A 54,764-nucleotide genomic window follows, 5' to 3' on the forward strand; every position below is an offset into this window, starting at 1 on the left:
GTGATCTGAATACAAATTACAGGCCTTAGGGTCTGTGCTGAAAAGCCCGCTCTGTGCGGGCTTTTTTGTCAGTTTGATTCCGGTGTCGGCCTGCTTTGTCGGCTTCGGAAGTCGTCTGTTATTCCGTGGTTGACACTTTTTGTACAGCCGCATACAATTCGCGTCCCCTTAATCCGGGGAAAGTGAGCTCTTGCACATAAACTTGGAGTTTGGTAATGCAAAACCAACGAATCCGTATCCGTTTGAAGGCATTTGACCATCGACTGATCGATACCTCGACTCAGGAAATTGTTGATACTGCCAAACGTACGGGCGCTCAGGTACGTGGTCCTATCCCACTGCCTACTCGTAAAGAGCGTTATACCGTTCTGATCTCCCCGCACGTTAATAAAGACGCGCGTGATCAGTACGAAATCCGTACACACAAGCGCATGCTCGACATTGTTGAGCCAACTGAAAAAACAGTTGATGCGCTGATGAAACTGGATCTGGCTGCCGGCGTGGAAGTTCAGATCAGCCTGGGTTAATCCGTCAGGATTTATCCGTAAGGCTCTGTGTAACGCCCTTGTCCATGTCGGAGAAGAGGGCGGCCATAGTGGGTTAAGCCCCGTACACGAGAGGTAATTGGAAAATGGCAATTGGTATTGTCGGTAAGAAAGCGGGCATGACTCGTGTCTTTACCGAAGAAGGTCAATCTGTTGCTGTTACTGTAGTTCACGTAACACCTAACCGTGTTGCACAAGTGAAAACCGTTGAAACTGACGGCTACAGTGCTCTGCAGGTTACATTTGGTGAGAAGAAAGCTTCTCGCACAACTAAAGCTGAGGCAGGCCACTTTGCGAAAGCAAACGTTCAGGCAGGTCGTGGCGTTATGGAATTCCGTACCGAAGAAGCTCTGGCCAATGGCGATGAGCTGACCGTTGCGCAATTCGAAGCTGGTCAGAAAGTTGACGTGACTGGTTCATCTAAAGGTAAAGGCTTCCAGGGTGGCGTTAAGCGCTGGAACTTCCGTACCCAGGATGCTACCCACGGTAACTCCCTGTCTCATCGTGCCCCTGGTTCTATCGGTCAGTGTCAGACTCCTGGTCGTGTTTGGAAGGGCAAGAAGATGGCAGGTCACATGGGCGCTGAACAGGTTACTACTCAGAACCTGGAAGTTGTTCGTGTGGACGCAGAAAACAATCTGCTGCTGATCAAAGGTGCTGTGCCAGGTGCTACTGGTTCCGATGTGATTGTTAAACCAGCTGTTAAGGCTAAGGGGTAAGCAATGGAACTGAAAACTAACACTGGTACCGCAGTAGCTGTTTCTGAAGCTGCATTTGGTCGTGAATTTAATGAAGCTCTGGTTCACCAGATCGTTACCGCCTATATGGCCGGTGGCCGTCAGGGTACCAAAGCACAGAAATCCCGCTCTGAAGTTAGCGGTGGTGGTATTAAGCCATGGCGTCAGAAGGGAACAGGCCGTGCCCGTTCCGGTACTTCTAACAGCCCTATCTGGCGTTCAGGTGGTGTAACTTTCGCCGCCAAACCACGTAACTACGAGCAGAAAGTAAACAAGAAAATGTATCGCGCGGCGATGCAGTCCATCTTGTCTGAGCTGGTCCGTCAGGAGCGCCTGGTTGTTGCTGATTCTTTTGCTGTGGAATCCCACAAGACCAAAGAATTCGTTGCCAAGCTGAAAGAGATGGAACTGAGCAATGTCCTGATCGTTGCCGATGAGATCGACGAAAAGCTGTATCTGGCTGCCCGTAACGTTCCTCATGTTGGTATTACCGAAGCTTCAGCTATCGATCCTGTAAGCCTGATTGCTTTTGAAAAGGTACTGGTGACTGTGCCCGCCCTGAAGAAACTTGAGGAGGCCTACGCATGAACCGTGAACGTATCTATAAAGTGCTGGTAGCTCCGCATATTTCCGAGAAGGCAACTCTGGTTGCTGAAAAGCACGGCCAGTATGTATTCCGTGTTGCTCCGGATGCCACCAAGCCTGAAATCAAAAAGGCTGTTGAAGCTCTGTTCGAAGTGAAAGTTGATTCCGTACAGACCGTCAACATCAAAGGTAAAACCAAGCGTACTGCTCGCGGTACAGGCAAACGTAATGATGTGCGTAAAGCATACGTTCGCCTGGCTGAAGGTCAGGACATCGACTTCGCAGACGCGGAATAAGGGGTTTAAGTCATGGCATTGGTGAAAACTAAACCGACTTCTCCTGGCCGTCGCCATCTGGTGAAAGTCGTCAACAACGAACTGCACAAAGGTAAGCCTTTCGCAGCTCTGGTTGAGAAGAAGTCAAAAAGCGGTGGTCGTAACAACAACGGTCACATTACTACCCGTCACATTGGTGGTGGTCATAAGCAGCATTATCGCCTGATCGACTTCAAACGTGACAAGGACGGTATCCCAGCAGTTGTAGAACGTCTGGAATACGATCCTAACCGCAGCGCAAACATTGCACTGCTGAAGTACGCCGACGGCGAACGTCGTTACATTCTGGCTCCTAAAGGTCTGAGTGCTGGCGATGCGATTGTGTCTGGTGAAGATGCACCGATCAAAGTAGGTAGCGCGATGTCTCTGCGCAACGTACCGGTTGGTAGCGTAATTCACAACGTAGAACTGAAGCCTGGTAAAGGTGGTCAGATCGCACGTTCTGCAGGTACCTCTGCTCAGCTGGTAGCGCGTGAAGGTGCATACTGCACTCTGCGTCTGCGCTCTGGCGAAATGCGCAAGGTTCTGTCTGATTGTCGTGCCACTATCGGTGAAGTTGGCAACAATGAGCACGCTCTGCGTGAACTGGGTAAGGCTGGTGCTTCGCGCTGGCGCGGTGTTCGTCCTACCGTTCGCGGTGTGGTAATGAACCCTGTTGATCACCCACACGGTGGTGGTGAAGGTCGTACCTCTGGTGGTCGTCATCCTGTTACTCCATGGGGCGTTCCAACCAAGGGCTACAAGACTCGTAAGAATAAGCGTACCGATAAACTTATCGTACGTCGTCGTTCTGCGAAATAATTAGAGAGGATAGAACTGTGCCACGTTCATTGAAAAAAGGTCCATTTATTGACCATCACTTGATGAAGAAGGTAGAGGCTGCTCTTGAGAAGAACGACAAACGTCCGATCAAGACCTGGTCTCGCCGCTCCACAATCTTTCCAGATTTCGTGGGGCTGACAATCGCCGTTCATAACGGCAAACAACACATGCCAGTTTTCGTAACTGAAGACATGGTAGGACATAAACTCGGCGAATTCGCGCTGACCCGTACTTACAAGGGTCATGTGGCGGATAAGAAAGCCAAACGTTAATAAGGGGTGAAATATGTCTGAAGTAGCCGCTGTATTACGTGGTGCTCGCTTGTCTGCACAGAAAGCACGTCTGGTTGCGGATCAGATCCGCGGCAAGAAGATTGATGAAGCTCTGAACATTCTTTCCTTCTCAGGTAAGAAAGGCGCAGACATCATCAAGAAAGTACTGGAATCTGCCATCGCCAACGCTGAGCACAACGACGGTGCCGACGTAGACGAACTCAAGGTTTCTACCGTGTTCGTTGACGAAGGTATGACAATGAAGCGTATTCGTCCACGTGCGAAAGGTCGTGCCGATCGCATCATGAAACGCACTTGTCACATCACTGTGAAAGTTTCAGAAAAATAGGAGTTGGTCAGATGGGTCAGAAAGTTCATCCAACCGGTATCCGTTTAGGTATCACTAAAGATCATAACTCGATCTGGTATGCCGGTAAGGATAAGTACGCCGACAACCTGCTGACTGACATTGCTGTTCGATCTCTGATCGAAAAGCGCCTGGAAAAGGCTTCAGTGAGCAAGGTCGTTATTGAGCGTCCAGCGCAAAACGCCAAAGTAACCATTCACACTGCCCGTCCAGGCATCGTGATCGGTAAAAAAGGTGAAGACGTAGAAGTTCTGCGTAAAGATCTCAGCGATCTGATGGGTATCCCGGTACACATCAACATCGAAGAAGTTCGTAAACCGGATCTGGATGCCAAGCTGGTAGCCCAGAGCGTTGCAAGTCAGCTGGAGCGTCGTGTGATGTTCCGTCGCGCTATGAAGCGTGCTGTACAGAATGCAATGCGTGGTGGTGCCGAAGGTATCAAGATCCAAGTGAGTGGCCGTCTGGGTGGTGCTGAAATCGCTCGTTCCGAGTGGTACCGCGAAGGTCGTGTTCCTCTGCACACACTGCGTGCAGACATCGACTACGCAACTTATGAAGCACACACTACCTATGGTGTTATTGGCGTAAAAGTATGGATCTTCAAAGGCGAGATCCTCGGTGGTATCCAAGAGGTACGTGACCGCGCTAAGAACCAGGGCAAAAAGAAAACCGGTCGTTCATAAGGGGAATTAGTTATGTTGTTACCAAAACGTACAAAGTTCCGTAAAGTTCAGACCGGCCGCAACCGCGGTTTGGCGATCCGTGGCTCTAAAGTGAGCTTCGGTGAGTACGCTCTGAAGGCTACTGGACGTGGTCGTCTGACTTCTCGTCAGATTGAGGCAGCACGTCGTGCGATGACTCGTAAAGTTAAGCGTGGTGGTAAAATCTGGATCCGCGTTTTCCCGGATAAGCCAATTACCGAGAAGCCTCTTGAGGTTCGTATGGGTAAAGGTAAGGGTAACGTTGAGTACTGGGTTTGCCAGATTCAGCCAGGTCGCGTTCTTTACGAAATCGAAGGCGTACCAGAAGAGCTGGCTCGTGAAGCCTTTGCTCTGGCTGCTGCGAAACTGCCTTTTGAAACCGCATTTGTTAAACGGACGGTGCTGTGATGAAAGCAAGTGAACTGAAAAATAAATCAGTGGCTGAGCTGCAATCTCAGCTGGAAGAACTGTTGAGCGATCAATTTAAACTGCGTATGCAGAAAGCGACAGGTCAGCTGGGTCAGACTCATCTGATCGGCCAGACCCGTCGTGATATCGCTCGCGTAAAAACCGTGCTGGCTAGCAAGGCAGGTGAATAATCATGACTGAGAACACAAAAACCGTTCGTACCCTGAGTGGTCGTGTCGTGAGCAACAAGATGGACAAGTCCGTCACTGTTCTGGTTGAACGCTTTGTTAAGCATCCGATCTATAAAAAGTTCGTGAAACGCTCTACTAAAGTGATGGCCCACGATGAAAATAACGAATGCCAGATTGGCGATATCGTTACAGTAAAAGAGTCACGCCCAATGTCTAAAAATAAGACCTGGGCGCTGGTAAATATCGACGAGCGCGCCGCCAAGGTCTGAGGACCGGGCGCAGTTAGTTAGGAGCGAGAGGCATGATTCAAACTCAATCAATGCTTGACGTTGCCGACAACAGCGGCGCGAAGCGCGTACAGTGCATCAAAGTACTGGGCGGTTCTCATCGTCGTTATGCCGGCATCGGTGATTTGATTAAAGTATCCGTTAAGGAAGCAATTCCTCGCGGTAAAGTGAAAAAAGGTCAGGTAATGAACGCCGTGGTAGTACGTACCCGTAAAGGTGTACGTCGTCCGGACGGGTCTATTATCCGTTTTGATGTAAACTCTGCCGTTCTGCTGAATGCTTCATTGGCGCCAATCGGTACCCGTATCTTTGGCCCTGTGACTCGTGAGCTGCGCTCTGAGCAGTTCATGAAAATCATTTCCCTGGCACCAGAAGTGCTCTAAGGGAGGGGGACGAGATATGTTAAAGATTCGCAAAAATGACGAAGTAGTTGTTATTGCCGGTAAAGATAAAGGCAAGCGTGGCAAAGTGCAGAAAGTTCTGCAGGATGGCCGTGTGCTGGTATCTGGCATTAACGTGGTGAAAAAACACCAGAAACCAAACCCGTACCTGCAGCAGCCAGGCGGCATCGTTGAAAAAGAAACCGGTATTCAGGTTTCCAACGTAGCCATCTGGAACCCGAAAACTGAGAAAGCTGACCGCGTTGGCTTCAAAGTTGAAGGCGAAAGCAAGGTACGTATCTTCAAATCCACAGGCGAACAAGTCGACGCCTAATTGGAGTTGGATACTACTATGTCACGTTTACAAGAACTGTATAAAAACGAAGTAGTAGCCAAGCTGCAAGAAGAGTTTGGTTACAAAAACATTATGGAAGTGCCTAAAGTCACCAAAATCACCCTGAATATGGGTGTTGGTGAAGCACTGGGCGACAAGAAACTGCTGGACAACGCTGTGGCCGAAATGGAAGCCATCAGCGGTCAGAAAGTTGTTGTCACCAAGGCACGTAAGTCTGTCGCAGCTTTTAAACTGCGTGAAGGCTGGCCAATTGGCTGTAAAGTTACCCTGCGTCGTGAGCGTATGTGGGAATTCATGGATCGTCTGATCGATGTGGCTCTGCCACGTGTTCGTGACTTCCGTGGTATCAACCCTAAGTCTTTCGATGGTCGTGGTAACTACAGCATGGGTGTGAAGGAACAGATCATTTTCCCGGAAATTGAATACGATAAAGTAGACAAGGTCCGTGGTATGGATGTGACCATCACAACTACCGCAAAAACCAACGAAGAAGGCCGCGCTCTGCTGAAAGCGCTGCAGTTCCCGTTCCGTAACTAAGGAGTTAAGCATGGCTAAGATTAGCATGAAGAATCGTGAACTGAAGCGTGAAGCACTGGTTGCCAAGTTTGCCGCCAAGCGCGCTGAACTGAAAGCGATCGTGAGCAACGTTAACTCTTCTGACGAAGAGCGTTGGAATGCACAACAAGCTCTGCAGAAACTGCCACGCGATTCATCCGCGAGCCGTCTGCAGCGTCGTTGTCAAATGACAGGTCGTCCACACGGCGTATACCGTAAATTCAAGCTTTCACGTATTAAGTTGCGCGAAGAAGGCATGAAGGGTAATGTGCCAGGCCTGAAAAAAGCTAGTTGGTAAGCAATTCCCCCTTTCGGGTAGAACCGGAGGGGGGGCGCTGTACAACAGAGGTAACTATTAATGAGTATGCAAGATACGTTGGCGGACATGTTCACCCGCATTCGTAATGCCCAGCAAGCTGGTCATAAGAATGTAAGCATGCCGTCTTCAAAAATTAAGAAGTCTGTAGCCCAGGTTCTCGAAGCTGAAGGTTACATCAACAGTTTTTCTATCGATGAAGCGGTCAAGCCGACCATGACCATCGATCTGAAATACTACGAAGGTAAGCCAGTTATTGAACGTATCCAGCGCGTTAGCCGCCCTGGTCTGCGTCAGTACCGTGGCACCACAGAGCTGCCTAAAGTTGAAGCAGGTCTGGGTGTGGCTATCGTATCCACCTCTAAAGGCGTTATGACTGATCGCGCTGCTCGTGCTGCGGGCGTGGGCGGTGAAGTTATTGCGACCGTATTCTAAGGGGAATTACGATGTCTCGCGTAGCAAAAGCTCCTGTACAAATCCCAGCCGGCGTAGAAGTTAAACTGGCTGCAGACAAAATCGCCATCAAAGGCAAGCAAGGCCAGTTAGAACTGGATGTGCATTCTTCTGTTGAAATCAAACAGGAAGAAAACGTACTGACCTTCGCTCCTAAAACTGGCGACAAGCAAGCCAACGCTCTGGCCGGTACTTTCCGCGCCCTGGTAAACAATATGGTTACCGGTGTTAACGTTGGTTTCGAAAAGAAACTGATTCTGCAGGGTGTTGGTTATCGTGCCAAAGCATCCGGCAAGTCATTAAATTTGACTCTGGGCTTCTCTCACCCAATCGACTATGAACTGCCGGAAGGCATTTCTGTCGAGACGCCAAGCCAGACCGAAGTGGTTATCAAAGGTATTGATAAGCAGAAAGTAGGTCAGGTTGCTGCTGAGATCCGTGGCTACCGTCCACCAGAACCTTATAAAGGTAAGGGTGTTCGCTATGCTGATGAAAATGTGCGTCGTAAAGAAGCCAAGAAAAAGTAAGGTCTAGGCCATGAATGAGAAGAAAAAAGCTCGTTTGCGCCGTGCCACCAAAACACGGATGAACATCCGTGAGAAAAGCGCGGTTCGTCTGTGCGTTCATCGTACGCCCAGACACATTTACGCTCAGATCATCTCTGCCAATGGCGCTACCGTCTTGGCGACAGCTTCAACCGTTGAAGCGGATCTGCGTAGTGACACTACTGGTAACGTTAATGCAGCGACCAAAGTTGGTCAGTTGATTGCTGAGCGTGCGAAAGCCGCTGGCATCACCAAAGTTGCGTTCGATCGTTCTGGTTTTAAATACCATGGTCGTGTTAAAGCTCTGGCTGACGCGGCTCGTGAAAGCGGCCTGGAATTCTAAGGGTAAAGATCATGGCAAATAATGAACGTGTAGAACGTAACGAAAGTGAACTGCAAGAGAAGCTGGTTCAGGTAAACCGCGTAGCCAAAGTGGTAAAAGGTGGTCGTATTTTCGCCTTTACCGCTCTGACCGTGGTTGGCGACGGCAATGGTCGTGTTGGTTTTGGTCGTGGTAAGTCCCGTGAAGTGCCTCTGGCAATTCAAAAGGCGATGGAACAGGCTAAGCGCAACATGGTCAATGTTCAGCTGGACGGCAACACTCTGCAGTATCCTGTCCGTGCCCGTCACTCTGGCGCACAGATTTACATGCAGCCGGCCTCTGAAGGTACCGGTATCATCGCCGGCGGTGCAATGCGCGCCGTTCTGGAGATGGTTGGTGTTAAAAACGTATTGGCTAAGTGCTATGGCTCTACCAACCCGGTAAACGTTGTTCGTGCAACCTTCAATGGTCTGGCACAAATGAAGTCTCCGGAAGAAGTAGCTGCCAAGCGCGGTAAGTCCGTAGAAGAGATCCTGGGGTAATACGTTATGGCTAAGAAAACCGTAAAAGTGACCCAGACACGGAGCACCATTGGCAAGCTGCCAAAGCACCGTGCAACCATGCAAGGCCTGGGTCTGCGTCGTATTGGTCATACCGTTGAGCTGGAAGATACTCCATCTGTACGCGGCATGATCAACCAAGTTCAATACATGGTTAAGGTAGAAGGGGAGTAATATGCGTCTCAACGAATTGAGCCCAGCTCCTGGTTCGAAGCCTGCTCCTAAGCGTGTTGGCCGTGGTATCGGTTCCGGTCTGGGTAAGACTGGTGGTCGTGGTCACAAAGGTCAGAAATCACGCTCAGGCGGTAAAGTGGCTCCGGGCTTTGAAGGCGGTCAGATGCCAATCCACCGTCGTCTGCCAAAATTTGGCTTTACTTCACGCAAAGCACAGTACGTTGCAGAGATCCGTCTGAACGAACTGGCTCTGGTTGAAGGCGATGTTGTAGATCTGGCAGCACTGAAAGCTGCAGACGTTATCGGCGAGAAGATCAAAGAAGCTCGCGTGATTCTGTCTGGTGAAGTCAAGAAGGCTTTGACCATCAAAGGTCTGAAAGTCACTCAAGGCGCAAAAGCTGCTATTGAAGCAGCCGGTGGAAAGGTCGAAGACTAATGGCTAGGCAAGGACTCCCACAGGGCATGCAAGGCGGACTGACTGAACTCTGGTCACGCATCCGCTTCGTGCTCCTGGCGATTGTAGTATATCGGATTGGCACCCATATCCCGGTGCCAGGTATTAATCCGGAAGCATTGGCACGTTTATTCGAGCAGAATCAGGGCACAATCCTGGAAATGTTCAATATGTTCTCCGGTGGTGCACTGGAGCGCATGAGTATTCTGGCGCTGGGCATCATGCCCTATATCTCTGCTTCCATTATCATGCAATTGCTGACGGCGGTGAGTCCGCAGCTGGAACAGTTGAAGAAAGAAGGCGAAGCCGGTCGTCGCAAGATTACCCAGTACACCCGTTACGGTACTGTACTGCTTGCAACGATTCAGGCCTTCGGCGTCTCGGCCGGCCTTGCCGGCCAGGGCGTTACTTTCTCTTCGGGCATTGATTTCTACATCGCAGCCGTACCTTCCTTCGTGGCAGGTGCAGTGTTCATGATGTGGCTGGGTGAGCAGGTTACCGAACGTGGTATCGGTAATGGCATCTCTATCCTGATCTTCGCCGGTATTGTTGCTGGTCTGCCGAGTGCAATTGGTCAGGCTTTCGAGTCTGCGCGTCAGGGTGACCTGAATATTCTGGTATTGCTGGTTATTGCTGCCCTGGCAGTCGTGGTGATCGGTTTCGTAGTCTTTGTTGAGCGCGGCCAGCGTCGCATCACCATTAACTACGCAAAACGTCAGCAGGGTCGTCAGATGTTTGCGGCACAGACAAGTCATTTACCGCTGAAACTTAATATGGCCGGTGTAATTCCTGCGATCTTTGCTTCAAGCCTGCTGTTGTTCCCTGCGTCTCTGGGAACGTGGTTTGGCCAGGGTGAGGGTATGGAGTGGCTGCAGGACATCAGTATGGCTCTGGCGCCAAGCCAGCCGCTGTACATCGTACTGTTCGCTGCCGGTATTATTTTCTTCTGCTACTTCTATACGGCGTTGATGTTCAACCCGAAAGATGTTGCCGAAAACCTGAAGAAGTCTGGTGCTTTCATTCCGGGTATCCGCCCGGGCATTCAGACTGCCAAGTATATTGATGCTGTCTTAGGACGCCTGACTCTGTTCGGTTCGCTGTACATTGCCGCGGTGTGTCTGATGCCTCAGTTCCTGGTAGTCGCTGCGGATGTACCTTTCTACTTCGGTGGCACATCGTTATTGATCGTGGTTGTGGTCGTAATGGATTTCATGGCTCAGGTTCAATCGCACCTGATGTCACACCAGTACGAATCGCTGATGAAGAAAGCAAATCTGAAGAATTTTGGCTCAGCCCGCTGAGCCAGATTTAGGAGACTGTCATGAAAGTACGTGCGTCTGTTAAAAAAATCTGCCGTGAATGCAAAATTATTCGCCGTAACGGTAGTGTGCGCGTGATCTGTTCAGATCCAAAGCACAAGCAACGTCAGGGTTAATCCCCGGACAAGGTCGGGTGTGAATATTACAGATGGCTTGATTTATTTTTGAGCTGCCTGTAGTATCTCGCGCCCTTTCATCAAGTAAAGTGTAACGGAGTTAGACATGGCCCGTATTGCCGGTGTCAATATTCCTGACAACAAGCATGCAGTGATTTCTCTGACCTATGTCTATGGCATTGGTCGTACTACTGCCCAGCAGATCTGTGCCGCTACTGGCATTGCAGAGACCACCAAAATCGGTGATCTGAGCGAAGAGTTGCTGGATGTTGTTCGTAACGAAGTAGCTAAACATACGGTTGAAGGTGATTTGCGCCGTGAAGTGCAAATGAACATCAAACGTCTGATGGATATGGCTTGCTATCGTGGTATCCGCCACCGTCGCAGCCTGCCACTTCGTGGTCAGCGTACTAAAACGAATGCTCGTACCCGTAAGGGCCCGCGCAAACCGATCCGTAAGTAATCTTACGGTCGGTCTTTTAGTGTAGCTGCATTCGACTTGTTGCAGTGTTGATATTAAAAGCAGGATTTAAAAATGGCTAAGCCACAAAGATCAACCAAGAAAAAGGTTAAAAAGACGGTAGTCGATGGCATTGCGCACATCCACGCCTCTTTTAACAACACCATCGTAACCATCACCGACCGTCAGGGTAATGCTCTGTCGTGGGCAACCGCCGGTGGTTCAGGTTTCCGTGGTTCTCGTAAGAGCACTCCTTTCGCCGCTCAGGTAGCAGCAGAGCGTGCTGGTGAAGCAGCAAAAGAGTACGGTCTGAAAAACCTCGACGTGGAAGTTAAAGGTCCAGGTCCAGGTCGTGAATCAGCAGTCCGCGCTCTGAACGCATGTGGATACAAGATCGCTAACATCACTGATGTTACTCCGATCCCACATAACGGCTGTCGTCCACCTAAGAAGCGTCGCGTATAAGGAGGCAGAAATATGGCACGTTATATTGGTCCTAAGTGTAAGCTGTCTCGTCGTGAAGGAACTGACCTGTTCCTGAAGAGCGGCGTTCGTGCATTAGACACTAAATGCAAAATGGAAACCAAGCCTGGCGTACACGGTGCTGGTCGCGGTCGTCTGTCTGACTACGGTCTGCAGCTGCGCGAAAAGCAAAAAGTACGTCGCTTGTACGGTATCCTGGAAAAGCAATTCCGCAGCTACTACAAAGAAGCAGCGCGTCGTAAAGGCGCAACCGGTGAAAACCTGCTGCAACTGCTGGAATCTCGTCTGGATAACGTTGTATACCGCATGGGCTTCGGCTCTACCCGCGCTGAATCACGTCAGCTGGTCACTCACAAAGCAGTAGCTGTGAATGGTCAGACTGTGAACGTTCCTTCGTTCAACGTTAAGAGCGGCGATGTGGTTACGATTCGTGAGAAAGCGAAAAATCAGGATCGTATCAAAACTGCTCTTGAGCTGGCAGCACAGCGCACTGATTGTGCGTGGATTGATGTCAATGCAGGTAAGATGGAAGGGACTTTCAAAGCAGTTCCTGAGCGCGCTGATCTCCCAGCAGAGATCAACGAAAACCTGATCGTGGAACTTTACTCTAAGTAATAGAGGAACTTAAGGGGCAGCTATGCAGCGTGCAGTTAATGAATTTTTGACACCTCGTCACATCCAGGTGGATGAGGTAAACAATACCCACGCTAAAGTGACTCTGGAGCCGCTTGAGCGCGGTTTCGGCCACACTTTAGGCAACGCATTGCGTCGTATCCTGCTTTCCTCTATGCCGGGTGCTGCAATCGTTGAATGCGAAATCGATGGCGTTCTGCATGAGTACAGCGCGATCGAAGGTGTACAGGAAGACGTAATTGAAATCCTGCTGAACCTGAAAGGTGTTGCGGTCAAATTACATGAACGTGACGAAGCGATTCTGAGCCTGGCGAAAGTTGGCCCGGCAACAGTAACAGCTGCCGATATTCAACTGGATCATGGTGTTGAGGTTGCTAACCCAGCTCACGTTATCGCCCATCTGGGTGAAGGCGCTGAACTGAAAATGACCCTGAAAGTTGCTTCCGGTCGTGGCTACGAGACTGTTGAGTCCCGTAACCAGAACGATGAAGAAACCAAGGCCATTGGCAAACTGCAGCTTGATGCTACCTACAGCCCGGTTAAGCGTGTTTCTTACAGCGTTGAAAGCGCTCGTGTGGAACAGCGTACCGATCTGGACAAACTGGTTATCGATCTCGAAACCAACGGTACCATCGATCCGGAAGAAGCGATCCGTCGTTCCGCGACCATCTTGCAGCAACAGCTGGCTATCTTCGTAAATCTGGAAAATGACGAAGTCGTTGAACAGATTCGTGAAGAAGAAGAGATCGATCCGATCCTGCTTCGTCCTGTGGACGATCTGGAACTGACCGTTCGTTCTGCCAACTGTCTGAAAGCAGAAAACATTTACTACATCGGTGATCTGATCCAGCGTACAGAAGTAGAGCTGTTGAAGACTCCTAATTTAGGTAAGAAGTCTCTGACTGAAATCAAAGACGTTCTGGCCTCACGCGGACTGTCGTTGGGAATGCATCTGGAGAACTGGCCACCTGCCAGCCTCCGTAACGACGACAAAGTATTAGCCTGAGCAGAGCGTTCAGTTAGTTAAGGAATAAAACCATGCGTCATCGTAAAAGTGGTCGTCACTTCAATCGTACCAGCGCACACCGTCAAGCCATGTTTAAAAACATGGCGGTGAGCCTGTTCGAGCATGAAATTATCAAGACTACCCTGCCAAAGGCGAAAGAGCTGCGTCGCGTAGCTGAGCCACTGATTACTCTTGCAAAAGAAGATTCAGTTGCTAACCGTCGTCTGGCCTTTGCTCGTACCCGTAGCAAAGAAGCAGTAGGTAAGTTGTTCAGCGATTTGGGTCCTCGTTATCAAACCCGCCCAGGTGGTTACATTCGTATTCTGAAATGTGGCTTCCGTGCTGGTGATAACGCTCCAATGGCATATGTTGAACTGGTAGACCGTCCGGTTGCAGTAGCAGAAGCGGATGTTGTTGAAGTTCAGGATGAAGCCGCTGAGTAATTTCGGCAGTTAAATAAAAAGGCCCGCCGTCGTAAGACTGCGGGCCTTTTTATTGGCCGTTATTCGCGCTTTTGCTGCTGTCTGGTAAAGGCCGCAATTTCATTCAGTGCCTGGCGCGCTTCAGGCATATAACCGGCGTGCAGCTGAAATACGTGCCACATCTGAGGATATTCACTCAGGGTTACCTCAGCGCCTGCATGGCGCATACGCTGAGCGAGGCGCACGCTGTCATCGTACAGAATTTCTTCGCTGCCAACCTGAATCAGGGTAGGTGGAAAATCGCTGAAGTCGGCATGCAGTGGCGATATATGCGGATTGTCCAGATCCTGCTGCCCGGCATACTGCTCCGCCGCAAAGAGAATCCAGTCTGTCTGCAGTAATACCTCCCGTTCTTTCCTTTCACTGATGGAAGCTCCGCTGCAGCTCAGATCACACCAGGGCGAGAATAAAACCAGAGCCTGTGGGCGTGGCAGCTGCTGTTCCAGAGCAGCCGCAGTCAGGGCCAGACTCAGACCGCCGCCGGCAGAATCTCCGGCAATTATCACCGGCCCCTGAGCGCTGAGGGTACGGTAGGCACTGAGTGCGTCCTCAAGGGCGGCTGGTGCCGGATGTTCAGGAGCAAGGCGGTAATCAATAAGCCAGGTATCAATACTGCACTGGCGGGCGATACGGGCGACCATTTCACCATGACTGGTCGGAGAACCGACGACATAGCCTCCGCCATGCAGATACAGCATCACGCTCGCACCGGCATGTTGTGCGCTACCGGCGTCATGTACGGTCGCCGGTGTCAGACGCCAGGCGGGAACGCCGCCACAGGGAGTAATCTGTTTGCGTACGCCAAAAGGCATGGGCATGAGTTGTTGCAGGGCATTTAAACGCTGGCGCTGGCGTTTAAGGCCGAATTCGGGTGTGAATGTCGGTTGCACCAAAGCACGCAGAAGAGTGCGTGTCAGACGGGCGGTCAGACTGGCCATAAGCCTTCCTGTGATTTTTATTGATTTTACTGATGGGGATAAAAAAAAGCGGGTCAAGATTAACCCGCAAACAACGTCTTAGGAAGGATACTCATCCATGAGCACGATCATGAGTTACTACCATAACCCGGGGCCATGTCAGATTGGGCAAGCAGCTGTAAAGAAGGGTCAGACGCCCCGCAGAGCGTCTGTGATCGTGTTTTACAGCAGCGCGAGGCTCAGGGCAGGCCAATAGGTAATAATCAGCACACAGGCGAGCAGAATAAAGAAGAACGGGATGGTGGCGCGGTACAGCGTCATAACCGGCTTATTAAAGCGGAAGCTGGCAATAAACAGGTTCATCCCAACCGGCGGCGTAAAGTAGCCCAGCTGCATATTCGCGAGGAACAGAATGCCCAGATGAATCGGATGAATGCCGTACTCAATGGCAATCGGCAGAATGATCGGAATCATAATGACGATGGCTGAGAAAATATCGAGCATCATGCCCAGAATCAGCAGGAATATCGTCAGCAGCAGCAAAAAGGTGAACGAATCACTGACGTGTTGCTGGATAAAAGCAAAGATCTGTTCCGGAATGCCGGCATCAATCATGTAATTGGTTGAAGCCATGGAGACAGCAAGAATCAGCAGAATCGCGCCCACCAGTTTCATCGAATCGCGCATCACCAGCGGCAGCCGGGTCAGGCTGATTTCTCGGCGGATAACCACACTGACGATCAGCACATAAAAGGCGGTCAGCGCAGCCGCCTCTGATACCGCGAAAAAGCCGCTGTAAATACCGCCCAGTACTACAAAAGGCAGCGGAATTTCCCATGCGCTGTCTTTAATTGCCGCCCAGGCTTCTGCTTTATCAAAAGGATGGTGATCGCGCTCAATACCGCGTGACTGCCAGGCGCTGTAGAGCGACAGGGCAAACAACATCAGCAGGCCTGGCAACAGACCGGCGAGGAACAGGTCATCGATGCTGACCGGCGTGTCCAGCGCCATTTGCTGAGCAACCACACCGTACAGAATCAGTGGCAGTGATGGTGCGAATAACAGACCCAGACTACCGGAAGTGGTAACCAGACCCAGATTAAACGACTCTTTGTAGCCTGCTTTCTGCAGGGCCGGCACCAGCAGCGCACCAAGAGCGACGATGGTCACCCCGGAGGCGCCGGTAAAGGCGGTAAACAGTGCACAGGCTGCCAGAGCCACAATCGCCAGACCGCCGGGCATCCAGCCAAGGAAGGCATCGGTAATGCGTACCAGACGTTGTGGAGCCTTGCTTTCGCCCAATAGATAACCTGCGAAGGTAAACAGCGGAATTGCAATCAGCACCGGCATTTCAGCAATCTGATAGATGCTGATAGCCATGGTCTGCAGATCAACATCGGTTTGCCAGAAGCCCCACATCGCGCTGGCCGCGATCACGGTAAAGAGTGGCGCACCGGCCAATGCCAGAAATAACAGTAACAGCGGAACCAGAATGCTCATGCTTCAGCCTCCCGGGTCTGCTCGAACAGTTCCTGTACGGCCTGCAGGCTGAAACGTAATCCCATCAGCGCGAAGCTTAACGGAATCACCAGTTGCAGAGGCCAGGCTGGCACTCGTCCGAACGCGATATCGCCAAACTCGAAAGCAAAGCGCACAAAGGCCTGAGCATTCCAGGCCACAACCAGACAGATAAAGGCCGCAAAGGCCGAGGTCAGTACCGCCAGCCAGCGTTTGGTTTGCGGACCAGCGAGGCGGTTGATCAGATCAATGGCGATATGTTCGCGTGAGCGGGTGGCAAGCAGGGCGCCAAGCAGGCCAAGCCAAAGTACCATAACCCGCAGCAATGGCTGCACCCAGACCACCCCGCCACCAAACAGTGTACGGGCGAGAATATCGACGCCGGCGAGAACAATCATCGCCAGCAGTAACAGCACCAGTACAGCATCTTCGATGCGGTGCAGGGTAGACAGCCATTTCTTCATTACTGCGCAGCCGCCTGACGGTTGTTGTTCAGGCTCTGCTTCAGCTTGTTGTACAGCTCAACCGGGTAAACCGATTTCTCGCGCAGGGTGTTAATGCTGTCCTGCGCCATCTTGCGCCAGGCCAGCTTATCTTCTTCGGTCAGCTCGACAAACTGCATGCCATTCTGTGCCAGTGCCGCACGTGCACCCTGCTCGTCTTTTTCGTTCTGTACATCCATCGCGCGGAAGGTTGCGGCCATAATGCGTTTCACAACGGCCTGATCAGCAGCGTCGATTTTGCTGAAGGCGCGTTCGTCAACGACCAGCATGCCGAAGATAAAGGCCAGTGGAAAATCGGTGGCATAGCTCAGTTTGGTGTGCCATTGCAGGGCAATCGCCGAGGTGGCATTGACGGCAACGGTATCAATCAGGCCAGTCTGCAGGCTGGTATAAACATCGGATACCGGCAGGGAGATCGGCTCTACCTGACCATTCTCAAAAGTGGTCTGGCTGATGATATCGCCTTCCGGCACCCAGACTTTCTGGCTGCGAACATCCACCGATGATTTCAGTGGCTTGTTGGACATCAGATAAGCAAAACCGCCTTCTGACAGGCCCAGCAGGATGTAGCCTTTTTCCTGCAGCGCTGCAGCGATGTACTGGTCGTACTCGGCGCGTACAGCACGCACTTCATCGAGATTGTGGAACGTAAATGGCAGGCTGTACAACTGCGTCACGTTGGTAATGTGTGACATTGCACCGGTAGAAACGGCACCACCCTGCAGCTGACGGATCTGCATTTTACGCAGCACGCTTTTATCGCTGCCCTGTACGCCACCGGGGAAATATTTGATTTTTACCCGGCTGTCGGTTTCCTGCTTGATGTCATCAGCAGCCTGACGCATCAGCTTCATCCAGTTGGTGCCATCAGGAACCAGAGTGGCAATTTTCAGGGTGGTGGCAGCCTGAGCCAGAGGACTCAGCAGACTCAGGGTCAGCGCCAGGGCGGTGATCAGTTTCATAGGATCTCACTCAAAGTATTCAGAGGATTCGGCTAACAGAACGGCTGCCTGGCGCTGGGCCAGACGGTTAATCAGGGTGAGCCCCTCGCTGTGCGGGTCGGCATCCAGAGCTTCCTGTAATAAGCGGTCGTGCAATTCCTGTTCAAACATCAGGCGGGCGTATTGCTTGGCGTACAGCACCTTGGCCATCAGGTTTTCGCCTCGGGTCATGTCGATGGCGCGTTCAAAATATTCCCGTCCCAGTTCCGGTTTACCGCCCAGTGACGGAGGGAGCTGGGTTTCCAGTACACCGAGGTAAACCTGCACGGTCGCGTGATCATAGGCGGGGTCCTGGGTTGCGACCCACTGCATCAGAATTTTGACCTTGCCGAGCTGGGCGATGGCATTCCAGTCGTCGCTGTTGGCCTGAATCCAGCCGGCCCAGGCGGCAGCCATGGCGTAGAACACGGCGATATCGTCGGCGTCGTAGTCTTCTTCCAGACCGGCCAGCAGATCATTCTGTGGGCCGTCAATTAAGGTGCAGGCATCTTCATCGTATTCGCACAGGGCGCGGCGGGCGTAGCCGATGGCCTTGTCGGCCATGCGTTTGGCCTGATCCGGGTCCTGAGCAAAGACGCCGGCATAAGCGCCGTACAGACGGGAGCCGGCGAGCAGGAAGTCTTCGTTTTCGGGGTAAGTAAGAATCAGGGCATCAAGTAACAACAGATAGGCCGGGGCACCGGCGGCGACGATGGCCGGGTCATCCTGGTTCATCATTGAACGGGAGAGGTTGCCGGGCAGGTTACTCACCGAGCAGGCGCTGAGTAACCCGAATAACATAAGACTGACTAGTGTTTTCATACCGCTTTCAGAACCAGAGCGCTGCTTTCAGGAGCGCGGATTGTACACTGGTTATCCTTGCGGTTTCATTACCTGCTCAGGCCATAAACCCCGGGTGTGTCAGCCAAGCTTCTCCAGCGGCTGATATTCAGCGGGTGCGCCGACGACAAAGTCGATACCAATGGAACGCAGAATTTCCCAGACGTTATTGTTGGCGCTGTATTCGGCGATGGTTTTTTTGGCCATAAAATGGGTGATTTCCTGAATGGATTTCACCAGCGCATAATCGGCTGAACTGGTATGCAGCCCGTCAATAAAGCTGTGATCGATCTTCACATAGTCAACCGGAAGGGCTTTGAGGTATTCGAATGACGATTGTCCGGTACCGAAATCCGACAGCACAAACTGGCAGCCGAGGCTGCGCATTTCATGCATAAAGTCGGCGGCATCTTCCAGATTGCGGATAGCGGATGTCTCGTTCAGCTCAAAACAGAGTTTCTTCACCGGAACATCTTTTTCGCGCGCCTGCTCAAAAATATAGGCCAGCAGGCTTTCATCATTGATGGCATGACCCGACAGGCGCAGCACAAAACGGCTGATACTCTGGGCGGCATTGGGGTGATCATGCAGCCACTGCACCAGTTGCTCCAGGGTCCAGCGGTCGAGCATATACATACGGTTGTAGTTTTCAGCAGCCTGCAGATATTCCAGTGGCGGAATCTGAGCACCATTTTTATCCCGGATGCTGATAATGATTTCGTACTGACGGGTACCTTTGTGGCGTTCCTGAATGGCGGTGATCGGTACGCACAGCACCTGTAACTGGTTGTTGGCCAGCGCCTGATTGAGTTTGTTGCCCCAGGCCATAAACTCATCGTGGCGCAGGCGACCGGCGTCATCGAATTCGTACTGAACGATACGTGAGCCACCTTTTTCCTTGGCAATCAGGCAGGCAGATTCGGCCTGCTCAACCAGATCGGATGCGTCGGTGATATCGGCATTCATGGCGGCCAGGCCGACACTGATATGAATATGGAAACTGTCTGAGCCACTGCTGATGGCAGTGCCTTCTATATTTTTCTTCAGTAGTTTGATGCTGGCTTCGGCCTGCTCCATATCCGCGTGATTGAGCAGCACGGCAAACTCGTTACTGCCGATACGGGCGCACAACGCGTCTTTGCACTCTTCTTCCAGCATGGTCGCTACGGCCTGCAGGCAGGTATCGCCGCCATCGACGCCGTAGTTTTTGTTGATCAGTTTGAACTGGTCGATATCGATCATGGCCAGAGTGCAGGGTGCTGGGTTACGCAGGCTGGCCTGGAAGCGTTCCTGTAACTGACGCAGGAAATGCTGACGATTGGTGAGACCGGTAAGAGCGTCGATATTGGCCTGCTCAGACAGATCGCGGTAAATCTGTTGCACCAGTTTATCAACGCCCTGATCGACCGCTGATTCGTCCTGTTCGTACATCCGTTTCACCCGGCCTTCATCAAAGGCGCGTGCCAGTTCGGCCAGCGTGAAGTCGACCACTTTCATACCGCTGTGATTGACGCAGGCAAACTTGGAAGCATCCTGCGCAATCCACACCACAGACACCGCCTGATCCTGTTCCACCAGTAACAGCCAGTCGCCAATCTGCAGATTCATGGCACGGCGTACACCGCGGCCTTCGGGCACCACTTCGGCGGGCTTGGCGACGAAGGTTGGCAGGTCGATGGCTTCACGGATTTCGCCCTGATTCAGATGGCTTTCGGCTGCGGCCATAATTTCGTCGTACCAGCGCTGGTGCTCCGGCAGGCTGCCATTCAGCCGATCAAGCTCGGCGCGGGCCAGCTCCATCATCGGCTGAAAGCGCTGTAGTAATTCCCGCCGGCCACTGTTGTCGGGATTAAACAGGGCCAGTACCTGACGATAGAGCTTAACCGCACCTTTAAAGCGCTTGCTGTCCGGACCTTCGCGCAACAGCAGCAATGCCAGTATCTGTTGCCAGCCCTGTTGCAGCCATTCAACGACACAGGATGGCAGCGTCCGGTCGGAGCTGTCTTTACCGACCAGATGTTCAATCTGGCGGCGGACCTTCTGTAATTTATGCTCGCCCTCAGCAGCCTGAGCTACGCGCTCGGCATTTTGCCGGGCTTTGCGTTCTGCGCCGCTGACCAGACCCTGCAGGCTTTCGAGTAATTCGTCGAGTGAGCTTTCATCATTGCTGATGTTGTGCACAACCGGGTCAACCAGGCTTTGCAGACGGGCTGTTATCTGAGCTTCGCCGCTGGTGGTGAGCTGACCCAGCTTGGCCAGTTGATTCAGTACCTGCCGGCCGGGATGGTCAGGGTTGAACAGCAGGCTGGCGTCTTTCAGCATCAGCTGCAGTAATGGCCAGCCCAGACGTTCAATAAAGGGTTTGATAAATTCGGCAACCTGATCGCTCGACAGCAGGTGCTGGGTGACGTGTTCCAGTGTGTCAATGGCGTCACGGGATTCGGCTGGCAGGCTGACGTCTTTCTCGGCCAGGGCTTTTTCAACGTGCTCGCGTACATGGCCCTGAGCCAGGCTCTGCTGTTGGGCGACATGGCTCAGAACATTGCTGATCAGTTCAGGCTCCGCTGCCGGTAAGGCATCCTGTGCCAGAGCTGCCTGTTCAAACCGTTGGTAGCGCAATTGCAGCAGATTCTGAATATTGGAATAGGCCTGGCGGGCTTCTTCCTGGTGGCGCTGGAAGTTCTGCAGGGTCTGTTCGTTATAGTGAGCCGGCTGCATATTACGTGCAGCTGAACCTGAGCCAGCGGAGCTGCTGATGGGAGAGATATTTCCTGCGTCGCTGTTACTGGAACCGTTGTTACCAGAACCGTTGTTGCCGGAACCACTTCCTCCGCCGTTATTCTGGTTCTGTTGCGGGGAGTTTTCCTGCTTTTCCGGAGTGGGTCTCCGGTAGCGGAAGGTCAGTGGAATATCGATCTGTTTAACCAGATTCTGATACGTGGTTTGCAGGTTGCCACCGGCAATCTGTTCAAAGGTTTCAAAGGCCAGAGCCCGTGCTTCCTGTGGCAGCTGCAGTTTTTCCAGCGCATCGCGGAAGGCTTCGGTAACCGTGCCCGGGCCAATCGGGTTAAAGCAGTTTTCGATGCTGGCGTCGGACAGTGTGTCGAGCAGCTGACGCAGCTCGAAGGTCATGTGGGCCAGCCGTGACTGCAGGTGGGAGGAGGTTACTTTGGCCAGTAACCAGTCTTCAAATTCTGCCTGCTGTACCAGCGACAGGCGCATATCGCCACTGGCCTGCTGATTTTCGGCGCTGTATTCCGGCTTGCCTTCGGACCAGAGTTCAAGCTGACGTTTCAGGTTCTGGGTAAATTTCTGATGCAGTGCCGCGGCTTTGTCTTTCGACTGTTTTTCCAGTCGCAGCCACTGTTGCTGCTCAGTGGTGTTGCGCGCCATGTTGGCTTTGGTAAAGGTGCCTTCAAGAAATTCCGGCAGCCAGAGTTTGGGCAGGCGGTCTATCAGGACGTTGGCTTCCTGATGGAACAGCTCCAGATACTTTTTGCGCTGCTCGGGGCTGAGCTTCTTTACATTGCGGTGATTCTGGTTGAACTCCTGCAGCTGCAGAAACAGACGGTCGTCTGCTTGATGCAGGCGTACTCCGGCGTGCTGCTCGTTACAGAATACCCATTCTACTTTGACATTGGTTTTTTGCTGATCCAGTGACAGCTCCAGTGTCAGGGTACCATTGGTATTCTGTGGCTGGCCGTGTGGCCAGAGCAGGTGCATGCCGCTTTGCGAATAGTCCAGTACCTGACAGTCGAGCGCGGTGCCATCGGCAAATAACAGGCGTGCGTTAACGTAGGTGGAAAATCGCGGGTGTTCTCTCAGTTCGACAGCCATGTTTCAGTCCATTTATGCGGGGCAGCTTGAGCTGACCCCGGTTTTGGAGCCCGGATTATCAGTATAGTCCGTCGCTCCATCCCTTCCTGTTCTGTGCAGTAATGCTGTTATATCCCGGCATTACCTGCGTTCGGGCGCACGAATACCAGCCAGTGCAGTGGCAGTATAGGGGGCCGGCAGGAATATATCTGTAAACGCATATTTTATCTGAATCCATGGCCGCGCCTACTGTTATTACGGCCAAAGTATCAGAAGGTTACGGCGTACAGACACCCGTTTAATCGCTGTCAACAGATCCCGTATTGCGGTGATTATCTGCCCGCGCCTGCTTCAGTTTGCGGTACAGCGTGCGTTCACTGATGCCCAGTTTGTGAGCCAGTCTGGCATTGTCTCCCGGGTGACGGGCGGCCAGCTGGGTAAGATAAGCGCTCTCGAGCTGATCCAGTGGCATGATATCCGGCAGGCCATTGTGGGCAATCAGGGCTGCAGGATTGTTATCTGCAGCATGCTGATGCTGGCTGAACTGGTGCAGATTCAGGCGCAGGTGTTCGGGTTCAATCTGTGAGCCGTCACACAGCAGGATGGCGCGCTCAATGCGGTTGCGCAGCTCGCGGATATTGCCGGGAAAATCCTGCTGTATCAGCCAGTCGCAGGCTTCTTCTGAAAGCTGCAGGACACGGTGCTGGCTGAGTTGCTGCAACAGGTGAGTCGCCAGTGGAATGATGTCTTCCGGCCGCTCGCGCAGGGAGGGCAAAACCACCGGGAAAGGGCTGATGCGGTAATACAGATCCTGGCGGAAGGTGCCGGCGGCAACCATATCACCCAGTTGGCGGTGAGTAGCGCAAATCAGACGGAAATCGGCATGGCGCGGCGTAATACTGCCCACCGGACGGTAACTGCCGGATTCGATCAGACGCAATAACTTAACCTGCATTGGCAGCGGAATATCGCCGATTTCATCCAGAAATAACGTGCCACCACGGGCTGCTTCTACCAGTCCGGGTTTGCGGTGAGTGGCGCCGGTAAAAGCGCCTTTCTCGTGCCCGAATAATTCACTTTCAAACAGGCTTTCAGTCAGTCCTGAGCATTCTACGGTAACAAAGGGGCTGTTACGCCGCGGACTGTGGCCGTGCAGATACTGTGCGGCCAGTTCTTTACCGGTGCCGGATTCGCCCAGCAGCAGGACGCTGATATCGCTGGCGGATGCACGACTGAGCAGTTCCAGCATCTGGGTATAAGCTGGGCTGTAACCAACCATCTGTTGTTCAAACGGGCAGTCGCCATGCTGCACCGGATTCATAATTTCTACGAAGAAGCGGATTTCGCCCTGCTCATCACGGATCGGGCTGATTTCAACATCCACATGCTCACGTCCGCGGGCCGTGTTGTGAATATGCAGAATGCGCTGACGCTGGCCACTTTCGAAGCACTGACGCAGCGGGCAGGTTTCACCAGCCTGATCGCAGGGCACCTTGTAGCCATGGGATACGTCATAGCAGTGTCGGCCGACCACATCATCATTACCGGCGAATGTGTGACGATAGGCTTCGTTGGCAGCACAGATTTCATAATCCGGACTGAGCAGTACGGCAGGTGCGGCAATGGCATCCAGCAAAGAAGAGATGGCAGGCAGAGAGCGGTAATGTGGATTGCTGAACATAACATGACGCCTGTGGCAGGTGGTGTGTCAAATCTGGCAGTCCGTCAGTAGTTTGTAAAGCATTGCCTGGGATTTATCCTGCTGTACGGGCCTTTCAGTACGTTTATCCGGATTGGCCTGCTCCTTGCTCTGCTCTGTGCCGCCCGGCGCGGCATATGGAGAGTCAGCATCCCTGCGACAAAGCATCGCAGTGCTGTTACTGATATATTGCTTTATGCTGATGAAGTTATTTTGGCGTTTTATGTTTCTGTCGCGCTGCAGAGGGTCTGCCGGCCATTGCCGGCCTACGGTGTGCAACTTTTGCAAGAGAACGTTTATGGCAAAAAAATCCCTGTTTTCTGTACCTCTGGTGCGCGAGCTGATGGTCGTTCTGCTGATCAAGCTGGTGTTGATTTTTGCCATCCGCATTTTCTGGTTTTCTGACCCTGTGGACATGACCAATCCGCAGGATGCTGTTTCGCAACAATTCGGTCTTTCAACTATTACCCCCTCGCAATCGGAGGATCAGCAATGATCAGTGAGAGTCTCGTCGATTTATCGCGGCTGCAGTTTGCTATCACCGCGCTTTATCACTTTTTGTTTGTGCCATTAACGCTGGGTCTGTCATTTATTCTGGCGATTATGGAATCTGCTTTCGTGATGACCGGTAAACAGGTCTATCAGGATATGGTGAAATTCTGGGGCAAGTTATTTGGTATTAACTTTGCCCTTGGTGTAACCACGGGCCTGACCATGGAATTCCAGTTCGGTACGAACTGGGCGTATTACTCACATTATGTGGGTGACATCTTCGGTGCACCGCTGGCGATTGAAGGACTGATGGCGTTTTTCCTCGAATCGACCTTTATTGGTTTATTCTTTTTTGGCTGGGATCGCCTGACCCGCGTACAACATTTAATGGTGACCTGGCTGGTGGCGATTGGCTCCAATATGTCGGCACTGTGGATTCTGATTGCCAATGGCTGGATGCAGAATCCGGTGGGTGCAGAATTTAATTACGAAACCATGCGCATGGAAATGACTGACTTTGCTGAGGTGATTTTTAACCCGGTAGCGCAGGTTAAATTTGTACATACCGTATCTGCCGGTTATGTCACCGGGGCGATGTTTGTGCTGGCAATTTCAGCGTATTACATGCTGAAAAAACGCGACCTTCCTTTTGCCCGCCGCTCTTTTGCCATTGCCGCAAGCTTCGGTTTTGCCTCTATTATCAGTGTTATTATTCTCGGCGATGAATCCGGTTACGAAATTGGTGATGTGCAGAAAACCAAACTGGCGGCGATTGAAGCCGAATGGCATACCCAGGAACCACCAGCAGATTTCACCCTGATTGGCTTCCCGAATCAGGAAACCATGGAAACCGATTACGCCGTTAAAATTCCGGGCGCACTGGGGTTAATTGCTACGCGTTCGGTGGATGAAGAAATTGTCGGTATTAAAGATTTGCTGAAGGAACACGAGCTGCGCATTCGTCGTGGTATCGAAGCTTATGCTCTGCTTGAAAAAATGCGTCATGGCGATAAGTCCGATCCGACGGTTGCAGCCTTTGATGCACTGAAAGACGATCTTGGTTATGGCCTGTTGCTGAAGAAATACACCAACAATGTGGTCGATGCCACCGAAGAACAAATCAAGCAGGCGGCACAGGATACCATTCCGAAAGTAGCGCCTATGTTCTGGGCATTCCGTCTTATGGTTGGCCTTGGCTTCCTGATGCTGATTCTGATTTCACTATCGTTCTACTACAGCACACAGCACAACGTGGAAACCAAAACCTGGTTGTTAAAAGCCCTGATTATTTCGTTGCCGGCGCCGTGGATTGCCTGTGAAGTCGGCTGGTTTGTCGCTGAATTCGGTCGCCAGCCATGGTCGATTGCCGAAGTGTTACCAACGCATTTATCGGTATCAACCCGTTCGGTGGAAGATCTGTATATGAGTCTGGCAGGGTTTATCGGTTTTTATACGCTGCTGTTAATTGTCGAAATGTACCTGATGATCCGCTTTGCCCGACTGGGGCCATCCAGTCTGCATACCGGCCGTTATCATTTTGAACAGAATCACGGTGCCGGTGCGGCTATCGCCCAGCCTCAGCAAGCTGTCGCCGATCAGGCATAAGGAGCAGAACATGGATTACGAGAGCCTTAAATTAATCTGGTGGGTATTAATTGGTGTGCTGCTGATTGGTTTTGCAGTGACCGACGGTTTTGATATGGGCGTAGGTGCCTTGTTACGTGTGCTCGGTAAAACTGACAGCGAGCGCCGCGTGATGCTGAATACCATTGGCCCGCACTGGGATGGTAATCAGGTGTGGTTTATTACCGCCGGTGGTGCCATTTTTGCGGCCTGGCCGGTGGTGTATGCCGTCGCATTTTCCGGTTTTTACTGGGCGCTGTTGCTGGTGTTATTTGCGCTGTTTTTCCGTCCGGTGGGTTTTGAGTACCGCTCGAAAATGGAAGATCCGCGCTGGCGCAGTGCCTGGGACTGGGGTCTGACCATTGGCGGCGCGGTTCCGGCACTGGTGTTTGGTGTGGCCTTCGGCAATTTATTCCTTGGCGTGCCCTTTACGCTGGATGAATTTATGCGCTCCACCTATACCGGTTCATTCTGGGCGCTGCTGAATCCGTTTGCGCTGGTGGCCGGTCTGGTCAGTCTTGGTATGCTGGCCATGCACGGTGCAACCTATCTGCAGATGCGTACCGATGGTGACCTGCACGAGCGCGCGCGGAAAATCTCCATGCTGCTGGCGATTATCGTTGCCGTACTTTTTGCCACGGCTGGCATCTGGATTTATGCGGGAATCGACGGGCTGGTGATTACCAGTACGATTAATACTGCCGCGGCCATGACGCCACTGGATAAAACCGTGGACGTCGCAGCGGGCGGCTGGCTGGAAAATTATTCCCGTTATCCGCTCATGATCAGCGCACCGGTAATCGCTTTTACCGGCCTGTTAATTACCGTGCTGATGTCTGCTGCTAACCGTGGTGTTCTGGCTTTTATCGGCAGCTCGCTGGCGGTAACCGGTATTATCTGTACCGCCGGGTTCAGTCTGTTCCCGTTCATTATGCCCTCGAGTCTGGACCCTTCGTTCAGTCTGACGGTATGGGATGTGGTTTCCAGTCAGAAAACGCTGGGCATTATGTTCTGGGTGGCGATGTTCTTTGTACCGATTATTCTGCTCTATACCACCTGGGGCTATTACAAAATGCGCGGTCGTTTGACCACGGCTTTTATTGAAGACAATAAATACAGCACTTACTGAGAAAGGAGACGATTTATGTGGTATTTCGCCTGGATTTTAGGGGTGTTGCTGGCCTGTTCTTTTGGTCTGATTAACGCCATGTGGCTGGAAATGAACGAAAACTTTGACCGCGATGCGGATCTGAAAGAGTAAGCCATGAACGCACCGGTGGATTACAAAGCTTACGGCCCGCTGTATGCGGGCTGGGCCCGGGCATTGTCATTACTGGCCGCGCTCGGTTTATCGGGATTATTGCTGGCGGTGCCGCATGTGGTTGCCAGCGAAACCATGAATATTGACCACGGCCTGCTGTCGCTGTGCCTGTGGGGCATCAGCGCCGGTTTTGTGCATGGTGTTGGCTATGTACCGGAAATGAAAATCTGGCGTCTGGTGTTCAGCCCTTATATCGGCTGGCCACTGATGCTGGTTTGTGGCTGGTGGTGGATCGTCTGACAGCTGTTGTCTCAGTGTCGGGGCTGCCATACCGGCTGTATTTCTGTATGCTTATTCGGAAATGTAAAAGGAGAACTGACATGGCATTAAGCAAAGACGATTTATTGGCCGAAGCCCGCTCTGCGGTGAATCCTGTTGATGCCGCCGCCGCTGAGGCGTTGCTGGCGAACGGCGCTGTGGTACTTGATGTACGTGAGCCGGCGGAGTTCGATATGGGCCACCTGCCGGGTGCGGTTAACGTCCCGCGCGGTGTGCTGGAATTCCGTGTGGGTGATCACCCGGCGCTGACCAATCCCCAGGCCGAGATTCTGCTGTATTGTAAAAATGGCGGCCGCAGCACACTGGCAGCCTACACCCTGAAACGCATGGGGTTTGAGCAGGTGAAAATGCTGGTGGGTGGCTTCGATGGCTGGAGCGGCACCGTGCATAAAGTGGAAGTTGACCCAAGCGTGTATCGCTGAGGAGTTGCAGGCCATGGGAATGTTAAAACGCAGTGTGTTGCTGACGGCAATGCTTGGTCTGGCGCCGGTGTGGGTGGTGGCTGCCGATAATGTTCAGCTGACTCAGGAAGCCCGGCAACAGACCAAAGCCTTTGCTCAGGCATTGCAGAAAACCCTGAAGCAGGGGATTCAGGCGAGCGGCCCTGAAGCGGCGATTCAGCTGTGCAATACCGAAGCCCCGGCCATTGCCGCCGGGCTGAGCCAGAATGGCTGGCAGGTGGCGCGCACCTCAACAAAAATCCGCAACCCGGATAATGTTGCCGATGATTGGGAACTGCAGACGCTGGAAGATTTTTCCCGCCGGCTGCAGGCCGGTGAAGACCCGGCGGGCATTGAAGCGACGACCGTTGCCGATGGCGAATTCCGTTATATGAAAGCCATTCCAACGGCGCCGCTGTGTCTGACCTGTCATGGCTCACAACTGGCACCGGCGGTAACCGCCAGGCTGGACGAGTTGTATCCTGCCGATCAGGCACGCGGCTTTAATGCCGGCGATCTGCGTGGTGCTTTCACTTTGCGTAAAACACTGGAGGAATAACGTGTCGGAACACCGTATTGATATTCGCTGGGAAAAACAGGGTGAGTTTTCCCATGAGGGATTTGAGCGCCGCCATAATATTCAGTTTTTACCTCAAGTCAGTCTGACCGCAGGCGGGGCCGGTAACGATTTCGGTGCCGACCCTGAACAGATGCTGGCGGCGGCAATGGCCAGCTGCCATATGCAGACCTTTCTGGCACTGGCGGCGAAAAAGCGCCTGCAGGTGTTGTCGTATGAAGATTCGGCGGTGGCGGAAATGGAGCAGCGCGACGATGGAAAATTCTGGGTTGCCCGTATCCGTCTGAATCCGAAGGTGGTTTTCAGCGGCGATAAACAACCGGATGAAGCGGCGGTGATCGCCATGCACGATAAAGCACACCAGCATTGTTTTATTGCTAACTCCACTACCAGCGACGTTCAGGTTAACCCGCTGTTCTGAGTGCTGTAAGCGGCGCCGATTGCCTTTATGGGTGATCTGCGTCGCCTTTTACCGTTAAGATTCAGCTACTCTTTTACGTAACCAATGTTTATCAAGTGGTTTACCTGACGGTGCTGAACTGAGCTTTGATGATTCTCTCCTTTTCTAAAATGGTCGGTCTCTCCGGCGTTGATAACAACGAAAATGCCCGCGCCCGGCGCATTGGCCGTATGTTTGAATGGCCGATGATTCTGATCGCCTTCTGGATTGTATTCGAGTGGTATCTCGAAGCCCGCGCCGATGGCCCACTGCCGTACACCTACATTACCGACTGGTTTTTGTGGACTTTCTTTTTGCTGGAAACCCTGGTGCTGACCGCAGTGGTTGATGATAAGGCGCGCTATTTACGTAATAACTGGAGCAATCTGGTGATTGTGATTGCCGGTATGCCGTTGCTCTGGCAGGCCTTTCCCCACGCTGGTGGCTTACGTGCACTGCGATTGCTGGCAATGTTCACCATGCTGATGAATATGTCCGGCTCGTTCCAGAAAATTATGGGAAGAAATCACCTCGGGCCGACCCTGATGGTGAGTTTTATCATCATCATTATGGCCGGCACCTTAATGGCGGTGATTGATCCTAATGTTCAGACACCGATGGATGGCATCTGGTGGGCCTGGGTGACGGTGACTACCGTGGGCTATGGTGATATTGTGCCGGGCAGTACCGCCGGGCGTTTATTCGGGTCGGTACTGATTCTGATGGGAATCGGTTTATTTTCGATGATGACCGCCAGCTTTTCTGCGTTTTTTATGCAGCAGGAAGAAGAAGACCTGATTGCCAAAGAAACGGCGAATGCTGACCGGCTGGCTAAAATGGAAAGCCGTATGGAGCAGCTGGAAACCAAACTGGATCAGCTGCTGACCATAGCCCTGGAAGCTGAGCAGCAGCGCCGTGAACAGGGACGCGACCTGGATGGTGGCGAGCGTTAATCAGCCTGTTCTGCGCACTGGATACATTGGGTTGTGTAAGGAACGGCCTGCAGGCGCTTTTCGTCAATCGTATTTCCACATTCGCTGCATTCGCCATAAATTCCTGCATCCAGACGCGCCAGTGCCTGATTGATCATCGTGATCTCGTGTAAAGATTCACCGGCAATGGCATGCAGTACATCGTCATTTTCCCGCTCTACCGCTTGTTCGGCAAAATCTGCGGACAAAGGCTCATCGCGGTGACTGGCATCACGCTCAACCTTACTGGCGCGGTTTTCCAGCATGGCTTTACGCTGTGTTAACACTTGTCTGATGGCGCTGGTATCCATATCACTTTCCTTTGTTAGCTTTACTTCAGGCTAGGCCAGAGGAGGGTTTTTCTCCTTGATGTGCATCAGGAAGCTGGCAACTTCCTGCGCTGAGGGCGGATGGCTTAGCCTACACTGTGCCAAACGGCGGAGAGGCACGTTATGGAAGATCCACTCTATCTGAATGATCCCTATCAGGTTCTGGGACAGAAAATGCATTTTATGCAGCGACTGGAGCGTCTTTACCGGGTATTGCGCGAGCAGTATGAAGGCGTGCAGCGTTTTGCGCTGGTGCTGTACAACCCTGAAGATGGGCTGTTGTCGACTTTTGTTTATGAAAGCGATGACACCTCGCCGCTGTTAGGTTACAGCGTGCGGCTGGATGACGTGCCGTCACTGCAGGCTCTGGCCGATAAACCGGCTTTGCGGGTGGTTAATGACATGCGCTGTTTCCGTCATAAGAGTTTATCTGTTCATACCGCAGCGTTGTTGTCGCAGGGCTACCGGGCGAGCCTCACCATGCCGGTATTCCATGATGGTGCTTTGCTGGGATTTCTTTTCCTGAACTCACTGCAGCGGCATTATTTTTCTGAGCAGAAAATTGCCTACTGCAACCTGTGGGCGCATCTGGTTGGCCAGTTGCTGGTGCGCGAACATGATGCGGTTGCCCGTATGCAGGCGCTGGTAAAATTTGCCACCGACGTCAGCGGTCGCCGTTCGGTAGAAACCGATGCCCATGTGCGGCGCATGGCTGCCTATGCGCGCATGATTGCCCGCGCACTGCAGAAAAAACTGCAGTTAAGCGATGCCTTTATCGAATATCTGGCGCTGTTCGCTCCTCTGCATGACATCGGTAAAATTGCCATCCCCGACAGTATTCTGCACAAAGCCGGCCCGCTGACGGCGGACGAATTCGAGCGAATGAAATCCCATGTGAAAGTCGGGCGCGATATTGTCGATCAGGCTCTGGAGCATTTTGCGCTCGGTGACATGGAGCACACCGAAATGCTGCGCAACATTGTTCAGTATCACCATGAAAAACTGAATGGCAGTGGTTATCTCGGGGCCGAAGGCGATGACGTACCGCTGGAGGCGCGGATTATTGCGGTGGCCGATATTCTTGATGCCTTGTTAAACCGGCGCAGCTACAAGGAAGCCTGGCCACAGGACAAAGTCTTCGCTGAATTACAGCAAATGGCGGCGCACAACGAGCTCGATCAGGCTTGTGTGGATGCCGTGTTAAAGCATCCACAACAGGTTGATGATATTCAGCGACGCTATCCGTCCTGAGTCTGCTCAGGACTGTTCCAGCAATTCAATCGCCAGACGGACAAAGTCTTTGGAGCTGAGCAGACCGATCAGATGATTTTCACTATCGGTAACCAGTAAGCAACCCTGACGGCTGTTGCGTAATTGCTGACCGGCGACGGTCAGTGGCATATCGGCCGGAATGGTTTGTACATCGGTATTAATGCAGGAGCTCAGTTTGGTTTGTGCCAGATACGTCTGCAGATTATGCGCGCCAAATTTATCGGTAATACGGAATGCTTCAGTTAAAAATTCTTTCTGACTGAGCAGGCCGAATATTTTCCCTTCTGCATCAACTACCGGAATGTGGCGAACCTGATGGCGCCCCATCGTTTGTTCAGCATCCTGCAGGGTATCGTCGGGCAGGTGAGTAAGCAGTTCGCGGGTCATCAGGTCGCTGACCAGTTTCATAGCATGTTCCTGTAAAAGTACGCCGGACGGAGCAGCCGCTACGGCGGTGTGGTTGTGTATTGTTTATCAGTAAAGCAGGAAATAGCCGGAGTGCTATGCTGAAACTATTCAAAGGAGGGTGGTATGAGCATCAATAATCACATTCGTAATTACTATGAACAGCTGGTTGCCGAAGAGATCCTGCGTCGTTTACATGGCCAGTCGCCAGCGGTCAGCATCGAACATATGGCTGATATCGCCTGTGTTGCTCTTAACCGACTTCCTCCCCGCTATATCCGCTTTGAGGTGGATATGGCGTTTTTTATGACTCCGGATGAACTGGTGAAAACCAATAACAGTGTGACCGAGGCCGTCACGGAGGCTATCGCTTTCGTCGAAAAACACCGGCGTGAAGAAGACGAGTAGTGACCTTTTCTTTACATAATGTAAAGAAACACTCCAGCTGCTTGAAACTACAGCACTTTTTCTCCGACACTGGACCCCGGACCCGGGGGGACGTATGAATCTGTTATTAGTTGATGACGATCAGGAGCTGTGCGCATTACTGCGCCGCTACCTTGAGCGTGAATTATTTAAAGTGACAACGGTACACACCGCAGACGAAGGATTGAGCGAAGCACTGACCGGTAAATACCAGGCGGTGATTCTGGATATTATGCTGCCGGGTGGTAACGGCCTGGAGATTCTGCGCAGTATCCGTCAGCGCAGTGACCTGCCGGTTATTATGCTGACGGCCAAAGGGGACGAACTGGACCGTATCGAGGGGCTGGAAATCGGCGCCGATGATTATCTGCCCAAGCCCTGTAACCCGCGTGAGTTATCCGCCCGCCTGCGTTCAGTATTACGCCGTAATCGCTCCGCAGAAGTGGTATCTGCCAACATTGAGCTGGATGAGCTGGTGATTGATCTCGACCAGCATCAGGTCTTGCGCAACAACGAAGCGGTCGAATTAACGGTGACGGAATTTAATATCCTCAGTGTGCTGGCCCGTGATGCCGGCAAAGTGGTGGAAAAGAACCGTCTGGCAGAGCAGTCCATGCAACGCTCTCTGACGCTGTTTGACCGCAGTCTGGATATGCATCTGAGCAATTTGCGTAAAAAACTCGGACCCAACCGTAACGGCGATGCCCGTATCCGTACCATTCGTGGCGTTGGCTACATGTACGCTCCGGAACAGGAGATGGCTCAGGCCTGATTCGTGCGCGGCATTTTTATCCGGATCTATCTCGCCTTCATGGTCACCAGTCTGGTGGCCACGCTGGTGACCCTGTTACTGGCAATGTATTACCGCCAGTGGTCGAACGACTCCGTTAACCTGATTGCGCCAACCGGCGGGTATATCTCCGCAGCTGAACTGATTCTGCAGCGTGGCGGTGAGCCTCTGCTGCTCGAATGGCTGTTAACCTTCGAGCGTCATCCCAGTGTGAACGCTTATGTGTTTGATGATCAGGGCATCAGCCTGCTGCCCAATGTGCCGGCTGACGTGCTGGAATATGCCTTTGCCTCTGACTCTTATCAGGCGCGGGTTAACCCCCTTGGGCAAACTGAAATCCTGGTGAAAGCACCACTGCAGAGTCATGACGGCCGGGTTTATCTGCTGGTGGTGGAATTCCTCCATCCGCTCGCGGTGTTTAACCTGCCGGCCTATCTCGGCTGGGGTTTTCTGGCATCGCTGCTGTTATTTGCCATTTGGGGTTTTGTACTGTCGCGCTATATGGCGCGGCCATTACTGTCTTTACAGCGCAGTGTGCGCGCCTTTGCCGATGGCCAGTGGCCGGTGCGGATTGCGCCGAAGTTATTACTGCGGCGTGATGAAATCGGCGAGCTGGGGCGTGAATTCGGGCAGATGGCCGAGCGTCTGCAGCGCCTGATTTCCGATCAGCGCCAGCTGTTGCGCGATGTTTCCCATGAGCTGCGCTCGCCGCTTGCCCGCACTGCCGTGGCGCTGGAACTGGCGCGGCTGGATGCGCTACCAGAGCAGGTGGAATATCTGGACCGTATTGAGCTGGAAACTCAGCGCCTGAATGAACTGATTGAAGATCTGCTGAGTATGGCCCGGCTTGAAACTGTGCAGGATTACAGCCACTGGCAAACGGTCGATTGTAGTGCGTTGCTGCAGCAGGTCGCCGCCGATGCACGCTTTGAACGACCACAGAATGTCTTGCAACTGAATGTGCCGGCAGATGCCGTCAGGGTGCAGGGTGATCCCCGCCTGCTGACATCGGCGGTTGAAAATATTGTCCGTAATGCATTGCTGCATACCGCAGCCGGCACATCGGTCGATATTGATCTGAGCAGCAGGGATGGCCAGATACAGATTGCGGTGCGAGATCATGGACCCGGCGTGCCGGAGCATCTGCTGGCCGATTTATTAAGACCCTTTGTTCGCAGTGAGCAGGCCCGCGAACGCAGCCCCGACAGCCTGAACAGTGGGCACCGCGGTTTTGGCCTGGGCCTGGCAATCGCTGATCGTGTTATCCGTCACCACGGTGGTGACCTGCGCCTGAGTAATCATGAGCAGGGTGGGTTGGTGGTTACTATCAGGCTCCGGCAGAGGTCAGCGGCAGATGGCTGAAATGGCACTTTACGTCCCTTTTACGCCTGCAGGGCTGGGTATTTGCGGCAGGCTGCCGTTAAAATCCATGAATTCTTGTTACGGGGTTTGTCTGTGAGGTTATCGGGCTTATTGTTATGTTGTTGCGTCTGGACGGCTCATGCCGCGCCTGATGTACACATATTGCCAGCAGAACCCGCCTCTGTTCAGCCTTCTGTGCAACATCCCGGACTGCAGCTGGAATGGAACAACAGCCGCCCGGAACAGCGTCAGGCCCTCGATAATTTCTATCGCTCAATACAGAACATGCAGGTGCAGGAGCAGGCCATACAGCGTATGGAACGCCAGCAACGCATCGAACAGCTACGCGGCATGTCGCCTGAGCAGCGTCAGCAACAATTCCTCAACTTCGTTCAGCAACAGCAGCTTGCCCCCGGGCGCTGATCCTCTTCTTTTCCCAATCTCTTTCCGGATTATCTGCGCAGGTCGCCAGTTGGCGGGTCAGGCATTAGAATGCGTGTTTTTATTTTTCCGGATCTGGTTATGAAAACGCGTATTACTGAACTGCTGGGCATTGAGCATCCATTGCTGCTGCCTGGTATGAGCTGGATTTCTACCCCTGAGCTGGTGGCCGCTGTCTCCAATGCCGGTGGCCTGGGAATTCTTGCCAGTGGTCCGCTGACGGTCGGTGAAACCCGTGCGGCTATTCAGCGTATCCGCGAACTGACAGATAAGCCTTTTGGTATCGGCGTTACCCTGCTGATGCCGGGCGCGAAAGAAAACGCCGAAGTCGCGCTGGAAGAAAAAGTACCGGTCATCAACTTCTCTCTGGGCAAAGGCGACTGGCTGGTTAAGCGCGCCCATGAATATGGCGGCAAGGTGATTGCTACCGTCGTCAGTGAAAAACATGCGCTGTCGGCTCAGTCGATTGGCGCCGATGCTTTGCTGGTTACCGGCCATGAAGCAGCGGCCCATGGTGGTGACGTTACCTCGCTGGTGCTGGTGCCTGCCATCGCGGCCAAAGTCAGTATTCCGGTAATTGCTACCGGTGGTTTTGCCGATGGTCGCGGCCTGCTGGCGGCGCTGGCGCTGGGTGCCGAGGCAGTAGCCATGGGCTCACGTTTTGCCACCAGTGCAGAAAGCCCGCTGCATCAGAAGACCAAAGAAGCCGTGGTTGCACGCAGCGAGCAGGACACTATCTATTCGAAAAACTTTGATGGTATTCCGGCGCGTGTAATGCGCACACCACGCTCGATCAAAGCGACCCGTAAACCGATGAATTTCCTGCTGGCCTGTTGGGAAGCGACGCGCGCTGCACGTATGGTCAAGCAGCCGGTATGGAAAGTGATGATTGGTATGCTGGCGATGATGGATAAGGTCAAGCTGCTGGCCTATTTCGGCGCCAGCGTGCCGCGTCTGAAAGCAGCAACCATTGACGGTGACCTGCAGCAGGGCGTGCAGTTTATCGGCCAGACTCAGGGCCTGATTCATGATATGCCGGGTGTTGAAGAGATTGTGCAGCGTGTGCTGCGTGAAGCTGAAGAAATCCATCAGCAGCAACAACGCTTCTGGCAGTGAGGATTTGTGCCGTTTCGTAACGAAGCTTCTACACTGAAGTCATTTCGTTACGTTACGGCATTTATGGTTAACTCCTTCTCCCGGGAACACAAGCGCCTGAAATACAGCTATGTGCTGTTTGCGGTACTCACCTCTCTGGCTTTACTGCTGTTGCTGCTGGCAGCCGGGCAGAGTGAGTGGCGCAGGCTGCAGCAGAAGTTCAGTGCTGACACTTCGGTGGTCAGTCAGTTTGTGCGTGAGAAAATGCTGCAGAATGAGACGCTGTTGCTGGCGTTATCGACCTACTTCTCCGGCACACAATCGCCCGATATAAATGCAGTGCAGCGCTATGCCGCGACCATGCAGCGGCGCTTTCCCCATGTCAGTATGTTTCAGTCAGCGCTGTATCTGCAGAACGGATCATCATTGCAGGTCTTCCGCCAGATAATGCAGGAACAACAATTACCGGATAACGTTAAAAGCCTGCGCCGCGGACGGTATCTGGAAAGTATCAGCCCGTCGGAACATAAGGCTTTGCCGGTGATTATGGTTTTCCCGGATAACGCCGAAAGTCTGGTGGTGGGGCTGGATCTGTTTACGGTGGACTTTATTGCACGTCGTCTTCCTGCGCAGCAGCAAAGCAGGATCACACTGTCTGAGCCGTTTACCCTGCTTGATGAGAACCCGGTCGTGGTAATGATGCTGCCGGTCAGCAATGCACAGGGCATTACTTATCTGAGCCTGCTGGTGGTTGAAGTTTCCAACCTGCTGCCGCCGGAGCAATCGTATTACAGCCGGATGTCGTTCCGCCTGCAGGTCGCGCAGGATCAGGGAGATGCATTTCCGCTGTTGAGCCATGCGCTGCCATCTGCCGGCCTTGCGCTGGCACAATTACGCCAGCAGCAGACGCTGCCGTTTACCGGCTTTCAGTTGCTGGCGGAGTATGAGCGTCCGCTTGGCATAACCGATATTAATTGGGGCTGGCTGGTTTTGCTGGCGCTGGCTTTGCCGTTGTCATTACTGCTGTGCTGGCGGCTGTACCGGGTGCATCGTCGCCAGGCTGAAGGGCTGGAGTATCAGCATCAGCTGCTGTACCGCAAAGCCAATTACGATGAACTTACTGGTCTGCCCAATCGTTATCATTTTGAGGATTATGCCAGCCGGCTGCTCTCCAGTGCCGAGCGCAGCGGTACGCATCTGGCTATTCTGTTTATCGACCTTAACGGCTTTAAACGCATCAATGATGAGATGGGGCATGCCGCCGGAGATAGCGTGCTGGCTGCCGTAGGCACGGCGCTGAACAAGCTGATACGCCGTGGTGATATGGCTGCCCGCCTTGGGGGAGATGAGTTTGTCGTACTCGTCGACCCGATTTCTGACAATGATCAGCTGAACAGCGTGATCGATAAGCTGCACAGGCTGATAGCCAATACCCACTACGAGCACAGCAAACGTTACCCTCTGTCAGCCAGCCTGGGCTGCGCCTTTACCGAGATTCATGGCTATGATCTGCGCAACCTGTTGCGGGTGGCGGATATGGCGATGTATCACGACAAACAGCATCCGCGGACAGTCTGACACTTTTCCCTCAACCTGACTTTCCTGCCTGCTTTTGAGGGTGTCTGGAACGATAGAACAATTTTCTGGGCGCGATTTGTCTATGCTGGCCTTCTCCGTCTTCGACCATAGCCTCAGGTGTTGTGGCTGACCCGTCTTGCCCTACCGCTCTTGTGGTGCTGACCTACACTGAGTTCGCTTTTGCAGTATCAGGGAACCTTCCCGTTCAGCGCAGTACGGGCAGAAGTGCGGTTTCCAACAAAAATAACAAATTCAAGGAACGCTCATGCTAAGCAAAATACTCTCTGTGGCAGCACTGTCTGCCGTGCTGTTTTCGGCCCAGGTGTCGGCAATGTCGGCAACCCCGGAAAGTGGTTACACCGCCACCAAATACCCCATCGTTCTGACTCATGGCCTGTATGGCTTCGACAGTCTGCTGGGCGTTGATTACTGGTATAAAGTCCCGGAAACCCTGCAAAAGGATGGCGCGCGGGTGTTTGTCACCACCGTGTCTAACTCCAACTCACCGGAAATCCGCGGTGAACAGCTGATTCCGCAGATTGAGCAGATTCTGGCCATTACCGGTGCTGAAAAAGTTAACCTGATCGGTCACAGTCATGGTGGCCCGACCACCCGTTATGTGGCTTCTGTGCGCCCGGATCTGATTGCTTCGGTAACCACCATTGCGGGGGTTAACCGCGGTACTCCAGTGGCTGAAACCCTGAATGACTGGGCCAATGGTTCGACAGCGTTCGAAGGTTTGATCTCGGCACTGGGTAACGCTCTGGCGGAAACCATTAACTTCCTGTCCGGCGGTGATTACGATCAGGATATCCTGATGTCTATGCGTTCCATGACCTTTGCGGAAACCGCAGCCTTTAACCAGCAGCATCCGGGTGGCATTCCGACCACGGCCTGCGGTGAAGGGGACTATCAGTACAATGGAGTGCGCTACTACTCCTGGAGTGGTGCCAAGCCGCTGACCAACGTACTCGATCCGCTTGATCTGCTGACCGGTACGACCAGCCTGTTCTTCCCGGCGGGAGAGAAAAACGATGGTCTGGTGGGTTCCTGTTCCAGTCGTCTGGGGATGGTGATCCGTGATGATTTCCGCATGAACCATCTGGATGAAGTAAACCAGACTCTGGGTCTGCATGATCTGACCGAAACAGATCCGCTGACCGTTTTCCGTACTCACGCCAACCGTCTGAAAAACATCGGGCTGTAAATCATGAAGCCACTTCACGGTGCATTGGGTATCACACTGTCGGCAGTGGCGGTCGTCCTGCTGGTTTATGCCGTGCAGGACGACAATCTGGTGCAGCGGGCTGAATTTCAGCCCGCTGCAGCGGAAAACGATCAGGCTATTGCTACCCCTCTGGTTTTACCGCAGGCAGGTACTGTCGATACCAAAAATGTAATGACCTTCCGCGGTGCCAGTGTGGATGGTTATCTGCGTACCGACCATCGTGGGCAGTTGGTTGTTGATATACAGCTGCGTCACTGGATGGATTTTTATCTGTCGGCTCAGGGTGAAGTGCCGCTGGATGATCTGCTGCAGACCATGCGCAGTCAGATTGCAGGTCTGCCTGAGCCCGGGCAGTCGCAGGCATTAAAAATCATGGACGAATATCTTGGATATCTGGCGGCTCTGGGTGATTACGACCGGGATGCGGAAAAGCGTGTCAGCCAGTCGGGTATGGATGAGCTGGCCGCGCGGGTTGCCTGGCAACAGCGTCTGCGCCGGGAATGGCTGGAACCCAACGTCGTGGAAGCATTCTTTCACGCCGACGAAATTATGGACAACTACACTCTGGCGCGTCAGCAGCTGCGCGCACAGGGTGCCGATGAAGCACAGCTGGCTGCACTCGACAGCAGCCTGCCGCCAGAGTTGCAGCACATGCGTGAGCAGTCACAACAGGTGCTGAGCTTACAACAGCAGGAGCAACAGCTGCGTCAGCAGGGAGCTTCGGCTGCCGTCGTTCAGCAATGGCGCGAACAACAATACGGCAAAGAAGCCGCCGAGCGACTGGCCGGTGTTGATCAGCAACAGCAGCAGTGGCAGCAGCGGTTAAAAGATTACCAGCAATACCGTGATTCACTGGCTTTGCAGGGACTGGATAATCAGGACCGTGAGATGTTGCTCAGAACCTATCGCAGTCGTCACTTTTCGGATACTGAGCAAAAACGCCTGAACGCGGCCCTAACGCTTCTCGCTGGCGAATAACATATCGGCCTGTTGCAGCAGTTGCTGCAGTGGGCTGAATAACGCCGGCACTGCCAATATAATATTCTCTCCGCACAGTTGCGGATTTACTCCTTCAGGTAAGACATGAATATGGCCGAACTGTACGCCGGCTTCGCGTGCAATTAATTGTGCGGCGGCAAAATCCCAGGGCTTAACCGTTTCGTAATAAGCGTCCAGCCGGCCGCAGGCCACCCAGCAGATATCCAGTGCGGCTGAGCCCAGACGGCGAATATCCGCACACTGCGTCAGAACCGCCTGCAGGCGCTGAATCAGCTGGGGAATATCGTGTTTATCATAAGGAAAGCCGGTCGCAATGAGTGCCCGGCGCATATCCTGTGTTGTTGCACACTGAATCGGGAGTTGATTCAGCCATGCCCCCCGACCGTTAACGGCACTGAATGTCTCGTTCAGAAAGGGGTTATGCACAACAGCGACCTGAGCTTTGCCCTGATGATAATAGGCAATGGAAATAGCCACCTGTGGATGCAGGTGGGCGTAATTCACCGTGCCGTCGATAGGGTCGATTACCCACAGATGCTCACAGTCGGTCGGATTATCCGGCGCGAGTTCTTCGGACAGAATCTGGTGGTCCGGAAAGTGAGCAAGAATGCCATCACGGATAATCTGATCCGCGGCAACGTCGGCCTGAGTTACCAGCTCTGTTCCCTGTTTAAACTGAATATCCAGCTGGTGGCGTTGCTGGGCGATTGCGTTGCCGGCCTTTTGCGCAAGCCGCAGGGCCGTATCGTACAGTGTCTGACTGTCGATCTGGGACTGATCCATTCAGGAATTCTCATATTGATAATTAAAACCGCTTGCCGCTGCCGGATATTTTAGCCGGCACAAAACACTACTGTTGCTGTAATGATTTCTGCAGTGGCGGTTTCTGTTCCAGATAACGCTGGCGGAAAACATCCGCTGGTACCGGTTTGCTGAAATAGTATCCCTGATAACTGTCACAGGCCAGCGCCTGCAGCAGCGCCAGTTGCTGGTGGTTTTCAACCCCCTCGGCCACCAGTTCAAGGCGCAGGGTTTTGGCCAGGGCAATAATGGCCCGGACGATCGCTTCATCTTCCGGGTCATTATTAATTTCGTTGATAAAAGCCCGGTCGATTTTCAGCTTACTGATCGGAAACTGCTTCAGATAACTCAGCGATGAGTAGCCTGTACCAAAATCATCCATCGCAAAGCGCACACCCAGCTTATTGATGTTATCCAGAATCCTCAGATTTTCCTGAACATTATCCAGCAGTAAGCTCTCGGTGATTTCCAGCTCCAGATATTTCGCCTCCAGCCGGCTGATGTTCAGAATTTCCTGTGTGCGTAACACAAAGGCATCATCTAACTGGCGTACAGAGACGTTAACCGAAATAGTCATATCCAGAGCGAAGGTGTTATTCCACTCGCGGAATTGCTTACAGGCTTCCAGTAATGCCCAGTCACCAATTTCCCGGATCAGGCCAGTCTCTTCAGCAATCGGAATAAAATCGGCGGGAGACACTATACCGGCACTTGGGTGTATCCAGCGGATCAGTGCTTCGGCACCCAGCAGGCGATTATCAAAGGTGCTGACCTGAGGTTGATAATAAAGCTCGAATTCCTGATTTTTAACTGCGCGGCGCAGTTCATTTTCCAGCGTCAGACGGGAATTTACTTTCTGGTTCATTTCTTCGGTATAAAACTGATAGCAATTGCCGCCGCGGGATTTTGCCTGATACATGGCGGTGTCAGCATTGCGCAGAAGAATATAAGATTCGCTGGAGTCATCGGGGCAAACACTGATGCCGACGCTGCAACTGGTTGATAATTTATAGTGGTCAAGTTGATACGTCTGGCTGACCGCACTGATAATACGTTCCGCCAGATGTTCAATTTCCAGCGAACTTTCCGGCTCGTTCATCATGACAATAAATTCGTCACCGCCCAGTCTTGCCACCATGTGTTTGGGGCCAACGAGATGACGTAAACGATCTGCGACGAGTTTTAATAAACGGTCACCGACCTGATGGCCGAGCGAATCATTAACGGTTTTGAAACGGTCAAGATCAATAAAAAGCAGGGCAATTTTTCCGCTGCCTGGGGTCAGCTCTTCAATTGAGTTCATTAGCTCATCATTGAAATAATAACGATTAAACAGTTCGGTAAGAGGATCGCGGGTGGCGAGATACTCAACATGCTGCTGTGACAGGGTATGGTCGGTAATATCAATTAACAGCCCTTCCAGTTGGCAGGGATTTTGTTTGCTAAAGACAACCTGACCGCGATCCATAATCCATTTCAGTTCATGTTGCCGCGTCTGAATGCGGTAGATGATTTTATAGGGCTTGCCACTGCTGCAATGGCTGTCAATTTCCTGCAGGTATTTTTCCTGATCATCGGGATGAATAAGCGCGAGCAGGCTGTGGCGTCCGGCGTGTTCATTGGCAGTATCACTGAAGATCTGCAGGTCTCCATTGCTGATAAAATCAAGCAGATGCTCAGGCAGACTGATCTGGTAAATGCTTCCGGGAATATTACTCATCAGCATATCGATGATTTTCCCTTTCTCGCTGAGCGCGCGGGCTTCCTGCGAGTAGCGGCGTTCATTTTGCTGCGTATTTTTAAGGGTATGGCGGTAACTGCGCCAGGCTGCAGCCAGCAGTATGCTGAAAAACAACAGCGGCCAGGCGATGTCTTCCAGCCACAGGGTGAGCAATGAGGCCATGGGCAGTGAGATAATCTGCAGCAGTTGTGACTGCGGATCGAAGCTGACCACCCCCAGGCGTTTACTGCCATCAAATTCAGTCTTATTGGAAAAATAGGTAAAACCTGAAGTGTCCGGCGCGGGGATATTCAGGTTCTTTTGTTGCCGGTCACTGATACGGGTACCGATGATTTGCTGGCGGCTGACAGGTAACGGGGATGCGAGCAGTAAAATACCATCAGGGCTGAGCAGACGCTGTGCTGAATGTTCCAGACTGCCGGAAGCTGGCCACTGCAGGTTATTGTTACTGGTTGAGGTCAGCAGGCAGATAACCCGTGCAACCTTTTGTGACACGGGTAAACAGTAGGGCAGGTAACGGCCCTTATTAATCAGCATGGTGCTGATAAAACGGGGGTTCTGCTGTTGTTGCAGCAGATTCAGATCCTCAGCACGGATATCCGGTGGTGATTGCTGGATGTCTGTGCTGTCAAAGGAGCTTGCCAGCAGCTGGCCGTCGGCAGAATACAGGGCGATATGGCTGTATAACGGTCGCGGTTTATGTTGCTGGCGGACCCACAGTGACCAGTCCTGCAGACTCTGTGCTGGCAGATTCTGTTGCAGGCTAACCAGTTGAGAGGTCAGCTGTTGTTGCAGCAGGCGGGTATTGCTCTGGGCGACAGTCGCCAGAGCTTCGAGCTGAGCCAGAGTGCGCTGGCGGTTGGTTTCCCAGCTGCCGGACAGGTAGAGCAGAAGCAATACAGCAAGCAGGAGTAGTCCTGGCAGCAAATAGGTTTGCCGTGCCTGTATGGCTCGCAGTCTGCTCAAATAGCGGCTGAACATAGCATCGATCCCTGATTATCCGGAGCATCAGGCAGAATGCCGCAGGCCCCTCAGGAATGGAGTATAGAAGTCAGTCGTTGTTAGTGCTCAGATACTCTCTTAACCAACCGTTCAGTACTGACAGAACGGCATCGCGCATCAGAGGTTGTGCGGCACTGGTCGGGTGGATGCCATCAGGCTGCATCAGCTCTGCTTTGGTGGCGATACCTTCCAGCAGAAATGGCAGCAGCAGGGTGTTTTGTTGTGTGGCCAATTCAGCGAACACCGCCTGAAAGGCGCTGGCATATCGCGCACCATAGTTAGGCGGAATCTGCATGCCCAGTAAGAGAACGTCGCTGTTTGCCTGATTGGAAAGCATGATCATGCGTTGCAGGTTTTTTTCGATGACACGCACCGGAGTGCCGCGCAGGCCATCATTACCGCCCAGCTCGATAATCGTCAGATCCGGCTGATGCTGCTGCAGCAGTGCGGGCAGGCGTGTCAGGCCGCCGCCGGTGGTGTCACCACTGATGCTGGCGTTAATCACCTGAACTGCGGGAACGCGCTGTTGCAGCGATTCCTGTAATAAAGCGACCCAGCCCTGTTGCACCGGCACGCCAAATCCGGCACTAATGCTGTCACCAACGACCAGAATCCGCGGTTCTGCCTGTACACTCATGGGCAGAGCCAGAAGTATTAATAACGGCAAAGGGAGAGTGACTTTGACGGACAGTGTGAGCAACAGCCTGAATCGCGCAACGACAGACGATATCAGCGGGCGTGACAGAACAGCGACAGACAGCAAGAAAGCAGACACCGGGTTTTCTCTCCGTATTCAGCAGCTGGGCAAAGAAGTGGATACCGGCGCCCAGCGGCTGACCATCTTGCAGGCTGTGAATATTGAGATCAAGTCGGGTGAGAGCGTGGCCATTGTCGGCGCCTCCGGCAGTGGTAAATCAACCCTGCTGGGCATTATGGCCGGACTGGATCTGCCGACCACGGGCAGTGTTGAGTTGCTGGGCCATGAGCTGGGCGCGCTGGATGAAGATCAGCGCGCCGCGGTGCGGGCGCAGGGTGTCAGCTTTGTGTTCCAGAACTTCCAGCTGTTACCGGGGCTGACGGCGCTGGAGAACGTGATGCTGCCGCTGGAGATCCGTGGTGTGCGTAACGCCCGTGACGAAGCCCGGCAATTGCTGACGCAGGTGGGGCTGGGCGAACGGCAGCTGCATTACCCGACGCAATTATCTGGCGGTGAGCAGCAACGGGTTGCCATTGCCCGCGCCTTTGCCGGCAAGCCTGCGATTCTGTTTGCCGATGAACCCACCGGTAATCTCGACAGCAAAACCGGCGCGCAGATCGAAGATCTGTTATTTGAACTGAATCAGGCCGGCGGCACCACGCTGGTGCTGGTGACCCACGATGAGCGTCTGGCGCAACGTTGCCAGCGCCGGGTGCATATGAACGCTGGCCGGCTGGAGGCGTTATGACGCTGTACCGTCAATGGCTGCTGGCGCTGCGCCTGCTGTTGCGCGAGGCCCGCAGCGGTGAACTGACCCTGATTCTCGCGGCCCTGCTGATTGCCGTCACCTCCACCACCGCCATTGCCCTGTTCAGTGCCCGTCTCGATCTGGCGATGCAGTCCCGCTCCAACGATTTACTCGGTGCTGATCTGCGCCTGCAGTCGACCAGCCAGATTGATCCGGCCTGGCAGGAAGAAGCGCAGAGGTTAGGGCTGAGCACCAGCCAGACCCTGACCTTCCCCTCGGTGGTGCTGCATGGTGATGATATGTCGCTGGCGGCGATCAAAGCGGTGGATAAAGGCTATCCGCTGCGCGGTATTCTGCGCATCCGTGAGCAGACAGGCGATGACGCCGCCACGCTGGATGCAACACAGGGGCCGCTGCCCGGTGAGGCCTGGGTGGAGCCGCGTCTGCTGGCACTGCTGAATGCGCAACTGGGCGATGAAGTTGAGCTGGGTACGACCCGCCTGCGCCTCAGTGCGGTCATTGTTGAAGAAAGTGACCGCGGCGGAAATTTTTATAACCTGTCACCACGGCTGATGATGAACTGGGCCGATCTGGAAAGCAGTGGGTTAACCGCCGCCGGCAGCCGTCTGAACTGGCGCTTGCTGTTGCTCGGCGATGAGCAGGCACTGGCGCAGCTGCGGACCTTCCGTGATCTGGCGCCCAATCAGAAATTTGAATCACTGGCCGACAGCAATCAGGCGATGGCCAATGCCCTCGATAAGGCGCGGCGTTATCTCGGCTTAGCGGCGATGCTGGCGGTGGTGCTGGCCAGTGTCGCGGTGGCGATCAGTGCCCAGCGCTATGCCAGCCGCCATTTTGATATCAGCGCGCTGATGCGTACCTTTGGTCTGGCGCGGGCACAGGTGTGGAATATCTACGCCTTACAGCTGTTGCAGCTGGGGCTGGTGGCGACGCTGGCCGGTCTGGCGCTGGCGGCCGGGTTGCAGGCGGGCTTGTTGGCGGTTCTGGGTGAACTGGTGCCACAGCCGTTACCGGCGGCGCCCTGGTCGGCCTGGCTGCTGGGCGCCAGCAGCGGTGTCCTGACTTTGCTCGGCTTTGCCTTGCCTTATCTGTTACCACTGGCACGGGTGACGCCGCTGCGGGTGCTGCGCCGTGATTTGCAGCCGGTGCCGTTATCCGGCTGGCTGATTACCTCGCTGGCGTTGATCGCGCTGACCCTGCTGCTGTTCCTGTTTACCCATGATCTGCCGATGACGCTGGGCATGATGGGCGGTGGCAGTCTGCTGGTGGTGATTATGCTGCTGGCGCTGAATGGTCTGATTCAGTATCTGCGCCGTCTGCTGGCACAGCGTGATTTACCCCTGATGTGGCGTTTTGCCTGGCAGCATCTGAGCCGCAACAGCCGCCAGAGTGCCGGGCAGATTCTTGCCTTTGCCCTGACCATGATGGTGATGCTGGTGATCGGCGCACTGCGCAACGACCTGCTGGCCGACTGGCAGGCAAGCCTGCCGGACGATGCGCCCAATGTGTTCGCCATTAATATCCAGCCCTATGAAGTGGATGACTTCCGCCAGTCACTGCAGGACGCCGGACTGCAAAGTCAGAAACTGTACCCGATGGTGCCCGGCCGCCTGTTGCGCATTAATGATGTCAGCGTGCAGGAGCTGGCGGTGGCCGATGACCCGGCGATTAACCGCGATCTGGCGCTGACGTCGGATCAGCAACTACCGGCTGCCAATGCGATTGAAGAGGGCAGCTGGCAAACGCTGCTGGATGAGAGCGGGCAGGTATCGCTGGAGCAGCGCCTGGCCGGACGGCTGGGTGTTGGTCTGGGCGACACTCTGGCATTCAGTGCCGGTGGGGTGGAATTCAGCGCGGTGGTCAGCAGTATCCGCAGTGTTGACTGGGGCACCATGACGCCGAATTTCTACATGATGTTCTCCGCCGATGTGCTGGCGCAGTTGCCGGCCAATTACCTCACCAGTTTTTATGTGCCACCGGCATCTCAGGCGCAGCTGACGGCGCTGATTCGTCAGTATCCGGGCATTACCCTGCTGGATATGCAGGTGGTGCTGGGCCAGGTGCAGGCGCTGCTCAGTCAGGTCAGTCTGGCAGTGGAGTTGATTCTGCTGTTTGTGCTGGTGGCTGCACTGCTGGTGATGCTGTCGTCACTGGTGGCGGCGTTACCGGAGCGCCTGCGCGAAGGCGCGGTGTTGCGCACTCTGGGCGCCGGTACCGCGTTATTGCGCCGCGGCCATCTGGCGGAATTTGCTTTGCTCGGGTTTATTTCCTCGTTGCTGGCGCTTATCGGTGCCGAAGCGATTTGCTTTGGCCTGTACCGCGGTCTGCTGTCGCTGCCATACGATGGTCTGGGCTGGGTGTGGCTATGGCTGCCACCGCTGGCGGCGTTGTTACTGGCGCTGCCGGGTATGTGGCTGATGCGGCGCACCGTGACAGTGGCGCCACTGACCGTATTGCGTGAGCTGGTGGAGTGACAGGCGGGTGGATGCTAGGGCCTGTCGACACTAAGTAAATCCGGCCTGCTGAGAGCCAGTTTTTCTCAGAACAAGGAGAGAGGAGTGATATTAGCGGGCTAAATGAATGACGAGCGACGATGTTATTGGGGAAAACTGGCCTCAGCCCGAAGGGTTATGGCTAAAAATCCCTCATCCTGCGTTGCTGTTCGCTCGCTGAACCCGTTAGGCCACACTCTCAGCGCCTTGTTTGAGAAATTTTTAGCCAATAACAGGCCTGTTTAATTAGTGTCGACAGGTCCTGGTGTTATTATGTAACAATTCTGTTTTTGAGATCCTGTCATGATCCGCACCCACCTGATTACCGGTTTTCTTGGCGTTGGTAAAACAACGGCTATCCTGCACCTGCTGAAACAAAAGCCGGCCGGCGAAAAGTGGGCGGTGCTGGTCAACGAGTTTGGTGAAGTCGGGGTCGACGGCGCCATTCTCGCAAGCCAGGGTGCAGTGGTTAAAGAAGTGCCCGGCGGCTGTTTGTGTTGTGTTTCCGGCCTGCCGTTCCAGATTGGTCTGAATATGCTGATTGCGCGGGAAAAACCCGATGTACTGCTGATCGAACCCACCGGGTTGGGTCATCCGCGCAATATTCTGCAAACCCTGCGTAATGAACACTATCGCGACATTCTGCAACCGGGCGCCAGTCTATGTGTGCTTGATCCGCGTCATCTCAGTGACCCGCGCTATCTGGATAATGACGTCTTTGCCGATCAGATTCAGCTGGCCGATGTGCTGGTGGCAAACAAAACGGATCTGGCAACAGACGCTGACCGCAACGCGTTTGAGCAATTACTGCAGCGCGCTGAGCCGGCTAAAACCGCCAGCGCCTGGGTGGTGAATGGTGAAATACCGCTGGAATTATTGGCGGGTGGGACTCAGCCGCAGCGCCTGGCATTGCATCCTGACGCCCATGCGCATCAGCATGCCCGCGAGGATCTGGCACCACAGAATGCACTGGCCGACGGTGAAAAACTGCGCCTGCTGGAAAATCATGGCCAGGGATATTACTCCGTTGGCTGGTTAATCAGCGCTGACTGGGTCTTTTCGGCACGGGCTTTACGTGGCTGGCTGAACAGCCTCGATGTGCAGCGGGTGAAAGGTATTATACTTACCGACGAAGGGCCGCTGGTGCTCAATATGCGCGATGGAGTGTTAAGTGAAATGCCAACGCGCATGCCGGACGAAAGCCGGCTGGAATTACTGCATTCGCAACCATTAACAGCTGCGGAGCTGCAGCAGGCATTGCTGGCCTGCAAGGCTGGGCAATAATCCGCAGATAAATACATCACAGGCATGGGTCTGTACGGAATAGACGGAGATGATTGTGCGTCCTGTGTTTTTAATGTGCCTCCGGCTTGCTGTTTTTTTGACTCCGCTGTTCAGCGCCGGCAGTTATGCGCTGACGCTGAGTCTGGCAGCCGAAGATGCCTGGCCTCCCTTTTCTGATTCACAGGGCAACGGCTATTCCCGGGATCTCGCCATTGCAGCGTTTGCTCACAGTGGTGTCACACTCAATATTCAGGCCGTGCCTTACGCGCGCGCATTAAACCTCACGCTGGCTGGTAAAGCCGATGGTTGCTGGAATGTGACCCGTCAGCCCAGCACTGAAGAGCAATATCTGTTTGGTAACGAGCCATTATTTACTGCCAGAGCCTCTTATTATTTTAAAGCGGGTAAAGAAAAAAACTGGCATAGCCCTGCCGATATTCCCGACGGCACTCAACTGGCGGTTATTAATGGTTATGAATACGGCGCCGAATTTGAAAAGCACCGCCACCGGTTAAAACTGATTGAGGTTTCCAAACAGCAGCAGATGATTGCCATGCTGCTGAATGAGCGGGTTGAAGGCGCGATCTTTTTTGACCGGGTGTTTGATTACACTATGGCGAACAGCCACTATGACCGTTCGCTGATTCGCCGCGGTGAAGAAAATCATACCAGCAATATTTATATTGCCTTCAGCCGTCAGAACGCGAACGCCCAAAATTATGCCAAAATGCTGGACGAAGGTCTGAGAATGCTGAAAAACAGTGGCGAATATCAGCGCATAATGAATGGCCTTTACGATCGCTAGCCGGATTTTCGCGTTGTCATATAACGCACATAAATCTGTCAATAATCCGTATCTTATCTGCAACACTCCTCCTTTTTAATGCCCCGCTGAATACATTCATTTGCGGCCGGGGAATACGATGAAAGCGCTTTTTACCATAAGCCTGCTGGGGCTCAGTCTGAGCAGCTGGGCTGACAGTACGCTGCTGATTAACGAAGTTGATTCTGATAATACAAGTACGGATACTGCCGAATTTATCGAGCTTTATGATGGCGGTACTGGCAATACCTCTCTGAATGGCCATGTTGTGGTGTTATTTAACGGCTTTAGCGATCAGAGTTATCTGACGATCGATCTCAGCGGCCACAGTACCGACGCTCAGGGTTATTTTGTTATTTGTGGCGATGCCGCTAACGTTGCTGGCTGTGATCTGGATATTTCCCCCGACAGCGACCTGATTCAGAACGGTGCCGATGCGGTTGCGTTATATCAGGCCGCTGCGGCCGACTTCCCGAATAATTCAGCGGTCACCACCACCAACCTGATTGATGCGCTGGTATACGACACCGACGATAATGATGACTCTGGTCTGCTGGTCCTGCTGAATGCCGGTCAGCCGCAAATAAATGAAAATGCCAGTGGTGATAAAGACAACCAGTCGCTGCAGCGCTGTGAAAATGGTGCCGGAGGTGCACGTAATAGTGTCGGTTTTATCAGCGCAACTCCGACTCCGGGGGCTGCATCGGCCTGTAATGTTGTCGTGGAACCTGTGCTGGGTAACTGCGGAGAAACCAGTCAGCCAGAATTTCGTTTAATCAGTGCGGTGCAGGGCAGCATTACTGATGTCAGCGCTGATGCCAGTCCGCTGCTGGGCGAAACTGTGATTGTCGAAGGTATCGTCACACTGGATAAACAGGGCGGTTTGCTGGCTAACGGTGACAGCTCTTACCAGTACAGTGGTTTCTGGCTGCAGGAAGAAGACACTGATGCTGATAACGATGCCATGACCTCTGAAGGTATTTTTATTTATGACTATAAAAATGCCGTTAGCAGCGGAGATAAAGTCCGGGTAATGGCCAAGGTTGCTGAATACCAGCAGGTTACCCAGCTGAAAAATGTGCAGGAGCTGGTGATCTGTTCTTCCGCCAATGCCTTGCCGGCCGCGGTAACCGTCACTCTGCCGGTTGATAATCTGCAACAGCTGGAAGCACTGGAAGGCATGCGTATTAACAGCTCGCAGAACCTGATTGTCAGCGACCTGTTTGGCACCGGTTATGGCTTTGGCAATTACGGCCAGTTTGTTGTGTCATCGGCACTGCATTTTCAGAGTACCGAAATTGCTGCACCACAATCGGCAGAAGCACAGGCGGCCATCGCTGCCCGCGCACTGGATGTGTTATTAATCGACGATGGTGTATCCGCGGCCTATCCGGCGTTTATTCCGTTTCCTGATGACAGTGGTTTCAGCGCGCTGAACCCGCTGCGTATCGGTGACAGCGTCAGCACCTTCGATGGTGTGATGCATGCTTATAAAAATAATTACACCGTGATTCCTTCTGCACTGACCATTGATCCGACGCACCCGCGTACAGCCGCCCCCACGATTGCCGCCGATGCCAACCTGGTGATTGTTGGTATGAACGTGCTGAATTATTTTAATGGTGATGGACAGGGTGGTGGCTTTCCTACCAGTCGTGGCGCCAAAACCTATGATGCCTTCACCATGCAGAGCGATAAAATTGTGGCAGCGTTAACCGCCATGAATGCCGATATTATCGGCCTGATGGAAATCGAAAATGACGGTTTCGGCGAGCACAGTGCGATTCAGACTCTGGTTAACGAACTGAATAAACAGCAAACCGCGGGCAATGAATACAGCCTGATTAATCCGGGCGTCAGTACCATTGGCAGCGATGCCATTACCGTGGGGCTGATCTACCGCGCCGGAAAAGTGACCGCCGTTGGTACTGCTGCCATTCTCGACAGCAGCAATTCAGCCAAAGATGAAAATGATCAGCCATTATTCCTCGATACTAAAAACCGTCCGGCATTAATTCAGTCATTCAGTATGAATGATGAAGTCTTTACGGTTGCTGTTAATCATCTGAAATCCAAAGGCTCCGCCTGTAACGAAGACAATGAAGGCGCCGATGGTCAGGGTAACTGTAATCAGACCCGTAATCGTGCGGCACAGGCACTGGTGCAATATCTGGCAACCCAGCCAACCGGGGTTAACAGCAGTGCGCAGCTGGTGCTGGGTGATCTGAATGCTTACAGCAAAGAAGATCCGATTAATACAATTCTGGATGCCGGTTTCAGCAATCTGAAATACAGCGAAAAATCGACAGAAACTCAGCCGTATTCCTATTCTTTTGGTGGTTTCCTTGGCAGCCTGGATCACGCACTGGCGACCGCTGATTTTTATGCCCATGTGGCCAGTGTTGATGCCTGGCATATCAATTCGGTAGAAGACAGTCTGATGGATTATGAGACTGAAGCAACGGGTCAGGATTATGACTCAATCGATAACTATGCCAATGCTGATGCTTACCGCTCTTCGGATCATGATCCTATTGTGGTGGCACTGCGTATCGATAAAAAAGCACCGGAGCCGGATCCCGAAAATCCGGATAACGGATCAGATAATGGAGACAATAATAACAGCGGCGATAACAACGACGATGATAACAACGGTGGCCCGTTGCATCCGTTGACTCTGCTGGTGCTGGCAATGATTGCAGCGCTGCGTCGTCGCGGCTGAGGGATCTTAAGGGAGAAATATACAGGATGTAAAATCAGCCCCGGCGTTTATCGCCGGGGCTTTTTTATTGCACCATTGGCGGTAATTAAGTCGTTCAGAAATGAATTACCCGGCGGATTTTAGTTGTTGCTCCAGTGTATCCAGTGCCTTTAACAGTTCAGCCGACACCCTGGTAAGCTGTGTTGCCTGCTGCTGTATCAGCGCTGTTTTTTTGGCATCGCTTTTTTTCTTAAGACCCAGCAGCTGTTGCCAGAACGGCGGTGTTTCACCGTGTTCTAATAAATGGAATAAATCCAGACTGATCTGGTGCAATTGCCGGTGCGGAGATTCTATGGCGCGGAAGGCCGGAAGCGTGGACAGAGCCTGACCGGCACCATAATACCAGCGGCCAAACTGGCATTCCGTATGCTCCAGCGGCAGTTGACCTTCTTCTATTTCCTGACCGGCAAGCAGAGCCTGGGCGTATGCCCGCCAGCGTAAGTGAGCGCTTTTGGCCCGGGTGATCTGTTGCAGACACTTTTCGCTGTCGGCATCGCTGAGATAAATATTGGCAATAACAGGCATGAGTTTCAGAAATCCTTACAGATAACCTCAGCCTAGCAATAAACGGCGAAAGTGCCGTGTGCCTGAAAGCATCTCTGAGTCATTTTACCGGGAATTCTATGCGGATAAGTGCATCCCTGCTTACCCTCAGTCCATTTCGGTACGGGCGCTCCTGCCCGTTTTTAATTCAGGTAACGGCTGGCCAGCGAAAATTCATGCACGATGGCACTCAGATGATTCCGGCGTTCTGGCTGGCTGCGGTAAAGATGCTGCAAAGCAAAGAATGGCTGGTACAGATAATCCAGGCACTGACAGCGCCAGCAGCTGGCCGCCTGACTATTGAACGTGGCATCGCGCAGCGTGTTATACAGCCGCGTCAGCCAGCTTTCCTGCAACGGCTGCAGTTGGCGTTCGCCGGCGCGGCAGGCCAGCTCCAGTCCCAGATCCAGATACTCATTCAGCCATTCCGGGTGCAGTTCGTTGCCCCGGTGGGAGCGTATCTGCAACTCCAGCTGGGCAAGTCGCTGCTGCTCATGCACAGGTACCAGACTGCCACCCTGCGGGGTCTGCGCTGAGCGGAATTGTTGTGGACGGATAACCCGTGCACTGGGTAGGGCACAGGGGCTGCAGGCAGCAGATTCGCAGTGAGAAGTGGGCATAGCAGCCTCCTTGTTGGTGCTGGCAAAACAATCTAATGATAACAATTATCATTTGCAAGTTTTTCCTGCAGGCATTCAGAGTGCCATCAATAGGCTGGCTGTCATCATTCCGCTATAATCCGCGCCGCGCTGGCCCCACCTCTGTTTATTGCCGCCAGTGCGCCGATGGGGAGTATGCCGCGTGGCCGCAACACAGGTTCTGATCGTCTTTAATCCGGTTTCCGGCTCCGGTAACCGCCGCATTGTTGAAGCTGTACAGCAGGCGCTGAGCAACCGTGGTTGTGATGTCAGCCTGTATCCGACACAGAGTGCTGGCGATGCCACCCGTTACCTGTCTGCATATACTGGCCCGCTTGATGTGATCGCTGTGGCCGGTGGTGACGGTACTGTAAATGAAGTGGTCAATGGTCTGCGCCAGCGTGATAACCAGAGCTATCGTCTGGCTCTGATTCCGACCGGTACGACCAATGTGCTGGCCGCTGAACTGGGTATCGGTAAGGCGCCGGACAAGATCGCCGACATTATTATTAATGGCCGCGAAAAGCCGATTTATCTGGGTGATATTAACGGCCGTCGTTTTGTGTTGATGGCTGGTGTTGGCTACGACGCCTGGGTGGTGGATAACGTTGACCTGGCGTTAAAAAAGAAAGTCGGCAAGCTGGCTTATGTGTTATCGATGCTTAAGCAACTGCGTCACTTCGGTAAGAAAACCTATCAGCTGACGGTTGATGGTGAACGTTATCAGGCCAATTCTGTGGTGATTACCAATGGCCGTTATTATGCCGGATCTTTTGTACTTTCGCGTCAGGCCGACTTAAGCAAGGCGACTACTCAGGTGCTGATGATTTCCGGCCGCAATCCGCTGAAATTCCTGGGTATTCTGCTGGGTTTACCGCTGGGTATTATGGAAAAAATGCCGGGTATGAAATCTGTTGCCGCCCGTCATGTGCAGATTGAATTACTGAATGCCGGTACCGAACGCGAGCCGGTGCAGGCCGATGGCGATTCGCTGGCCGAGCTGCCGCTGC

Annotated in this window: 66 protein-coding genes (1 of these 66 running past the window's edge); 52 read left to right on the forward strand and 14 right to left on the reverse strand. The window is 53.2% G+C overall.

All coding sequences use genetic code 11. From position 1 onward, the window contains the following. The first annotated feature begins 215 nt into the window (after positions 1 to 215). The 28 genes from rpsJ to rplQ all read left to right on the forward strand — a co-directional run bounded on the left by rpsJ (position 216) and on the right by rplQ (position 13,824). The gene (gene rpsJ / locus HUF18_RS15420; RefSeq protein WP_145466725.1) at positions 216 to 527 is read left to right on the forward strand and encodes a 30S ribosomal protein S10; all 312 of its coding nucleotides are present in this window, start codon (positions 216 to 218) and stop codon (positions 525 to 527) included. A 104-nt stretch (positions 528 to 631) separates the two neighbouring features. After that, entirely contained in the window at positions 632 to 1,264 is a 633-nt protein-coding gene (rplC, locus tag HUF18_RS15425; protein ID WP_145466724.1) for a 50S ribosomal protein L3, read from the forward strand. Positions 1,265 to 1,267: 3 nt separating this feature from the next. Then, complete coding sequence (gene rplD / locus HUF18_RS15430) at positions 1,268 to 1,870, forward strand: 50S ribosomal protein L4 (protein ID WP_145466723.1); 603 nt, start codon at positions 1,268 to 1,270, stop codon at positions 1,868 to 1,870. Further along, complete coding sequence (gene rplW / locus HUF18_RS15435) at positions 1,867 to 2,163, forward strand: 50S ribosomal protein L23 (protein ID WP_145466722.1); 297 nt, start codon at positions 1,867 to 1,869, stop codon at positions 2,161 to 2,163. The genes rplD and rplW overlap by 4 nt, the downstream gene beginning before the upstream one ends. Positions 2,164 to 2,175: 12 nt before the next feature. Beyond that, positions 2,176 to 3,003 (forward strand): 50S ribosomal protein L2, encoded by an 828-nt coding sequence (rplB, locus tag HUF18_RS15440; RefSeq protein WP_145466721.1) that lies wholly within the window; start codon positions 2,176 to 2,178, stop codon positions 3,001 to 3,003. Positions 3,004 to 3,020: 17 nt separating this feature from the next. Continuing rightward, positions 3,021 to 3,296: a 30S ribosomal protein S19 gene (gene rpsS / locus HUF18_RS15445; protein WP_145466720.1), complete on the forward strand. Its 276-nt coding sequence runs from the start codon at positions 3,021 to 3,023 to the stop codon at positions 3,294 to 3,296. A 13-nt stretch (positions 3,297 to 3,309) separates the two neighbouring features. After that, a complete protein-coding gene (gene rplV / locus HUF18_RS15450) occupies positions 3,310 to 3,645 on the forward strand; it encodes a 50S ribosomal protein L22 (protein ID WP_145466719.1) in 336 nt (111 codons plus the stop codon). 11 nt (positions 3,646 to 3,656) lie between these two features. Then, positions 3,657 to 4,346, forward strand: a complete 690-nt coding sequence (rpsC, locus tag HUF18_RS15455; protein WP_145466718.1) for a 30S ribosomal protein S3 — start codon at positions 3,657 to 3,659, stop codon at positions 4,344 to 4,346. 12 nt (positions 4,347 to 4,358) lie between these two features. Further along, positions 4,359 to 4,772 carry a 50S ribosomal protein L16 gene (rplP, locus tag HUF18_RS15460; RefSeq protein WP_145466717.1) on the forward strand — a complete coding sequence of 138 codons (414 nt, stop codon included), beginning with the start codon at positions 4,359 to 4,361 and terminating at the stop codon, positions 4,770 to 4,772. Continuing rightward, positions 4,772 to 4,963, forward strand: a complete 192-nt coding sequence (gene rpmC, locus HUF18_RS15465) for a 50S ribosomal protein L29 (RefSeq protein ID WP_145466803.1) — start codon at positions 4,772 to 4,774, stop codon at positions 4,961 to 4,963. The genes rplP and rpmC overlap by 1 nt, the downstream gene beginning before the upstream one ends. A 2-nt stretch (positions 4,964 to 4,965) precedes the next feature. Beyond that, a complete protein-coding gene (gene rpsQ / locus HUF18_RS15470; RefSeq protein ID WP_145466716.1) occupies positions 4,966 to 5,232 on the forward strand; it encodes a 30S ribosomal protein S17 in 267 nt (88 codons plus the stop codon). 32 nt (positions 5,233 to 5,264) lie between these two features. Next, positions 5,265 to 5,633, forward strand: coding sequence for a 50S ribosomal protein L14 (gene rplN / locus HUF18_RS15475; RefSeq protein WP_145466715.1), 369 nt, complete (start codon positions 5,265 to 5,267; stop codon positions 5,631 to 5,633). A 16-nt stretch (positions 5,634 to 5,649) separates the two neighbouring features. Beyond that, a complete protein-coding gene (rplX, locus tag HUF18_RS15480) occupies positions 5,650 to 5,964 on the forward strand; it encodes a 50S ribosomal protein L24 (protein WP_145466714.1) in 315 nt (104 codons plus the stop codon). An 18-nt stretch (positions 5,965 to 5,982) separates the two neighbouring features. Beyond that, positions 5,983 to 6,522, forward strand: coding sequence for a 50S ribosomal protein L5 (gene rplE / locus HUF18_RS15485; protein ID WP_145466713.1), 540 nt, complete (start codon positions 5,983 to 5,985; stop codon positions 6,520 to 6,522). 10 nt (positions 6,523 to 6,532) lie between these two features. Continuing rightward, complete coding sequence (gene rpsN / locus HUF18_RS15490; RefSeq protein WP_145466712.1) at positions 6,533 to 6,838, forward strand: 30S ribosomal protein S14; 306 nt, start codon at positions 6,533 to 6,535, stop codon at positions 6,836 to 6,838. 60 nt (positions 6,839 to 6,898) lie between these two features. Continuing rightward, positions 6,899 to 7,291, forward strand: a complete 393-nt coding sequence (gene rpsH, locus HUF18_RS15495) for a 30S ribosomal protein S8 (RefSeq protein WP_145466711.1) — start codon at positions 6,899 to 6,901, stop codon at positions 7,289 to 7,291. Positions 7,292 to 7,302: 11 nt separating this feature from the next. Continuing rightward, complete coding sequence (rplF, locus tag HUF18_RS15500) at positions 7,303 to 7,836, forward strand: 50S ribosomal protein L6 (protein ID WP_145466710.1); 534 nt, start codon at positions 7,303 to 7,305, stop codon at positions 7,834 to 7,836. A gap of 10 nt (positions 7,837 to 7,846) precedes the next feature. Next, positions 7,847 to 8,197 carry a 50S ribosomal protein L18 gene (gene rplR, locus HUF18_RS15505; RefSeq protein WP_145466709.1) on the forward strand — a complete coding sequence of 117 codons (351 nt, stop codon included), beginning with the start codon at positions 7,847 to 7,849 and terminating at the stop codon, positions 8,195 to 8,197. A gap of 11 nt (positions 8,198 to 8,208) precedes the next feature. After that, positions 8,209 to 8,718: a 30S ribosomal protein S5 gene (gene rpsE, locus HUF18_RS15510; protein WP_145466708.1), complete on the forward strand. Its 510-nt coding sequence runs from the start codon at positions 8,209 to 8,211 to the stop codon at positions 8,716 to 8,718. A gap of 6 nt (positions 8,719 to 8,724) precedes the next feature. After that, entirely contained in the window at positions 8,725 to 8,910 is a 186-nt protein-coding gene (gene rpmD / locus HUF18_RS15515) for a 50S ribosomal protein L30 (RefSeq protein ID WP_145466707.1), read from the forward strand. A 1-nt stretch (position 8,911) separates the two neighbouring features. Continuing rightward, positions 8,912 to 9,346 carry a 50S ribosomal protein L15 gene (gene rplO / locus HUF18_RS15520; RefSeq protein WP_145466706.1) on the forward strand — a complete coding sequence of 145 codons (435 nt, stop codon included), beginning with the start codon at positions 8,912 to 8,914 and terminating at the stop codon, positions 9,344 to 9,346. Then, on the forward strand, positions 9,346 to 10,665 hold the full coding sequence (gene secY / locus HUF18_RS15525) for a preprotein translocase subunit SecY (protein ID WP_145466705.1): 1,320 nt from the start codon (positions 9,346 to 9,348) through the stop codon (positions 10,663 to 10,665). Before rplO ends, secY begins: the two co-directional genes overlap by 1 nt. A 20-nt stretch (positions 10,666 to 10,685) precedes the next feature. Next, complete coding sequence (rpmJ, locus tag HUF18_RS15530; protein WP_145466704.1) at positions 10,686 to 10,799, forward strand: 50S ribosomal protein L36; 114 nt, start codon at positions 10,686 to 10,688, stop codon at positions 10,797 to 10,799. Between the two features lie 106 nt (positions 10,800 to 10,905). Next, positions 10,906 to 11,262 (forward strand): 30S ribosomal protein S13, encoded by a 357-nt coding sequence (gene rpsM, locus HUF18_RS15535; RefSeq protein ID WP_145466703.1) that lies wholly within the window; start codon positions 10,906 to 10,908, stop codon positions 11,260 to 11,262. 72 nt (positions 11,263 to 11,334) lie between these two features. Beyond that, a complete protein-coding gene (gene rpsK / locus HUF18_RS15540; RefSeq protein ID WP_145466702.1) occupies positions 11,335 to 11,724 on the forward strand; it encodes a 30S ribosomal protein S11 in 390 nt (129 codons plus the stop codon). 12 nt (positions 11,725 to 11,736) lie between these two features. Further along, positions 11,737 to 12,357, forward strand: a complete 621-nt coding sequence (gene rpsD, locus HUF18_RS15545) for a 30S ribosomal protein S4 (RefSeq protein WP_145466701.1) — start codon at positions 11,737 to 11,739, stop codon at positions 12,355 to 12,357. Positions 12,358 to 12,379: 22 nt separating this feature from the next. Beyond that, positions 12,380 to 13,381, forward strand: coding sequence for a DNA-directed RNA polymerase subunit alpha (locus tag HUF18_RS15550; RefSeq protein ID WP_145466700.1), 1,002 nt, complete (start codon positions 12,380 to 12,382; stop codon positions 13,379 to 13,381). Between the two features lie 32 nt (positions 13,382 to 13,413). After that, positions 13,414 to 13,824, forward strand: a complete 411-nt coding sequence (rplQ, locus tag HUF18_RS15555) for a 50S ribosomal protein L17 (protein ID WP_145466699.1) — start codon at positions 13,414 to 13,416, stop codon at positions 13,822 to 13,824. A gap of 59 nt (positions 13,825 to 13,883) precedes the next feature. Here rplQ and HUF18_RS15560 read toward each other — a convergent pair whose 3' ends face one another. The 7 genes from HUF18_RS15560 to HUF18_RS15590 form a co-directional block, all read right to left on the reverse strand. Next, positions 13,884 to 14,801, reverse strand: a complete 918-nt coding sequence (locus HUF18_RS15560; RefSeq protein ID WP_225692817.1) for an alpha/beta hydrolase — start codon at positions 14,799 to 14,801, stop codon at positions 13,884 to 13,886. A gap of 201 nt (positions 14,802 to 15,002) precedes the next feature. Next, on the reverse strand, positions 15,003 to 16,280 hold the full coding sequence (locus HUF18_RS15565) for a TRAP transporter large permease (protein ID WP_225692818.1): 1,278 nt from the start codon (positions 16,278 to 16,280) through the stop codon (positions 15,003 to 15,005). Then, a complete protein-coding gene (locus tag HUF18_RS15570; protein ID WP_225692819.1) occupies positions 16,277 to 16,762 on the reverse strand; it encodes a TRAP transporter small permease in 486 nt (161 codons plus the stop codon). Before HUF18_RS15570 ends, HUF18_RS15565 begins: the two co-directional genes overlap by 4 nt. Further along, positions 16,762 to 17,763 (reverse strand): TRAP transporter substrate-binding protein, encoded by a 1,002-nt coding sequence (locus tag HUF18_RS15575; RefSeq protein ID WP_225692820.1) that lies wholly within the window; start codon positions 17,761 to 17,763, stop codon positions 16,762 to 16,764. The genes HUF18_RS15570 and HUF18_RS15575 overlap by 1 nt, the downstream gene beginning before the upstream one ends. Before the next feature lie 6 nt (positions 17,764 to 17,769). Continuing rightward, complete coding sequence (locus tag HUF18_RS15580; protein ID WP_225692821.1) at positions 17,770 to 18,603, reverse strand: TRAP transporter TatT component family protein; 834 nt, start codon at positions 18,601 to 18,603, stop codon at positions 17,770 to 17,772. Positions 18,604 to 18,702: 99 nt separating this feature from the next. Next, on the reverse strand, positions 18,703 to 22,458 hold the full coding sequence (locus HUF18_RS15585) for a DUF1631 family protein (protein WP_225692822.1): 3,756 nt from the start codon (positions 22,456 to 22,458) through the stop codon (positions 18,703 to 18,705). A 277-nt stretch (positions 22,459 to 22,735) separates the two neighbouring features. Continuing rightward, positions 22,736 to 24,118 (reverse strand): sigma-54 interaction domain-containing protein, encoded by a 1,383-nt coding sequence (locus tag HUF18_RS15590; RefSeq protein WP_225692823.1) that lies wholly within the window; start codon positions 24,116 to 24,118, stop codon positions 22,736 to 22,738. Between the two features lie 316 nt (positions 24,119 to 24,434). On the opposite strand from HUF18_RS15590, the gene cydP reads away from it, so the two are divergent. The 9 genes from cydP (at position 24,435) to HUF18_RS15635 (ending at position 30,260) form a co-directional block, all read left to right on the forward strand. Then, the gene (cydP, locus tag HUF18_RS15595; RefSeq protein WP_145466692.1) at positions 24,435 to 24,632 is read left to right on the forward strand and encodes a cytochrome oxidase putative small subunit CydP; all 198 of its coding nucleotides are present in this window, start codon (positions 24,435 to 24,437) and stop codon (positions 24,630 to 24,632) included. After that, a complete protein-coding gene (locus tag HUF18_RS15600; protein ID WP_145466691.1) occupies positions 24,629 to 26,233 on the forward strand; it encodes a cytochrome ubiquinol oxidase subunit I in 1,605 nt (534 codons plus the stop codon). Before cydP ends, HUF18_RS15600 begins: the two co-directional genes overlap by 4 nt. Before the next feature lie 10 nt (positions 26,234 to 26,243). After that, positions 26,244 to 27,380, forward strand: coding sequence for a cytochrome d ubiquinol oxidase subunit II (gene cydB, locus HUF18_RS15605; protein ID WP_225692824.1), 1,137 nt, complete (start codon positions 26,244 to 26,246; stop codon positions 27,378 to 27,380). Between the two features lie 15 nt (positions 27,381 to 27,395). Further along, entirely contained in the window at positions 27,396 to 27,512 is a 117-nt protein-coding gene (gene cydX, locus HUF18_RS15610; RefSeq protein WP_145466689.1) for a cytochrome bd-I oxidase subunit CydX, read from the forward strand. Positions 27,513 to 27,515: 3 nt separating this feature from the next. Then, complete coding sequence (locus tag HUF18_RS15615) at positions 27,516 to 27,812, forward strand: cyd operon YbgE family protein (RefSeq protein ID WP_145466688.1); 297 nt, start codon at positions 27,516 to 27,518, stop codon at positions 27,810 to 27,812. 80 nt (positions 27,813 to 27,892) lie between these two features. Continuing rightward, positions 27,893 to 28,273 carry a rhodanese-like domain-containing protein gene (locus tag HUF18_RS15620; RefSeq protein WP_145466687.1) on the forward strand — a complete coding sequence of 127 codons (381 nt, stop codon included), beginning with the start codon at positions 27,893 to 27,895 and terminating at the stop codon, positions 28,271 to 28,273. 13 nt (positions 28,274 to 28,286) lie between these two features. Further along, positions 28,287 to 28,850 carry a Tll0287-like domain-containing protein gene (locus tag HUF18_RS15625; RefSeq protein WP_225692825.1) on the forward strand — a complete coding sequence of 188 codons (564 nt, stop codon included), beginning with the start codon at positions 28,287 to 28,289 and terminating at the stop codon, positions 28,848 to 28,850. A 1-nt stretch (position 28,851) separates the two neighbouring features. Next, complete coding sequence (locus tag HUF18_RS15630; protein ID WP_225692826.1) at positions 28,852 to 29,289, forward strand: OsmC family protein; 438 nt, start codon at positions 28,852 to 28,854, stop codon at positions 29,287 to 29,289. A 128-nt stretch (positions 29,290 to 29,417) separates the two neighbouring features. Then, positions 29,418 to 30,260: a potassium channel family protein gene (locus HUF18_RS15635; protein WP_225693558.1), complete on the forward strand. Its 843-nt coding sequence runs from the start codon at positions 29,418 to 29,420 to the stop codon at positions 30,258 to 30,260. On the opposite strand, the gene HUF18_RS15640 is transcribed toward HUF18_RS15635, so the two are convergent. Further along, the gene (locus tag HUF18_RS15640) at positions 30,257 to 30,589 is read right to left on the reverse strand and encodes a TraR/DksA family transcriptional regulator (RefSeq protein WP_225692827.1); all 333 of its coding nucleotides are present in this window, start codon (positions 30,587 to 30,589) and stop codon (positions 30,257 to 30,259) included. The two genes, HUF18_RS15635 and HUF18_RS15640, sit on opposite strands and share 4 nt — an antisense overlap. 141 nt (positions 30,590 to 30,730) lie before the next feature. On the opposite strand from HUF18_RS15640, the gene HUF18_RS15645 reads away from it, so the two are divergent. Further along, the gene (locus HUF18_RS15645; protein ID WP_225692828.1) at positions 30,731 to 31,858 is read left to right on the forward strand and encodes an HD domain-containing phosphohydrolase; all 1,128 of its coding nucleotides are present in this window, start codon (positions 30,731 to 30,733) and stop codon (positions 31,856 to 31,858) included. A gap of 6 nt (positions 31,859 to 31,864) precedes the next feature. Here the strand turns inward: HUF18_RS15645 and HUF18_RS15650 are convergent, their stop codons facing one another. Continuing rightward, entirely contained in the window at positions 31,865 to 32,287 is a 423-nt protein-coding gene (locus HUF18_RS15650; RefSeq protein ID WP_145466682.1) for a CBS domain-containing protein, read from the reverse strand. Between the two features lie 123 nt (positions 32,288 to 32,410). On the opposite strand from HUF18_RS15650, the gene HUF18_RS15655 reads away from it, so the two are divergent. The 8 genes from HUF18_RS15655 (at position 32,411) to HUF18_RS15690 (ending at position 40,182) form a co-directional block, all read left to right on the forward strand. Further along, on the forward strand, positions 32,411 to 32,692 hold the full coding sequence (locus tag HUF18_RS15655) for a late competence development ComFB family protein (RefSeq protein ID WP_145466681.1): 282 nt from the start codon (positions 32,411 to 32,413) through the stop codon (positions 32,690 to 32,692). A gap of 94 nt (positions 32,693 to 32,786) precedes the next feature. Continuing rightward, positions 32,787 to 33,482: a response regulator transcription factor gene (locus tag HUF18_RS15660; protein WP_145466680.1), complete on the forward strand. Its 696-nt coding sequence runs from the start codon at positions 32,787 to 32,789 to the stop codon at positions 33,480 to 33,482. Between the two features lie 3 nt (positions 33,483 to 33,485). Further along, complete coding sequence (locus tag HUF18_RS15665; RefSeq protein ID WP_225692829.1) at positions 33,486 to 34,862, forward strand: sensor histidine kinase; 1,377 nt, start codon at positions 33,486 to 33,488, stop codon at positions 34,860 to 34,862. Between the two features lie 162 nt (positions 34,863 to 35,024). Next, on the forward strand, positions 35,025 to 35,285 hold the full coding sequence (locus HUF18_RS15670; RefSeq protein ID WP_225692830.1) for a DUF3106 domain-containing protein: 261 nt from the start codon (positions 35,025 to 35,027) through the stop codon (positions 35,283 to 35,285). Positions 35,286 to 35,384: 99 nt separating this feature from the next. Next, entirely contained in the window at positions 35,385 to 36,419 is a 1,035-nt protein-coding gene (locus HUF18_RS15675; RefSeq protein WP_225692831.1) for an NAD(P)H-dependent flavin oxidoreductase, read from the forward strand. Between the two features lie 6 nt (positions 36,420 to 36,425). Continuing rightward, positions 36,426 to 37,976, forward strand: a complete 1,551-nt coding sequence (locus HUF18_RS15680) for a diguanylate cyclase domain-containing protein (RefSeq protein WP_225692832.1) — start codon at positions 36,426 to 36,428, stop codon at positions 37,974 to 37,976. Between the two features lie 265 nt (positions 37,977 to 38,241). Continuing rightward, positions 38,242 to 39,183 (forward strand): lipase family alpha/beta hydrolase, encoded by a 942-nt coding sequence (locus HUF18_RS15685; protein ID WP_225692833.1) that lies wholly within the window; start codon positions 38,242 to 38,244, stop codon positions 39,181 to 39,183. Between the two features lie 3 nt (positions 39,184 to 39,186). Continuing rightward, positions 39,187 to 40,182, forward strand: a complete 996-nt coding sequence (locus tag HUF18_RS15690) for a lipase secretion chaperone (protein ID WP_225692834.1) — start codon at positions 39,187 to 39,189, stop codon at positions 40,180 to 40,182. On the opposite strand, the gene HUF18_RS15695 is transcribed toward HUF18_RS15690, so the two are convergent. The 3 genes from HUF18_RS15695 to HUF18_RS15705 all read right to left on the reverse strand — a co-directional run bounded on the left by HUF18_RS15695 (position 40,159) and on the right by HUF18_RS15705 (position 44,384). Then, positions 40,159 to 40,986, reverse strand: a complete 828-nt coding sequence (locus tag HUF18_RS15695) for an inositol monophosphatase family protein (RefSeq protein ID WP_225692835.1) — start codon at positions 40,984 to 40,986, stop codon at positions 40,159 to 40,161. The two genes, HUF18_RS15690 and HUF18_RS15695, sit on opposite strands and share 24 nt — an antisense overlap. A 67-nt stretch (positions 40,987 to 41,053) precedes the next feature. Then, positions 41,054 to 43,672, reverse strand: coding sequence for a putative bifunctional diguanylate cyclase/phosphodiesterase (locus tag HUF18_RS15700; RefSeq protein WP_225692836.1), 2,619 nt, complete (start codon positions 43,670 to 43,672; stop codon positions 41,054 to 41,056). Positions 43,673 to 43,796: 124 nt separating this feature from the next. Then, a complete protein-coding gene (locus HUF18_RS15705) occupies positions 43,797 to 44,384 on the reverse strand; it encodes an arylesterase (protein ID WP_225692837.1) in 588 nt (195 codons plus the stop codon). Positions 44,385 to 44,475: 91 nt separating this feature from the next. Between HUF18_RS15705 and HUF18_RS15710 the strand changes: the two genes are divergently transcribed. The 5 genes from HUF18_RS15710 (at position 44,476) to HUF18_RS15730 (ending at position 52,534) form a co-directional block, all read left to right on the forward strand. Next, the gene (locus HUF18_RS15710) at positions 44,476 to 45,192 is read left to right on the forward strand and encodes an ABC transporter ATP-binding protein (protein WP_414716568.1); all 717 of its coding nucleotides are present in this window, start codon (positions 44,476 to 44,478) and stop codon (positions 45,190 to 45,192) included. Then, positions 45,189 to 47,687, forward strand: coding sequence for an ABC transporter permease (locus HUF18_RS15715; protein WP_225692838.1), 2,499 nt, complete (start codon positions 45,189 to 45,191; stop codon positions 47,685 to 47,687). The genes HUF18_RS15710 and HUF18_RS15715 overlap by 4 nt, the downstream gene beginning before the upstream one ends. A gap of 321 nt (positions 47,688 to 48,008) precedes the next feature. Next, a complete protein-coding gene (locus HUF18_RS15720) occupies positions 48,009 to 48,989 on the forward strand; it encodes a CobW family GTP-binding protein (RefSeq protein ID WP_225692839.1) in 981 nt (326 codons plus the stop codon). Between the two features lie 97 nt (positions 48,990 to 49,086). Then, a complete protein-coding gene (locus HUF18_RS15725; protein WP_225692840.1) occupies positions 49,087 to 49,794 on the forward strand; it encodes a substrate-binding periplasmic protein in 708 nt (235 codons plus the stop codon). A gap of 118 nt (positions 49,795 to 49,912) precedes the next feature. Further along, complete coding sequence (locus HUF18_RS15730; RefSeq protein WP_225692841.1) at positions 49,913 to 52,534, forward strand: ExeM/NucH family extracellular endonuclease; 2,622 nt, start codon at positions 49,913 to 49,915, stop codon at positions 52,532 to 52,534. A 105-nt stretch (positions 52,535 to 52,639) separates the two neighbouring features. Here the strand turns inward: HUF18_RS15730 and HUF18_RS15735 are convergent, their stop codons facing one another. Then, positions 52,640 to 53,098, reverse strand: a complete 459-nt coding sequence (locus HUF18_RS15735) for a CZB domain-containing protein (protein WP_225692842.1) — start codon at positions 53,096 to 53,098, stop codon at positions 52,640 to 52,642. Positions 53,099 to 53,259: 161 nt separating this feature from the next. After that, complete coding sequence (locus HUF18_RS15740) at positions 53,260 to 53,736, reverse strand: hypothetical protein (protein WP_145466664.1); 477 nt, start codon at positions 53,734 to 53,736, stop codon at positions 53,260 to 53,262. Between the two features lie 181 nt (positions 53,737 to 53,917). On the opposite strand from HUF18_RS15740, the gene HUF18_RS15745 reads away from it, so the two are divergent. Then, a protein-coding gene (locus HUF18_RS15745) for a diacylglycerol/lipid kinase family protein (protein ID WP_225692843.1) crosses the window boundary here: on the forward strand, positions 53,918 to 54,764 show its 5' portion. Its footprint extends 53 nt past the window's final position; only the first 847 of its 900 coding nucleotides appear in the window; its start codon is at positions 53,918 to 53,920; its stop codon lies beyond the right edge, outside the window.

The organism is Thalassolituus sp. ST750PaO-4 (assembly GCF_020320405.1).
In the GTDB taxonomy this organism is placed as follows: domain Bacteria; phylum Pseudomonadota; class Gammaproteobacteria; order Pseudomonadales; family Oceanobacteraceae; genus Venatoribacter; species Venatoribacter alkanivorans.

Bases quoted from the DNA above. Each gene is read 5' to 3' on its own strand.
- rpsJ (WP_145466725.1), top strand. From the start codon at position 216: ATGCAAAACCAACGAATCCGTATCCGTTTGAAGGCATTTGACCATCGA.
- rplC (WP_145466724.1), top strand. From the start codon at position 632: ATGGCAATTGGTATTGTCGGTAAGAAAGCGGGCATGACTCGTGTCTTT.
- rplD (WP_145466723.1), top strand. From the start codon at position 1,268: ATGGAACTGAAAACTAACACTGGTACCGCAGTAGCTGTTTCTGAAGCT.
- rplW (WP_145466722.1), top strand. From the start codon at position 1,867: ATGAACCGTGAACGTATCTATAAAGTGCTGGTAGCTCCGCATATTTCC.
- rplB (WP_145466721.1), top strand. From the start codon at position 2,176: ATGGCATTGGTGAAAACTAAACCGACTTCTCCTGGCCGTCGCCATCTG.
- rplV (WP_145466719.1), top strand. From the start codon at position 3,310: ATGTCTGAAGTAGCCGCTGTATTACGTGGTGCTCGCTTGTCTGCACAG.
- rpsC (WP_145466718.1), top strand. From the start codon at position 3,657: ATGGGTCAGAAAGTTCATCCAACCGGTATCCGTTTAGGTATCACTAAA.
- rplP (WP_145466717.1), top strand. From the start codon at position 4,359: ATGTTGTTACCAAAACGTACAAAGTTCCGTAAAGTTCAGACCGGCCGC.
- rpmC (WP_145466803.1), top strand. From the start codon at position 4,772: ATGAAAGCAAGTGAACTGAAAAATAAATCAGTGGCTGAGCTGCAATCT.
- rpsQ (WP_145466716.1), top strand. From the start codon at position 4,966: ATGACTGAGAACACAAAAACCGTTCGTACCCTGAGTGGTCGTGTCGTG.
- rplN (WP_145466715.1), top strand. From the start codon at position 5,265: ATGATTCAAACTCAATCAATGCTTGACGTTGCCGACAACAGCGGCGCG.
- rplX (WP_145466714.1), top strand. From the start codon at position 5,650: ATGTTAAAGATTCGCAAAAATGACGAAGTAGTTGTTATTGCCGGTAAA.
- rplE (WP_145466713.1), top strand. From the start codon at position 5,983: ATGTCACGTTTACAAGAACTGTATAAAAACGAAGTAGTAGCCAAGCTG.
- rpsN (WP_145466712.1), top strand. From the start codon at position 6,533: ATGGCTAAGATTAGCATGAAGAATCGTGAACTGAAGCGTGAAGCACTG.
- rpsH (WP_145466711.1), top strand. From the start codon at position 6,899: ATGAGTATGCAAGATACGTTGGCGGACATGTTCACCCGCATTCGTAAT.
- rplF (WP_145466710.1), top strand. From the start codon at position 7,303: ATGTCTCGCGTAGCAAAAGCTCCTGTACAAATCCCAGCCGGCGTAGAA.
- rplR (WP_145466709.1), top strand. From the start codon at position 7,847: ATGAATGAGAAGAAAAAAGCTCGTTTGCGCCGTGCCACCAAAACACGG.
- rpsE (WP_145466708.1), top strand. From the start codon at position 8,209: ATGGCAAATAATGAACGTGTAGAACGTAACGAAAGTGAACTGCAAGAG.
- rpmD (WP_145466707.1), top strand. From the start codon at position 8,725: ATGGCTAAGAAAACCGTAAAAGTGACCCAGACACGGAGCACCATTGGC.
- rplO (WP_145466706.1), top strand. From the start codon at position 8,912: ATGCGTCTCAACGAATTGAGCCCAGCTCCTGGTTCGAAGCCTGCTCCT.
- secY (WP_145466705.1), top strand. From the start codon at position 9,346: ATGGCTAGGCAAGGACTCCCACAGGGCATGCAAGGCGGACTGACTGAA.
- rpmJ (WP_145466704.1), top strand. From the start codon at position 10,686: ATGAAAGTACGTGCGTCTGTTAAAAAAATCTGCCGTGAATGCAAAATT.
- rpsM (WP_145466703.1), top strand. From the start codon at position 10,906: ATGGCCCGTATTGCCGGTGTCAATATTCCTGACAACAAGCATGCAGTG.
- rpsK (WP_145466702.1), top strand. From the start codon at position 11,335: ATGGCTAAGCCACAAAGATCAACCAAGAAAAAGGTTAAAAAGACGGTA.
- rpsD (WP_145466701.1), top strand. From the start codon at position 11,737: ATGGCACGTTATATTGGTCCTAAGTGTAAGCTGTCTCGTCGTGAAGGA.
- HUF18_RS15550 (WP_145466700.1), top strand. From the start codon at position 12,380: ATGCAGCGTGCAGTTAATGAATTTTTGACACCTCGTCACATCCAGGTG.
- rplQ (WP_145466699.1), top strand. From the start codon at position 13,414: ATGCGTCATCGTAAAAGTGGTCGTCACTTCAATCGTACCAGCGCACAC.
- HUF18_RS15560 (WP_225692817.1), bottom strand. From the start codon at position 14,801: ATGGCCAGTCTGACCGCCCGTCTGACACGCACTCTTCTGCGTGCTTTG.
- HUF18_RS15565 (WP_225692818.1), bottom strand. From the start codon at position 16,280: ATGAGCATTCTGGTTCCGCTGTTACTGTTATTTCTGGCATTGGCCGGT.
- HUF18_RS15570 (WP_225692819.1), bottom strand. From the start codon at position 16,762: ATGAAGAAATGGCTGTCTACCCTGCACCGCATCGAAGATGCTGTACTG.
- HUF18_RS15575 (WP_225692820.1), bottom strand. From the start codon at position 17,763: ATGAAACTGATCACCGCCCTGGCGCTGACCCTGAGTCTGCTGAGTCCT.
- HUF18_RS15580 (WP_225692821.1), bottom strand. From the start codon at position 18,603: ATGAAAACACTAGTCAGTCTTATGTTATTCGGGTTACTCAGCGCCTGC.
- HUF18_RS15585 (WP_225692822.1), bottom strand. From the start codon at position 22,458: ATGGCTGTCGAACTGAGAGAACACCCGCGATTTTCCACCTACGTTAAC.
- HUF18_RS15590 (WP_225692823.1), bottom strand. From the start codon at position 24,118: ATGTTCAGCAATCCACATTACCGCTCTCTGCCTGCCATCTCTTCTTTG.
- cydP (WP_145466692.1), top strand. From the start codon at position 24,435: ATGGCAAAAAAATCCCTGTTTTCTGTACCTCTGGTGCGCGAGCTGATG.
- HUF18_RS15600 (WP_145466691.1), top strand. From the start codon at position 24,629: ATGATCAGTGAGAGTCTCGTCGATTTATCGCGGCTGCAGTTTGCTATC.
- cydB (WP_225692824.1), top strand. From the start codon at position 26,244: ATGGATTACGAGAGCCTTAAATTAATCTGGTGGGTATTAATTGGTGTG.
- cydX (WP_145466689.1), top strand. From the start codon at position 27,396: ATGTGGTATTTCGCCTGGATTTTAGGGGTGTTGCTGGCCTGTTCTTTT.
- HUF18_RS15615 (WP_145466688.1), top strand. From the start codon at position 27,516: ATGAACGCACCGGTGGATTACAAAGCTTACGGCCCGCTGTATGCGGGC.
- HUF18_RS15620 (WP_145466687.1), top strand. From the start codon at position 27,893: ATGGCATTAAGCAAAGACGATTTATTGGCCGAAGCCCGCTCTGCGGTG.
- HUF18_RS15625 (WP_225692825.1), top strand. From the start codon at position 28,287: ATGGGAATGTTAAAACGCAGTGTGTTGCTGACGGCAATGCTTGGTCTG.
- HUF18_RS15635 (WP_225693558.1), top strand. From the start codon at position 29,418: ATGATTCTCTCCTTTTCTAAAATGGTCGGTCTCTCCGGCGTTGATAAC.
- HUF18_RS15640 (WP_225692827.1), bottom strand. From the start codon at position 30,589: ATGGATACCAGCGCCATCAGACAAGTGTTAACACAGCGTAAAGCCATG.
- HUF18_RS15645 (WP_225692828.1), top strand. From the start codon at position 30,731: ATGGAAGATCCACTCTATCTGAATGATCCCTATCAGGTTCTGGGACAG.
- HUF18_RS15650 (WP_145466682.1), bottom strand. From the start codon at position 32,287: ATGAAACTGGTCAGCGACCTGATGACCCGCGAACTGCTTACTCACCTG.
- HUF18_RS15655 (WP_145466681.1), top strand. From the start codon at position 32,411: ATGAGCATCAATAATCACATTCGTAATTACTATGAACAGCTGGTTGCC.
- HUF18_RS15660 (WP_145466680.1), top strand. From the start codon at position 32,787: ATGAATCTGTTATTAGTTGATGACGATCAGGAGCTGTGCGCATTACTG.
- HUF18_RS15675 (WP_225692831.1), top strand. From the start codon at position 35,385: ATGAAAACGCGTATTACTGAACTGCTGGGCATTGAGCATCCATTGCTG.
- HUF18_RS15685 (WP_225692833.1), top strand. From the start codon at position 38,242: ATGCTAAGCAAAATACTCTCTGTGGCAGCACTGTCTGCCGTGCTGTTT.
- HUF18_RS15690 (WP_225692834.1), top strand. From the start codon at position 39,187: ATGAAGCCACTTCACGGTGCATTGGGTATCACACTGTCGGCAGTGGCG.
- HUF18_RS15695 (WP_225692835.1), bottom strand. From the start codon at position 40,986: ATGGATCAGTCCCAGATCGACAGTCAGACACTGTACGATACGGCCCTG.
- HUF18_RS15705 (WP_225692837.1), bottom strand. From the start codon at position 44,384: ATGAGTGTACAGGCAGAACCGCGGATTCTGGTCGTTGGTGACAGCATT.
- HUF18_RS15715 (WP_225692838.1), top strand. From the start codon at position 45,189: ATGACGCTGTACCGTCAATGGCTGCTGGCGCTGCGCCTGCTGTTGCGC.
- HUF18_RS15720 (WP_225692839.1), top strand. From the start codon at position 48,009: ATGATCCGCACCCACCTGATTACCGGTTTTCTTGGCGTTGGTAAAACA.
- HUF18_RS15730 (WP_225692841.1), top strand. From the start codon at position 49,913: ATGAAAGCGCTTTTTACCATAAGCCTGCTGGGGCTCAGTCTGAGCAGC.
- HUF18_RS15735 (WP_225692842.1), bottom strand. From the start codon at position 53,098: ATGCCTGTTATTGCCAATATTTATCTCAGCGATGCCGACAGCGAAAAG.
- HUF18_RS15740 (WP_145466664.1), bottom strand. From the start codon at position 53,736: ATGCCCACTTCTCACTGCGAATCTGCTGCCTGCAGCCCCTGTGCCCTA.